The sequence below is a fragment of the Pseudoalteromonas phenolica genome (assembly GCF_001444405.1).
GTDB lineage: Bacteria > Pseudomonadota > Gammaproteobacteria > Enterobacterales > Alteromonadaceae > Pseudoalteromonas > Pseudoalteromonas phenolica.
In genome coordinates, this window is the sequence record NZ_CP013188.1 from 864112 (window position 1) to 921782 (window position 57671).

Sequence of the window (57671 nt, forward strand, 5' to 3'; positions counted from 1 at the left end):
GATGCGCTAACAGAAGTTGATGGAGAACCGGCATTAGTTGATGGTGAAGGCCCAGAAGGCGCAATTAATGCTTGGCCTTTAGCTGAAGCGTTAATCGACTACACGATTGATATGGACGGTCATCAGGCACGTGGAAATGCTGCGGTTTATCAAGCCGGTGGTAACATCATTTCAGATCAAGAAAACTTCCCAGAAATTACAAAGCAGCTATTACAAGATAAATTTGAATTAGACGGTGAAGAAGCCAATGTAACGTCAGGATATCACGCCATTGAATTCTTACTGTGGGGTCAAGATTTAAACCAAGATCTTACCTATACATCAACGCGTGATTACACCGCTGGTCACCGTAAAGCTTCTGACTTTTATACGGTTGACAATATGCCGACAGATTCAGATGGTGCAACTTGTACATCTGGCGAGCAAGGTGCAATTGACGCAATTTGTGCACGTCGTGGTCAATACTTAAAAGTAGCCGCTGAGTTATTAGTTGATGACCTGCAAGCAGTGACTGAAGCGTGGACTCCTGGCACAGGCTTCCATTATTTAGAGTATGTAAAACCTGAAAATGCAAAGAAAAACTTAGGTGCAATGCTTGAGAGTATGGGGCGTTTGAGTTTCGGTGAGCTTGCAGGTGAACGTATGAGTATTGCTGTTCGCACCGATAGCCAAGAAGATGAGCACTCGTGTTTTTCAGATAACACACACCGTGATATCTACCTAAATGCCAAAGGTGTTCAAAACCACTATTTAGGCAAATACACACGCATTAATGGTGAAGAGTTAGTAGGCGCAAGTATCCATGACCTATTAGTAAAAGAGGGTAAACCTGAGCTTGCAAACGAGCTACGAGCTGCCTTTGAAGCGTCAATGGCAAGTGCCTCTGTAATTGATACGAATGCCAAGCTAGGTGTGTCTTTTGACGTTCAAATTCAAAATGAAGACCGTAAAAAAGAAGTGTATGCGACTATCTCAGCACTTGCGACACAAACAGATCTGATCCAAAAAGCCATTGATGAGCTTGGCGTTTCAGCTGAAGACTTAAAACAAGATACAGAAGAAGATATCTAATTTAATATGGCTGGCCTTTGTGCCGGCCTTTTCAGTTTCTGGTTACAGTAGTAAGCAGTTCAGGGGCACTGAATGAATAATAAAAAATCAATGTTAGCTTTAATCATCGCGCTTATTTCTCTTCAAGGCTGTGGTGGCGGAACTAACACACAAGATACAGACACTCCAACAAATTCAAACAATAACGGCGATAATACTTCCGAGGGTAATCAAGGCAGTAAAGAGAATCTGGCTTTTACTGATCTTACCTTAAATGATGGCCTACCGGTTTTACTCAAAGATACACCTGACGAGTTTGAGCACTTAGCAGCAGGGGAAGCATCGGTTAATACGTTCAATGAAGATGCATTTAGCCAAGCGCTGCCTACAATTGTTGATACGCCAAGACTGGATGCCGTATTCAAAGCGGGTGACCATGTTTTTCGCTCTAACCATGATGGTCAAGGTCCTATTTTCAATAACACAACTTGCCAAGGGTGTCATATCAAAGATGGTAGAGGCGTTGTGCCTAAATCTGCCAATGAGCCAATGATCAGCATGTTCCTGAGAGTCGGTGATAGTAAAGGCAATGTTGACCCAGTTTATGGCGATCAAATTCAAGTTTTTGGGACCATAGATGGTCAAACGGATGTGTTAGCAAAACACAATGGAGCAATAGAAGAAGGTCTAGCTTATGGCGAGGCATACACTTGGGTCGAATATGAAGAAGTAACGGGTCAATTCGCAGATGGTGAAAGTTATTCTTTAAGAAAACCGATTTATAAAGTAAAGGACCTTGCTTATGGTGAGTTTGATCAAGATGTGCAGTTTTCTGCCCGCGTATCTCCCCATGTTTATGGCTCAGGTTTATTAGAAAGTATTCCAGCACAAAGTATTTTAGCTTATGCCGATCCAGATGATACAAACAATGATGGTATATCTGGTAAAGCAGCCTTTACATCTCACCCGATCAATAATGAAAAGATGCTTGCACGTTTCGGTCAAAAAGCGGTAACAGCATCAGTATTACAGCAAATTTCTGGTGCATACCGAGGTGATATGGGCGTAACGAATACGGTTGCAATAGGCGAGCCTTGTACTGAAGTTCAAACTGCGTGCCTTGCTCAAGCTGAAAAAGAACAAAACAAGCACCATGATGGTGTTGATTTAAATAACGTCGATTTAGCACAAGTCGAATTTTATAACCGCACATTAACAGTACCAAATCGCCGTGGTTTTGATACTGAGAATAACCTTTGGAATGACGATGTATTAAAAGGTAGAAGCCAGTTTTTTGCGGCAAATTGCCATAGTTGTCATGTGCCTAGACACAAAACGGGTGAGGCGAAAGGGAGCTTGCTTGGTGATGTAGATCTTGTAACAGTTACCCCTGAATCTAGAACTAACATTGAGTCTTTAGAAGGTTTGGTTATTTATCCTTATACCGATTTACTTCTCCATGACATGGGCGGCAGCTGTAAAGTAACACGTGAACTGGCTAGTGGTGAAGCTTGTAATGGCGGTGAAAGTTGTTATTACGTGCAGCGCTGTGAGGGCCTTGCTGACGGCCGCCCTGAAGGCGATGCATCTGGCACTGAGTGGAAAACGCCAGCTTTATGGGGATTGGGTTTAGTACAAACGGTGACGCCAAAAGCAACATTTTTACATGATGGCCGTGCACGCACCTTATCTGAAGCGATCCTTTGGCATGGCGGTGAAGCCGAATCAGCAAAGCAAGCTTATTTAAAAATGGACAAACCAGCACGTGATGCGCTATTGGCTTTCTTGAATTCACTATGATGATAAATCTACAAAAAAGCAGTTTGATTGCTGCCACTATTATTTGTTTGTCTATGCCTGTAAATACATCAGCATCAAACGAGCAAGCGGCTAAGCCTGGCGGCGATGCAACAGGGCGATTGAATTATCGCTCTTTTGTTGAACCCGCCAAAAATATACCGCGCATGGAGCAGTTGGATTTTTGGGATGGCTTTTCATTTTTTCGAGACCCCTGGGTTGCTTCACCCTCAATTACCAGAGACAGAGATGGGCTCGGGCCGCTGTTTAACGCGCGCTCATGCAAAACTTGCCATGCCGATGGTGGACGAGGCAGGCCGTCAAAACATGGAGAGATAGCAGAGCCTGCATTGCTGTTTAGGTTTTTACAGGCAAATGCAAGCAAAGGAGATAGCAGATATGGCGGGCAACTTCAGCCTCTGGCAATTCGTTTGTCTCATGAGAAGCTTACTAAGCCTGTTCAAGGTGAAGCACAAGTACGCGTATTTTATGAAGAAATAACAGGGCACTTCGCTGACGGTGAAACTTATACGCTAAGAAAGCCTCGTTACGAAATTGAAAATCTCGCCTACGGACCACTTGATAAAGGCACTTATCTGTCTGCCCGCTACGCACCAGCTGTATATGGTATGGGCTTATTAGATGCAATTCAGGAGAAAGATTTACTTAACCTTGAAGATATTAACGACGCTAATAAAGACGGTATTAGTGGTAAATATAACCAAGTTATAGATGCGGTAAGTGGTAAAAAGCGCATTGGTCGGTTTGGCTTTAAGGGTTTACATAGCACACTAGAACAACAAGTCGCAGGCGCGTTTGTTAATGATATTGGTATTACTAACCCTATCTTTAAGGATGAAACCTGTTTAGTTCACCAAGTTGCTTGTAAACAAGCTGGAAGTGTCGACCCTGAACATGTGCTAGACATTCCAGAAAAACTGCATGATTTAACTGTGTATATGAGCCAACTGATTGCTCCTCCACCTGCTAGAGATTTACAAAGTAGTAAGTCAAAGCAAGGGCAAACTCTATTTTACAAATTGCAGTGCCAGCAATGTCATACCCCCAGTTTTACCACAGATACTTCTTACCAGGTAAAAGCGTTAGCAGGGCAAACTATCTGGCCTTATACCGATTTAGCCTTACACGATATGGGCGAGGGTCTGGCAGATAAAGGAGTTGAAAACCTTGCATCAGGAAGTGAATGGCGAACCCCGCCTCTTTGGGGGATAGGTTTACAGCATAGAGTTCAGGGTTTTTCTGCATTTTTACACGATGGTCGTGCTCGCACAATTGAAGAAGCGGTGCTTTGGCATGGCGGAGAAGCTCAGCCGCATCAACAAAAATTCAAATCACTAACGAAGCAGCAACGAGCAGCATTGTTGTACTTCTTAAAACAAATTTAATTCGGATAAATAATGAAAATAATCAACACTTTAATACCTACAACAATTGCAGTCGTGCTAAGCCTTTTATTATCAAGTTGTGGTGGCGGCGGCTCTGACAAGAAAACACCTACGACATCGCCAACAACAGATCAAGGAAATGGATCAACAGATAACTCCAGTAAATTAACTGAAACACAAGCACTTGAAAAAATAACATCAGTATTAGTAGATGATGTTATCTTACCGAGTTATCAACTTATGCTGACCGAAAGCGAAGCCCTTCAAAATACAACAAGTGAAGTGTGTAAGAAGTCGGAGTTTACAGAAGCAGACTTAACGAACTTGCAAATAGCTTGGAACAAAACCAATAGTGCATGGCAGGTAGCGCGAACCATTAAGTTTGGTCCTATATCAGACACTTATATTTACTCACAAATTCAGTATATGCCAATTGAAGCAACTAAAATAGCTAACGATGTTGAATCTATTCTTACTGAAGGTGAAACATTTGAAAATGGTTTTCCCAGTTCAAAGCATCAACTTCAAGGGTTGCCTGCATTTGAATATGTTGTCTTTAATCAAGATGAAGCTAATGCATTTCTTTCATCTCAAAACCAAGGCCAACGCTGTGCATATTTAAATGTGATTGCAAATAACACAGTAACACTGATGGATGAAGTAGTTACAAAGTGGCAAGGTGAGTATGGCGAACAATTCAAGGCTGGTACAGGAAGTTTTAGCGGCCATAAAGGCGCTATCGAAAAGTACTTAACCTTTTGGTTTGAATACCTAGAACTTATAAATGACGAAAAAATTAAATCACCGTTAGGTGAAATTTTACCTGGTAACCCTGAACGATTAGAAAGCGCTTTTGCACATGTTTCAGTTAAAAATATACAAACCAATATAACTGCTTTAGAACAACAGTTTAATGGTGCGACAGAGTTTGGCTTCGATGATTTATTAGTTGAAGTACATGACCGAGAAGATGTTAAAGATGAAATTTCTTTGCACTTTAAAGCTGTTCATGCAGCACTTGGTCTTATTGAAAATGAAACTTTGGCTAATTTAATCACTACTGAAACTGGTAGAGTAAAGCTCAACGAAGTTAGTACTTCGATTTCTGAACTTCGAGCAATAATGGCATCTGATTTTGTTCAAGTAACCGACTTAGCACCCGGTTTTAACACCAACGATGGTGATTAATAGAGTGACGTTATGAATCGACGTAGTTTTATAAAAGGCGCGATAGCATTAAGCGCATGTTCGTCTTTAATGCCATGGCTGTCGGCGTGTTCTGTATCGGCGAAAACCTTGTTTGCGAGTGCGTTTACAGATAAAGCAAACCGACATTATGTTGGTTGGTTTGACGAGCAAGGTCATTTACATGGTCGCGTTGAGATCTCTGAGCGTGCTCACGATTTAGCGTATATTCAATCGCAAAATCGAATAATCGCATTTGCTCGAAGACCCGGCGTCAAGTTGCACGTTATTGATGTCGCATCGAAGTTGGTGGTTAAAGAAATTGACGCCCAGCCTAAGCATCACTTTTTTGGTCATGGTGAATTAAATGCTGATGAAAGTTTATTGTTCACTACAGAAAACTACTTTGATGAACATATGACAGAGCGAGAAGGTTTAATCACCGTTCGAGATACCAAACACTTTTCTATTGTTCGGCAGTTTTCAAGTCACGGAGTTGGACCCCATCAACTTGCGATGTTAAGTGATAATCAAACTTTGGTGATTGCTAATGGCGGCATTCATACTCATCCTGCTAAATCGAGAGAAAAGCTAAACCTAGACACCATGCAACCGAACTTAAGTTATATAAATACACTAAATGGTGAACTTGTTGCTAAGCACCAGCTACGCGACAAGCATTTAAGTATTAGACACTTGTGCGTGGCTAATGATGATACCGTTTACTTTGGTTGTCAGTACCAAGGCGCTGTATACCAAGTGAACCCGCTTATTTATGGTCATAGGATCGGTGAGCAGATCCAGCCGATGCAAGCAAGCGAAAAAGAATGGATGCGTTTTAAACAATATATCGCAAGCCTTACAGTCAATGATCAAAATGAACTGGCTGTCACTTCTCCTCGAGGGGGCGTTGTGAGTATTTGGGATAGAAGCACGGGAAAATTAAAGTCTTTATCAATGCTTGATGATACTGCTGGCGTTGCAAGTAACAAACGTACATTTATTGCAACAACGGGCCGAGGTAATTTGGTTGGAGTGGACAAAGCGCTAAGTGCGATTAATCACCATGATATTAAGTGGGATAATCATTTGATCAGCTTTATGACTTAAATTAAACCGCTGGCAAATTTCATTTTAAGCACAGGTAAAATTTGATGCGTTTTCAGTTATTAACGACTGAAAGCGCATTTTCTCTTTTGGAGACCTCTTTTTTTGAGTTGCATCTTGTCGTTCAAAACCCGCTCATTCATACTCACTCCTTAATTACGAAGTAATCTGCGCTCTGAATAGTAAATTTACCTCTTGTGGTTACTTTCAATACAAACGGCAGAAGCCAAAACAACGAAAATAATAAAGTAATGTACGGATATGATTTCAGATAACAATAAAACACTTTTCCACTATTTTTATTTATTACTCGGACCAGCCATTTTCTTATCAACCTTTTTAATTGATACGCCATCTGGTATGCCTGAGGTCGCTTGGAAAACCGCAGGTTTAGCACTGTGGTTGGGTGTGTGGTGGGTGAGTGAGGTTGTGCCTATTCCTGTGACCTCATTAGTGCCCATCATTGCAGTGCCATTGGCGGGTATTAACGATATAAAATCTGTGACGAGTGTGTACTCTCATCCGCTTATTTTTCTATTTTTAGGCGGTTTTTTAATTTCTATTGCGATGGAAAAGTGGCACTTACACAAAAGAATTGCACTCATCACCATGCTAAAAAGTGGTAATAATCCAAAATTCCAGATTTTAGCCATGATGATGGTCAGTGGCTTTTTATCAATGTGGATCAATAATACCGCAACAACCTTAATGATGTTGCCGATAGCCTTGTCAGTTATTTATGTTTTACGAGAAAACAATAGTAGTTGTGACAATTATGGTAAGGCACTGTTACTGGCGATTGCTTATAGCGCCAGTATCGGAGGAGTGGGAACCATCATTGGGACTGCGCCTAATGCACTGATGGCAGCTTATTTGTGGGAAAACCATCAAATCAAAATTGGTTTTGCTCAGTGGATGATGTTCGCCGTGCCATTCGTCTTTACCATGATTATTATTTGCTGGTTTTGGCTGACTCGATTTGCTTTTAGCGTAAAACAAGTGGGCAATAACGCTCAGTTAAACACACTTTTTCAAAAACAAGTAGATGAACTGGGTAGCATGACACTCGCCGAGAAAAACGTTCTGTTTGTGTTCGTTTTTGCTGCTATGAGCTGGGTATTAAGGCCTTATTTAGCAAGTTGGACAGGGTTAAATATCACAGATACCGGTATTGCCATCATAGCGGCGTTATTGCTTTTTGTTTTGCCTGCCAAAAAAGATAATAAAACCAAGGTGATGGACTGGGATGCAGCCCAAGCTGTACCTTGGGGGATTTTATTGTTGTTCGGCGGTGGCCTTGCGCTTGCCGCTCAAATTAAAAGTTCTGGTCTGGCGCAATATATTGCGGATATGCTGGCAGGGGCATCTACTATCCCCCTTATTTTAGGTGTGTTAGTGGTCGCGACGTTAATTTGTTTTTTAACTGAGATAACATCTAATACTGCTACAGCCGCTGGCTTTTTGCCTTTACTGGGCCCTGTTGCAGAGCAAATCGCAGGTACGCCATTGATTTGGGTAATTCCTGCTGCAATCGCTGCGAGCTGCGCATTTATGATGCCTGTTGCAACACCGCCAAATGCAATTGTGTTCGGATCTGGTGAGATAAAAATAAAAGATATGGTCAAAGCTGGTTTTATGATGAATATCATTGCAGTCTTACTCATAACCTTGTTAACTATGACACTCGGCTCTTGGGTATTTGGTTACTAAAACAGGCAGACTTTTGCAGCAAAAACTATCGACCAAACTTTGTGTTTACTTTTTATGTTTAATTATCGGTTTGTGCGCCATCTATCATGTTGGCGTACAATACGATCTCAAACAAACTCGTCAAAACAGTACTGAGAATCTAGAAAAACTTCATCAATATTTCACCTCTGAACTTGCGCGCTTTACTTCAATTCCAAATCTAGTGCGACAAAATACGCACATGTTGAATTTGCTCGATGAAGATACAACACATGACTTAAAACCACTTAATGAATACCTTGCAGACATTCAAATTGCTAGTGGCGCATCAGATGTCTATGTGTTGAATGAGCAAGGCTGGGTTACTGCAAGTAGTAACTGGCAAGCATCCCATAGTTATATTGGAAGCAACTTTGCATTTCGACAGTATTTTTATGAAGCGGTTGAAAACGGAAACGCGATAGATTTTGCTGTTGGTTTAAGGTCTGGTGCTCGGGGCATTTATATTTCTCAGGCAATAGAACAGCAAGGCGAAGTCAAAGGTGTCATTGTTGTTAAGGTAAATGCCAGTCATTTTGAAGATGTTCGAGACAGTTTGGATACAGGTCAGCAGCATAGTTTTATTTTAATGGACAGCTCAGGCATTGTTTTGATGTCCGATCAAGAAAAATGGCGTTTAATTTCAACTAAACCACTGAGTCAAACTGACATAGATGAATTTGATGCATCACGGCAGTTCTCAGGACGTGAGATTAACACTCAGCTCTGGCGTTTTGATGAGCAAGCAGAGCGGTTACAAATTTCAACAGAAGGGCGTTTAGCTAAAAATTTTGTGTTTGCCAAAAAGTCACTTAATTCACTGGATGCGTCACTGTATTTACTTTCTGCAATTGATGATGTGACAGCCAATCAATGGAGCCGTTTAGCACTGAGTTCAGTTTTATTACTGGCGTTATTTATTATTCTTGAAGTAATTTTGGTCAAGCTGGCAGGCTACAAGCAGTTACTCTTTACTCAAAGAAGTTTGGAAGCGCAAATTAACGCCCGCTCTGAGCAGCTACTAGAAACACAGCAAGCCTTATTACGCACTGCAAAACTGGCCACTATCGGTCAACTCAGCGCCGGAATTAACCATGAGATAAGTCAACCACTTACAGCCATGAGTGCTTATTTAACGAGTAGTAAACGACTGCTATTGAAAGGTCAGTACGAAAAAGTACAAGAAAACTTAATACTGATTGAAGACTTAATCAAACGAACTCATACAATCGTTGCCCAATTGAAGCATTTTAGTAAATCACAAAAGCCAAATTTGGCACTACACAAACTTAAAGACTTATTTTCTAATGCGTTAATTATCATTGGTCCTGAGCTTAAAAAGTATAATATCGAGTTAAATAATGAGTTAGACGAGATAGAAGTCTGGGTTGACCCAATTTTATGCGAGCAAGTTTTTGTGAACCTCCTTTCTAATGCATGCCATGCGATGCAAAAAGTTCAAACTAGAAAACTGACAATCACTAACCGAATTGATGAAGGTAAATCATCAATAAAGATTTCTGATACCGGGATAGGTATTGAGTCACATACTCTTGAAAGTATTTTTGAGCCTTTCTTTACCACTAAGTCGGGTAATGGTTTGGGCTTAGGTTTATCTATTTCTAAACAAATTATACACTCCTTCAAAGGTGAACTGAGTGCTGAAAATAATTCTGATCTCGGCGCGAGTTTTATCCTAACACTGCGAACATCAATCGGTTCAGACCCACTTTCTAATGAGAAGAGAATTTAAATGAGTCATTCCAGCGTCATTGTTATTGATGATGAAAAGAGCATTCGTGATGCCTTAAAGCAACTACTAGAATTAGAAGGCTATGAGGTGTTTTGCTATGGCGATGCCAATGCCGCGTTGAGCAAATTAAGCCGCCGTTTTAATGGAGTGGTGTTAAGTGACATCAATATGCCTAAACTCAACGGCCTTGAATTTATAGAACAAATTAAGCAATTCGACAGCGAGTTACCGGTTATTTTCTTAACGGGTTTTGCGGATGTGAACATTGCGGTTAAAGCCATGCACCTTGGTGCCTATGACTTATTTGAAAAACCAATTACCGATAAGCTGTTAGATTGCATAGCCAGAGCCTCTGAAAAGCGCGCTTTGGTGCTTGAAAACCGAGAGCTTAAGCAAAGTGTGAAACAACATTCGGGGCCTGGGGTGCGAATTTTAGGTCAAACTCAAGTCATGCAAGATATGCTGCAACTGCTCGATGCGGTGTTAGATACCCCAGCTGATGTTTTAATTGAGGGAGAAACTGGCACAGGTAAGGAGCTGGTGGCACGTTACCTTCATGAGCATAGTAACCGCAGTAAACATAATTTTGTGGCCATTAACTGTGGTGCCATTCCTGAAGAGTTGATTGAAAGTGAATTGTTTGGTGCAAAAAGTGGTGCCTACACAGGGGCACATAGTTCGCGTATTGGTAAGTTTGAATATGCGCAGGGCGGCACCGTATTTCTAGATGAAATTGAAGCTATGTCGCCTAGCTTACAAGTTAAGTTATTACGGGTTTTAGAAGAGCGTAAAGTCACACCTGTTGGTGAAAACACCTCGATTGATTTAGATGTCAGAGTGATTGCAGCAACTAAAGTGGACCTACAAAACTTGGTTGATGCGCAGCAATTTAGAGCTGACCTTTATTACCGTTTGAATTTACTTAAAGTGCCCATTCCTGCATTGCGTGAAAGAAAAGCAGATATTCCTCTGTTGTATAAGCATTTTTGCTCCATTGCAGCGACCCGTTTTCATAAGACATTTGAACCTATTACACCCGAGCAAGCCTTGCTACTCAGAGAAAAGCCTTGGCCGGGTAATGTGCGAGAGCTTAGAAACCATGCTGAAAGAACAGTTTTGTTGGGTAAGGCATTGGCCTTAAAAGATTTAGAGCAAGTCTCTCAAACTGATGAGTCATTGAGTTTACAAGAAAAAGTGAGTTATTTTGAGCAATCATTAATTGAAGAGGCTCTCTCTCAATCACAAGGCAGTATCAAAGAAGCCATGGCGCTGTTGCAATTACCTCGTAAAACCTTATACGACAAAATGGCAAAGTATGGTCTAACCCGTACTATGTTTACCGAATCAGAATGAGTGTGTGGTTTTGGTGACAAGCGCAGTAAAAGTATGTGTGAAAATCCGCACATTGTTTACGGCTTTGTTGTAAAAAAAATTTAATAACTAATTGAAAATAGTCGTTTTTATCTTTTTGGCAACCATCTTGTAACACTAGGGTGTGTTTATCTTTGAAGTTGCAAAGGTCAACACGCCCTGATCACAATTATAAAAAAGGTAAAACAAGATGACAGCAAGTAAAACTCTAATCGCACTCGGTGTGATGGCCACATTTTCAAGCACCGCTTTTGCTGCCGATTACAATGTGTATGGTAAAGCCGAAGTACAAATAGCAGACACAGACAAAGGGTTAATGCGTTATACCAAAGCGGGTACGCAAATTGACGCGCCATTTTCACGTATCGGCATTAAGGGCGATCATAAACTGAGTGATTCTCTTAAAGTGGTGTTTAAATACGAAGTACAAGTAAAGGGTTTTGAAAACGACGACACTAAATCGCCATTTTCATCGCGTAACACCTATGTAGGTTTGGCTGGCAACTGGGGAACCTTGGTGGTTGGCCGTAACGATACGCGCTTTAAATACAGCGAAGGTAAAGTTGATCAATTTAACGAAACCCAAAGTGATATTGCGCAAATTCTACCTGGACAAGACCGACTAGGCGATACCCTCACTTATAGCAGTAAAACTTATAACGATCTGTCGTTCTCGTTTACCTATGCACCAAAAGATGATGCTTCAAATGAAGAAACTGGATTTGCTGCCACCGCAATTTATGGCGACCGTGCTTTAAAAGCTAAGCCTTTTTATATTTCATTAAGCCACACAGATAGCTTAAATGATTTGGTAGCGACTCGTGTTGTTGCAGCGTATAAGTTTGATGCATTCCAGCTGGGTGCTATCGTTCAAGACAGTGAAAACCTAGATGGCAGCAAATCTGGCAAAGGCTATTTGGTCAGTGCAAGTTATAAAATGGGTAGTTGGGTGCCTAAAATTCAATTAGGTAGAGATACCAGCAAATTACGTCATGCGGAAGAAGCAACCCAATGGACACTGGGTACAGACTACATACTCGATAAGCAAACCAATTTGTATGCATTAGTCACACAACTGGATCTTGAGTCAGACGATGATACGTCAATCGCTATTGGCATGAAGTATAAGTTTTAAGGGTTAAAGTATGTCTGATTATTCATCTGCGCATCCAATAAAATATGCCATGTTGTTTTTAGGACCACTGGCAATGTTACTTACTTGCTTTGTATCGCCACCCGAAGGCATGAGTGTCGAAGCTTGGCGAACAGCGGGTTTAGCTTTTTGGTTGGCTTCTTGGTGGGTGAGCGAAGTCGTGCCTATTCCAGCGGCATCTTTGTTACCTTTGGTGGTATCACCACTAGCTGACATCGCACCCATTAAATCGGTTGCAGCACCTTATGCGCATCCACTTATTTTCTTATTCTTAGGTGGTTTTTTAATTTCAATTGCTATGGAAAGGTGGGGATTGCATAAGCGCATTGCATTAAAAACTATGCTTTATGCGGGCTCAAAGCCAAGTGTGCAAATTCTAGCTATGATGTTAGTGACGGCTTTCTTATCTATGTGGATGTCGAACACGGCCACTGCGGTGATGATGTTACCGATTGCATTATCGGTTATTCATCTTGTTAAAGAGCGTGACAGCAGCAATGAGGCGTTTGGTAAAGCGCTACTGCTTTCGATAGCTTATGGTGCGAGTATTGGTGGTATTGCTACCCTGATAGGCACGCCTCCAAATGCATTGATGGCAGCTTATTTGGCTGACAGTTATCAAATCGAAATTGGTTTTGCGACTTGGATGGCGGTTGGCTTACCTTTATCTGTCACCATGCTATTTATTACTTGGTTTTGGTTGACGAAAGTCAGTTATAAAGTCGATGATTCTGACGCAGAGGTTGATACTAAAACACTGTTTAAAAAGCAATTAACAAAATTAGGTGACATGTCTCGTGCAGAAAAAGGTGTGTTGGCTGTATTCATTTTCGCAGCATTAAGCTGGATTTTTAGACCGTTACTAGGTGACTGGACTGGGCTTAAAATTTCAGATACTTCAATTGCGATCGCAGCGGCATTAATGTTGTTTGTTATTACTGCTGATAAGAAAACAGGTGAGCGCATTCTGGATTGGGACAGTGCGGCAAAAGTGCCTTGGGGTATTTTACTGTTGTTTGGTGGTGGTTTAACCCTTGCGTCACAAATTAAGTCGTCAGGTTTGGCAACTTATATTGCTAACTTATTGGTGTCGGCTGACACCATTCCATTAGTGGTAAGCGTTTTGCTGGTGGCTGGATTAATTACTTTCTTAACAGAGATCACCTCAAATACTGCAACGGCTGCAGGTTTTTTGCCATTACTTGGTCCTGTAGCAGAGTCGATAACAGGCACGCCATTAGTGTGGGTGATACCTGCTGCCATTGCAGCAAGTTGTGCCTTTATGATGCCAGTTGCAACGCCACCGAATGCCATTGTATTTGGCTCTGGCGAAATAAAGATGCGTGATATGATTCGAGCAGGCTTTGTGCTGAATATTGTCGCGATTGTACTCATAACTGTACTAACACTGACTGTCGCAAGAAGCGTTCTTTCTTTCTAATTTGAAACAACTAACAGGCTCATTTATAGTGTATTTATTCAAATACCGATAAATGAGCCATGTTGTGCAATACGAGATAGATCCCCAACTGACAAAGCAACTTGAATCTCTTAAAGTTGCTTTTATGCATCATCCCAATTCATCCGTAGAAACACGCATTTCTTTATTAAAGAAAATAAGAACTCAGCTTGTTACAGCCGAGCAAGACTTTATAGCCGCCTCTAATAAAGATTTTGGAAATCGTTGCACTTTTGACACTCAGATGGCGGATTTCATGCCAGTAATCGGTGGGATCGATCATATTATTAAGCATCTAAATTCTTGGCTTAAACCGAGTAGGCGTAAAGTGGGACTCCAGTTTGCATTTTCGTCCGCCCATATAAATTATGTGCCCAAAGGAGTCGTGGGGGTTATATCACCCTGGAATTATCCGATTCAGCTAGCGTTGATGCCTATAATTACTGCATTAGCAGCAGGGAATCGTGTAATGCTAAAGCTCAGCGAATATACGCCTGCGACAAACCAACTCATAAAAGAAATTTTAGAACCTTTTTCAGATTATTGTTGTGTAATTGAAGGCGGGCCAGTTGTAGCGAAAAGTTTCAGTGCGTTACCCTTTGACCATTTGTTTTTTACAGGTAGTACTGAAATAGGTAAGCATGTGATGCGTGCTGCCGCGAATAACTTAGTACCCGTTACTTTAGAGCTGGGAGGTAAATCTCCTGTTGTTGTTATGGACGATGCAGATATTAAGCATGCAGCAAGAAGTATTGTATTTGGCAAAACGGCAAACGCTGGGCAGATATGTGTTGCGCCTGATTATTTGGTCGTTCATGAAAAGTGCAAGACTGAGTTGATCGAAGAAATAAAAAAACAATACAAAAAACACTTTAAAACTGGTTCAAACCTAGACAATTTGACCTCAATTGTTAATCAGCAGCAATATGAACGACTTATTGAATTAATTGGGGATGCGCTGCATGATGGGGCATACGTTTGGAGCGAACCAAATAGCGAAAATTTTGAAACTCGAAAACTCGGACTCCACCTTATTGACAATGCTTCAAACAGAGCGAGAGTTCATCAAGAAGAAATATTTGGTCCATTATTACCTATTAAATCCGTGTCTAGTTTTGATGAAGTAATCAAGGTAATTAAACATAACCCTAATCCTCTTGCTACTTATTTATTCACTAAGAATAAAGTTCTTGTAAATCGTGCAGAGCGAGAGATTCAATGTGGCGGATTAGTGATTAACGATGTGCTTTTACATGTTGCAGTAGAAGACTTACCTTTCGGTGGTATTGGGTCATCGGGTATGGGCCAATACCATGGCAAAGAAGGGATTTTAACTTTCAGTCATGCAAAAAGTGTTTTTAAAAGTGGCAGATTAGGAAATCCAAGAATGCAATTACTTTTATCACGTTCAAAATTACTAACTTGGTTTGTGAAAACCTTACAAAAATAAGTAGGGTATAAGAAAAGCGCCTTAGCGCTTTTCTATTAGTTTATTTTAGAGCCTGGGAAATAGGTTTTCTCTTGAATGCGCCAATACAGTTTGTTTGCTTTTTCAATCGCTTTTTCAACTTGAGAAGGAGACAGTTGTTGTTCATCAAGCTCTCGACTTTTCATCGCTTGGCGATTACCGTTATATTCAGCTAAGGTGTTCCATATAAATGACTTTTCGATGTTTTTCTCAACACCCAGCCCTTCATAATACATTAGGGCGAGGTTGAACATTGCCAAGGTGTAGTTGCTCGCTGCGGCCTTTTCGTACCAGTCCATTGCAACAGCATAATCTTTTAACACGCCATCACCATTGGTATACATCACCCCTAGATTGAATTGTGCAGCAGCAAGATTTTTGTTGGCAGCCTGAGTGAATAGCTCAATAGCGCGTTGTTTATCTTGTTTCACACCACGACCTTCTTCGTGCATTACCGCTAATGAAAACATCGCATCGGCACTACCCAGTTTTACTGCTTTTTGAAATAACTCTGCTGCTTTACGTGGGTTTTTAATAACGCCATAACCGCCTTCATGTAATTTAGCTAACTCATAAATGCCAGGAGCATAATTCATGTCAGATAAATACTGAAACTCCTGTAAAGCCCTTTCAAAATCACCTGCGTTTGCAGCTTCAATCCCTTCCTCTAATCCTGCCGTTGCAGTAAAGCACACGCTAAATAGGCCGGCGAGTGCAAACTTCTTTAAGTTATTACGCCACATGGTTATTCTCTTTGATGGTCGGTTTTTTGAGTTTAAAGCAACCTAAAGAAAAAACAAACCCTAAAGTGTAACTAAAGGCTTAGGCTTTGAATCAGGTTTAGCGTAGCTTAAACGATTGATTTTGCATGTAGTGTGATAACTGTCCAATCCAGTTATTGCGACTGTGTTTGCTGCTTCTATGTCGATAAAACCATCTGGTTGTATGACCGAATCAGGACAGTGAAGCGCAATTAATTCACCAATGACTAAGTGAGTTTGGTTCACCTCAATTACCTGCTCACTGACTAGTTTTAGACCCATTTTAATTTCAGACTCTTTAACGAACGGCGCTTTGAAGTCATTCAAATATTCTGCTGTTAAACCTGTTTCAGTAAATTCTGATTGTTCTTTTTCGTAACGAGCAGATGTTTGGTGCGCTTGGGTGACTATATCTTCGTTCACATGGTTTAGGGTATAGAAACCCGTTTCTAATAGATTTTCAAAAGAATGTCTTGGTACTGAGTGTGGGCGAATGATCATACCAAATAAAGCTGGGTTAGCGCCTAAATGAAAAACAGAACTCACAATCGAAAGGTTCTCTTGACCATGTTTATCAACGGTGCCTAATAAATTTGCGCTTTTGAAACCGGATAAGCTATTTATTAAATGTGCACGATATCTTTGTTCTAATTCATTGAGAGATTGAGTATTAAAAAACATAATTCACCATTGTATAGATTGGCCTTGCCAATCGAGATAATTAATTAAGTCGTTGTTGTCTGATTCTGCCACTTGCTTGTATAGGCATTCAGCAACAAATTCGGGTTCAAATAGCTTGCCGTCTGGTACATTTTTTTGAAAAGGTTTAGACAGTGGTGTGTCTGTGGTGCCAGGATGGAAAAGCAAAACAGTACTTTTTGGGCTTTGACGTTTTAGTTCAATCGCAAAACTTTTCATCATCATATTAAGTGCGGACTTTGAGCTTCGATAGCTGTACCAGCCACCTAACCCGTTATCTTCGATGCTACCAACACGGGCTGATAGCGCGGTGACGACACAGTTATCAGAACGATTGAGCAATTTAACTAGACGCTTAAGCCAAAGCATAGGTGTGATTACATTCGAATTGAAAAGAGCTTGTGCGTAAGCTGGGTCAAATTGTCGGATGCTCTTTTCTGGGCTATACAAGTCTGAATGTAATTGGCCATTAAAAAATGTGATGGTTTTTATTCTCACACTTTCTGATAAGTAAGTATTTTGAAAAGTCGATACAGAATTAGAAATTGATTCATCAGAGTAATTCGTGGAGAAGTGATGAATATTTTCAGAATTAAACTTTAATGTTTTCTGGCTAAAACTCACCACTACATCAGTAGGGTTTTGCTCGGTAAGTTTCTTAATAAACGCTAAAGCGATTTTACTGCTCGCACCAATAACAAGATGCAGTGATTTATCTTTGGCATTGTCCATTATTACACCCGTCTTTGACTAAAAAGTGTGAGATTTTCACTCTATGTTTGGCAAATAACAAATAGCCTTTATCAGCGAACCACTTTATTGGTTGCACTCGTAGCAGTCTCAACCATGGATATTTACCAACAGTTTGCCAAGCTTGTACGTTTGCATCCAAACCAAGTAATAACGTGCCATCATCAGAAAAGCCGTGCAATATTTGTAGAGTATCTGATTTAGTAATGTTTGGATAAAGTCGATTGAAATCGAGTTCATGAATATCATGAACATTAATCAAAGTGAGCTTGTTTTCAAGGTCAAACTGCTTGAGCTTTCTCATTTCTTTGGCACACAAAGGGCATTGGCCGTCATAGAGTAGTTGCATTTGCTTTATGCTGCTTGGTAATTAAGTAGTTAAAATTACGCTTAAAATTCATAATGCGATCACTCGATCTACCTTTAATTCGCTGTATAGTAGAGAATAACTTTTAATCAGTTTGTGTTTTGAGCAACTTTTGTTTGAAGCAATTTGTTTTTACGTAAACGTTAATAAAAAGGAGCGGATATGGGAGAGCAGTACGAAAACCTGAAAGCGAATGTTAGTCAGTTAGGTGGTTGTCTTGGCCGAATCATTCAGCAAACGCTGGGTGAAAGTATGTTGGAAAAGATTGAACAAATTCGTCTTCTCGCTAAGTCATCTCGACAAGGTGATTCAGTAGCCCGAGCAAAACTACTTGATACCCTACATAGCCTTAAGGATGATGAACTATTACCTGTTGCACGTGCCTTTAATCACTTTTTGAACCTCGCAAATGTAGCTGAACAATTTCATACAATTTCGGTAACAGGCGCACCGGAAGGTATTTACAAAGCATTGAACGATCAAATCGAGAAATTATCGATAATGCTTGAGAATGGTCAATTAAATCATGATCAAGTTGAGTCAGTACTCTCTGAGCTAGATATTGAGCTGGTATTAACTGCTCACCCAACTGAAGTGACTAGAAGAACCATAATTAATAAACATGTTCAGTTGAGTGATTGTTTATCAGCCCTTGAATTACAGTGTCTTGATGTTGACGAACGTAAAATTATTATTAGTCGTATTGAACAGTTAATCAGTCAAGCTTGGCATACCAATGATATTCGAGCAAAGAGACCATCTCCTTTGGACGAGGCTAAGTGGGGCTATGCAGTTATTGAAAATAGTTTATGGCATGCTGTACCTCAGTTCATTCGTTACTTTAATCAAATTACTCAAGATAAATTAGGGATACGACTAAAGAAGATTCATAGTCCCATCCGTTTTACCTCTTGGATGGGCGGCGACAGAGACGGTAATCCATTTGTCACATCTGAGGTAACGCAATCAGTCTTAGAACACGGCAGATGGATGGCGATAGATTTAATCTCACGAGACATTGATATGCTCAGTAGCGAGCTATCTATGTATCAAGTTGATGAGCATGTGAAAGCATTAATAGGCGAACAACATGAACCTTATCGTTATATACTTAAGCAGTTGAAAGGGGAGCTTGATGAAACCATTCAATCACTTGAGAATAAGATAAAAGGCAAAGTTGGTTCACAGCAAGAGGTAATAACAGAACTTGGACAAGTAAAATCGTCTCTAAATCTGATATATAACTCACTTCATAACTGCAATATGTCGCAAATTGCAGATGGGCTTCTACTAGATACGTTACTTAGATTAGAGTGTTTTGGTATTAATCTCTGCAGCTTAGACATACGTCAGGATTCTTCAAGGCACGCTGATGCGATCGCAGCAATTGTTGAGCATTTGGAGCTGGGTGATTATAAAAGTTGGAGTGAAGCTCAGAAGCAGCAATTTTTGATTGAAGAATTAGCGTCTAAGAGACCACTATTACCTAAAAATTACTCTGCGTCTGATGAAGTTGAAGAAGTGTTAAGAACTTGCCAATTAGTGAGTCAACAAACCTCTGATAGGCTGGGAATTTACATCATCTCAATGGCTCAATTCGCGTCTGATGTTCTTGCTGTTAAATTACTTCTAAAAGAAACGGGCTGTCGTTTCAATTTGCCTGTCGCGCCATTATTTGAAACCTTAGATGATTTAAATCGCGGTGCAGATGTAATAAGGCAATTGTTGTCTTGCGATTGGTACCGCTCCCATATAAATCATAAGCAATATGTGATGATAGGGTATTCAGATTCAGCAAAAGACGCAGGTATGATGGCTGCGGGATGGGCACAGTACCAAGCTATGGACAAATTGCTCAAGGTGGCAAAAGAATATGGGGTTGAACTTGTTTTATTCCATGGTCGAGGAGGTACAGTTGGCCGTGGCGGAGCGCCTGCTGCACAAGCTTTACAGTCTCAACCTCCGGGTAGTTTAAGAAACGGATTACGGGTTACAGAACAAGGGGAAATGATCCGCTTTAAATATGGACTACCAAAAGTCGCAGTTCAAAGCTTTTCGATTTATACCAGCGCAATTATTGAAGCGAACTTAACCCCGGTACCATTTCCTAAGTCTCGTTGGATTGAAGTGATTGAGTTGATTGCTGAAAGCTCATGTAAATATTACCGAGAAATCGTAAGAGAAAATCCAGATTTTGTTGCTTACTTCAGACAAGTTACACCTGAGCTAGAACTAGCAAAATTACCGCTTGGCTCTCGACCATCTAAACGAAATCCTAATGGCGGAGTAGAGAGCTTAAGAGCTATTCCATGGATATTTGCTTGGAGTCAAAACAGGCTCATGTTGCCAGCTTGGCTTGGTGTATATCAAGGCTTACAAGCCGCAATTGATAAATACGGCGTTGAGATGTTGCATGAAATGCGTGAACAATGGCCGTTCTTTAGAACTCGATTAGAAATGCTAGAAATGGTGTTTTGTAAAACAGATTGCTGGCTTTCAGAGCATTATGAAAAAGTGTTGATGACAACAGATGCTAAAGTGCTTGGAGCACAATTAAGAGAAGATCTTAAATCAACTGAAGTCTTAATAAAGGAATTGGCGCCAGACAATATTCTACTTCTTGAACAACCTTGGCTGAGACAATCACTAGAATTAAGAAATCCTTATATAGATCCACTTAATTTGCTACAAGTAGAGTTATTAAAACGTACCAGAGAGCATGAAAGTGAAAAAATTGATCAGGCTCTTATGGTTACTATGACAGGTGTTGCTGCAGGAATGAGAAATTCAGGATAAATAATGCGTTAACTAAAGTGATGAATTTTGATCAGATGTTAACTTGGTAGTAAAAAGTATGAATTCAAACTCATACTTTTTACTAGTTTTTATTCTTAATTTGGTTTTTTTGTATTAATTTTATTGACTGTTTAGATTGTATACATAGAATCTCATCCGACGTCTATGTCCGCCGTCATTCGAATATGCTCATTTCAATTGTAGAAATCGCTAATTGTGTAAGGTAACTTCACTTTTAAAAAATCGAATATCGTTAAACAAGTATGGAACTCTTGGGTAGAAGGAAATGACGTTTTTTTAGATTAAACACGTTATTCGAGGTCTTATGCAAACGCTTTCTACTAGTATCACTTATGATGAATCAACATCACTTGTCATGATGACACTTAGAGGTGTTGTTACCGCTGAAGATGTCATTAAAACGTACCAAAGAGCAAATCAGTATGCGCAAGATTATAAATCCTCAAAATTACTCATAGATGTTACTGAGCTCGAACATAACTTTGCTGCAATTGATATCGTATCTTTAATGCCAAAAGTAGCAAATGCACTACAAAACATAAAGTTAGCTCGTGTCGTCAGTTTCGACGGTTATATGCATGACCTATTCTTACAGAAAGCGAAACGATTCGGTATTACGGTAGAGAACTTTGATTGCTTCAAGAGTGCTAAGCTTTGGTTGTCTAACGCTTAATAAAGGGATAAACTATTCGGCCTTTTTCATAACGTGTGGCATTTTTATGCTAACGATTTCAAAAGAACTAGAACAAGAATTACAACAAAAAATCCAAGCGTCGGGCGGTGTTATTGAAAAGTCAGTGCTAGATGCGTTAATGGTAAAGTTTGATATAGAAATCAAACTCCTTTTACAAAATCTTTTACCTATAGCCGCAAGTTTCTCAATTGCACCGATTTCTAATTTTAACGTCGGTGCGATTGCTTATAGTAACACTTCAGGTTGTGCTTACATCGGGTCTAATTTAGAGTTTAATCATTCAGCGTTATGCTTAGTTGTCCATGCAGAACAGTCGGCTATCAACACAGCTTGGCTAAATGGAGAAACTCAAATTTCTCACATCGCTATTACAGACGCGCCATGTGGTCATTGCAGACAGTTTATCAATGAAGTTAAGCAATCAGAACAAATTGAAATACTCTTACCTAACACCAATACATCATTAACAGAGTTGTTGCCTCATTCTTTTGGGCCAGCGGATCTTGGTAATCAGACGAGGCTTCTTGATATGTCAGAAGAACAAAACCCTGATTATAAACTACCGATTTCTCAAATGTTGTTTGAACATTATCAAGCCTCTTATGCGCCTTATTCTGGTAATAAATCAGCAGTAGAGATCAGAACCGTTCAGCATGGTAATTTTTACGGTCGCTATGCCGAAAACGTGGCGTACAACCCGAGTCTTTCACCGTTGCAAAGCGCATTAAGTCAAATGGCTCTTTCTGGATTAACAATAGATATGGTGGAAGTTACAGAGATTAATTTAGTAGAAACAGAGCAATTTAAAAATCAGTCAGGTGTTTCGGAAGTAGTACTTAATAGTTTTGAAGGTAACTTTGAAATAAATAAAGTGTATGTAAGTTAATCTTACATACACTTAAATTCCAGAAGTTATGCTTTGTTGTTGTCTAAAACAATTTCAGCTGCTTTTAGAACAACATTAATTGCATTTCGTTCAATTTCTTGATGATCTACATTTGGAATTTCTTGACGAGTTCTGTTCACTAAGACTCCAGCGATACAAGCCGCTTTCAACCCTAATGCTGCACACATAGTAAATAGAGTTGCAGACTCCATCTCATAGTTCATCACATTGAGTTTTTGCCACTCTTCACAACTTCCTTGGAAAGCTTTATTCACATAACCTGAATATGTGTCATAACGCTCTTGGCCAGGATAAAAAGTATCACTTGAAGCGGTAATGCCAGCATGATACTTCACACCAATCTCTTCACATGCTTGCACCATTGCAGCGGTTGAATGGAAATCAGATACTGCAGGGTAGGATAGAGGGGCAAAATGTTGACTTGCACCATCTAGACGAACTGAAGCTGTGCTGACTAAAATGTCGCCTTCATTAATGTGAGGTTGGATAGCACCTGTCGTACCGATACGCAAAAAGGTTCTTATACCGAGTTGGGCTAGTTCTTCAACTGCGATTGAAGTTGAAGGTCCTCCGATACCTGTTGAGCAAATCACGACAGGTTGTTGTTTTAATTCTGCGAGGTAGACGTGAAATTCTCGAGTTTTAGCAAGACAAATACTGTTGTCTAACTTCTTAGCAATTCGCTCTGCCCTTTCAGGGTCACCAGGCACGATTGCTAAATTAGCACCATTCAATTGATCGGTGCTTAGGCCCAAATGAAATACCTTATCCATAGTAAACCTTATTTGTTATAAAACCGTAGTTTGAAAGATTAGCGCATAAAGTACAGGACAGATGTCCGATAGTCTTTGTTCGTGATCATGCAATTCCTTGCAAGATTGGAGTTGTTCTTCTAAACATTAATATAGCCGCAACAAAAAAGGGGTTATTATGCCAGCTTCACCACCAATCGATAAAAACACAGAATTTGCTCGCTGTCTCGAAAGTAATAGAATTAGTTCACTTGCGCCGTTTCATTGGTTATCGCTCGCGATAGCCGATATGGTGAGAGCACCAATGTTAAGTTTAATCTATGGGTTAGTATTTACTGCCATACCCGTTACTATTTTATACCTAATTTATCAGCTAGATACACATTTAGTTATTCTTCCTGCAGCAGTAGCCTTTGCGCTTATTGGTCCTGCATTCGCCGCAGGTCTTTACGATGTTGCGTGGGAGCTAGAAAAAGGTCATAAACCAACATTAGGGCATAGCTTGAAGTCTATGTTCAGAAACCCTGCTGGAGAATGGGGGTTTGCGATACTTTTAATGGTCATTATGATCGTCTGGATGCGACTAGCTGCTCTAGTGCATGCGCTTTATCCAAATGTACCTAATCCTACATTTGAACAATTGCAATCATTCTTGGCATTAGGAAGTTTGATAGGTGGAATACTATTAATGAGCGTCTTTGCTATTTCTGCGTTTACACCACAGATCATGATGGAGCGTCGAGTGGATATAATGACCGCGGTTGTTTCATCTATAAACGCAGTTAAAAATAACGCATCAGCAATGATAGTTTGGGCGTTTATCATACTTTTCTTAGTTTTATTTGGATTTGCTACTGGTGGTACAGCATTTATAGTGATTATGCCATTACTCAGCTATGCTAGTTGGCACGGTTACATTGCAATCATAAAAACTAAGAAACCAAGAGGTTATGAGTAAAATATTCATTTTAATTGAATATTAAATCAAAGGCGGTTTTGCAATAAAACTGCCTTTGTTGACATACGACCCCATCGTGCTATATCTCTGCCCATATACAAAAATCCTGTTTTACCAGTTAACGTCTTTCACAACATAAGACGTTGTATTTAAATAAATATATCTTACAGTTATAAATTTTACAGCGCATTTGTTTTGAATTTAAAATGGATAAATAGGCTGGGTGAAACATTTTTTCTTAACAAAGTTTTAGCATGAATATGCAAAAGCAAATAGAGGTTTCTATGAGTATTAGCAAAGAACAATATTACAATAAAATGACCCAATGTTTATGTCCTCCTGGCGATGGTGTGTTTACTGTTAATACTGCAAAAGAACGAAAAGATGCATTACGCACAAAACTATATGGCCAAACCGATGGCATTGAACAAATCTGGAAAGAGTCTTTGCTTAAAATCGAAGAAACAGATTACAAAGCCGCTATTTTAGGTATCAGTTCTGATTGTGGTGGCGGTATTTTACGTGGTGCTAACTGGGGACCATTATTTTTAAGAAGCACTTTGATAGAACAACAACCGCATGTTGAAGCGTTCGATTTAGGTGATGTTCGTGTTATTCCTCATCTTCTTCATGATAAATACCTAAATGAAGGAACAATAGAAAACTGTCAAAAGGCGCTTTATCAGAGCTCAAAGGAAGGTTATCACGTATCGCCTTTATCTATCACTGAAGATGTATGTGATGGTTTCTATCAGCATTATCCTAATAAAGGTATTTTTGGAATTGGTGGTGATCACTCTATTAGCTATCCGTTAACCAAATCGTACTTGAAAGCGAAAAGAGACGCAGGTAAACGAACGGCAATTATTCATTTTGACGCACATACTGACTTATTAGTTGAGCGTTTGGGTATTGACTTGTGCTTTGGCTCTTGGTGTACGCATATTCTTGAGTTCTTGCCTGCGCCACATCATCTAATTCAATTTGGCATTCGCTCAAGTGGCAAAGACAAGTCGCATTGGGAGTCAACATTTGGTGTAAAACAACATTGGGCACATGAAATTAGAGAACGCGGTGCTCAGACGATTGTTGATGAAGTCATAGCACAATTGCAAGCAGATAATGTTGATGAGTTGTATGTTAGCTTTGATATTGATGCGTTAGACGAACAGTGGGCTTCTGCAACTGGCACGCCTGAAGGGAACGGTATGACGCCTGATGAAGCCATGGTTATATTAAAAGCATTATCTGAGCGTTTCCCAATTACAGGCGCTGATATGATGGAAATAGCTCCATTTACTGACAGTTCTTTAGTAGGCCAATCTAGTTCAGAAACAACTTTGCGAGAAGGCGCTAAAATATCAGCATTTCTTCTAGATGCTATTAATAAAAGTTAGGCTATATTATTAGGTGGAAGGAGATATTCCTTTCACCTTTTTAATAGGGAGTGGTATGAGAGCGCTTTTTTTAATAACTTTTTTTATTTTTTCGTTTAAGTCTTTTTCATTTACTCTCAACGTTGTCACTGAGTTATTCCCTGCTTATCAGTATCTTGATAAATCCGGAAAGCTATCAGGTCCTACGGTAGAAATCGTTAAAAATGTTCTTGGCCATGCAAATATTGACTACAAATTGACATATGAGCCTTGGAATATTACCTATAATGCTTTGAAAAGGAATCCAGATACCTGTGTATTTTCAATTGGAAGAAATAATGAAAGGGAAGATATGTTCAATTGGGTCTTCCCTGTAGGACAGTTTACGAGTTCCTTTTACGCACTTAAAAGTCGGAATATTAATTTGGAAGTGCTTGAAGATGCGCTCAAATATAGAACGGCAGTGATCAGAAATAATTTTAGTCACCAATATCTCAAAGAACATGGTTTCACAGAACAATATCAATTGGTTGTAATTTCAAGTTTTAATAGAGTACTTGAAATTTTAGAAACAAGAAAAAATCAATTGGACCTAGTTGTGCTGAGTGACTCTCAAGTTCAAGATGCATCTTTGAACAACAAGCTAATGACACATCTTGAGCCTGTCTTACAGTTGGACCTCCAACAAAACAATATGCTCTACTTTGCATGTAACAAACAGGTACCTGATTATATTATCAAAGACTTGGTTCAATCATATGATTCACTTTATAAAGCCAAGTAATCAGAGTCTATTTTTTTATTGATGACCATTTAAAACCATGGAAGGTATCAATGTAAAGCTGTTCAACCTTATCTCTCGCCCATGGCGTTTTTCTTAAAAACTTGAGACTAGATTTAATACTCGGGTCGTGAGTAAAACAACGAATATTGACTATATTCCCCATCTCTTCCCAGCCTAGTTCAGCTTCAAGTTTTATTAATATTTCTTCAAGTTTTACACCATGCAGCGGGTTATTTGGTTGTTCCATAAATAATGACTTCTTTATTTAGTTAATTCTAATAGTTTTCTTTGGTTTATGAGGAATAGGGCGGCCATTTTCATCTGCAATTCGCCATTTTAACTCACCAGTAGTTTGATTATCGTATTTACTAGCGCATACAAAAGTTTTATCGGCCATCACGATTAAAGCACCTTCGCTATATTTGGCATCTTTGTACCAACAAACAGGAGTTAGGTTATCTAAAAATAAGTGTGTTTTATTAGATTTAGAGTTAGCTAAAACGGACTCTGGAATAAAAACAGAAAATAAAACTATAAAGATAAAACTAAATTTGTTGTATGTCATGGCATAACTCCTATTTTTAGCTAACCTTAGTTTAGTTCATGAAAACTTGAACCTATATTACCACAACAACAATAAATTAATGGGAGAGGTTATGGCTATAGATAGTAATTTTATGGCTGAGTTGACACTTTTAGCAAAATTTCCGCGTTCAAGTATGCAAATGGGAATTAAAATTCATAAAGATGCGGATCCAAATTTGATCGCTGCAGCTGAAAGGTTATATAAAAAGGGGGTTATTGACAGTCCTGACGGCGGATACTTGACTGATTTAGGCTTAGACTTGATTGGACACTTAGATCAAGTTCATTGTGCGCTTCAGTAACGCACAATGAACTTCAAAATTAAGTAGCGTCGAATTGATTTTCTGGCGCTGCATCAATAAAAGCTTTATGTGTATTACAATGATTATAAACAGCTTCTATTTTCGGGAATTGACTCATATCTACTTTAAAGCGAAGTGCATTAAAAACTTGAGGCACTAGACATGCATCTGCAAGTGTCGGTTTATCGCCAAAACAAAATTTATCACCGTTTAGCATCGTTTCGATTTTCTTGAAGCCCTCAATAACCCAATGCCTATACCATGTATTCTTTTGTTCATCATTTACGTTTAGTTCATTGGATAGGTATTTAAGAACTCGTAAATTATCTATTGGGTGTATGTCGCAAGCTATGGCATAACAGAAGTTTCGTACTTGCGCTTTTTGCCATGGGTCATTCGGAAGTAGAGGCGTATCAGTATACGTTTCTTCTAACCACTCTAAAATTGCAAGAGATTGCCCCAAAACCCCTTGTTCAGTTTCTAAAGCAGGCAATAAACCCTGACTATTTTTATTGGTGTACTCTTCACCAGTTTGTTCTGATTTTAAAAGATTAACCGCTGACATTTCATGAGCTATATCTTTTAAATTTAATGCGATGCGTACTCTATACGCTGCAGAAGAGCGAAAATAGGTGTAAAGTTTCATATTCAGATCCTTATTCACGACAAAGGCACGCTATTGCGTGCCTAATATTTATAACATTATATAAAGCTTAGGCACCCTTGTAGTATTTTTTGATACCTTTCCAACAATCTAAATAGTTTTGTTGTCTTTCTTTGCCTTCAAGTGCGTATTTTGTTGGAGATATCACATAACGAGACTCAAACATGAAAGCTAAAGTATTTTCATATCTTTGCGGCTCAAGCTCTGCATTTGATGCTTTCTCAAATACATCGGCTTCAGGGCCATGTGGAGACATACAGTTATGTAAACTCATACCACCTGGAACAAAACCATGCTCTTTTGCATCATACACACCTTCGATTAAGCCCATGAACTCACTCATAATGTTACGGTGATAATATGGTGGGCGGAAAGTGTCTTCAGCAACCATCCAACGAGGAGGGAAGATCACAAAGTCGACATTGGCAACGCCGGCAGTACCTGATGGAGACGTCAAGACTGTAAAAATTGATGGATCCGGGTGGTCAAAACTGACGGTGTTCATGACATTGAAACGCGAAAGGTCATATTTGTAAGGTGCACTATTACCTGTCCAAGCCACAACATCTAGTGGTGAATGACCAATGTCACAGCGGAAAAGGTTACCATTGAACTTGGCTACAAGCTCAAAATCACCTTCTAGATCTTCGAACGCAGCCACAGGATATTGGAAGTCACGTTCATTTGTGTAACCATTAGCGCCAACAGGGCCTCGCTCAGGTAGAATGTAAGGATGACCATAGTTTTCGCAGATATAACCACGAATACTGTCGCCGATTACTTCAACTGAGAACTTGATACCTCTTGGAATAACCGCAATTTCGCCAGGCTTTACAGCAAGTTTACCGCATTCTGTGTGAAGAACCATTTTGCCTTGTTGAGGAACAAATAGCAATTCTCCATCGGCATTATAAAAATAACGGCCTTGCATTGATTTGTTAGCTACATAGACATGGATACCGATACCAACTTGTCCATTTGCACTGCCATTTGCTGCCATGGTAACTAAGCCATCGACGAAGTCTGTTGCTTCATTTGGAATGTCTACAGGATTCCAGCGTAGCATAGTAGGGGGTGTTGGAACTTCAGTGATTGGTGCTGTTCTTAATAAACCATTGTCCATCGACGTGTAGTCACCTTGAACAACAGAAGGACGAATGCGATAAAACCAATTACGACGATTGTCAGCGCGAGGTGCAGTAAACGCAGTTACGTTAAATTGTTCTGCGTATAGGTCGTATTTTACTTTTTGTGGTGAGAACTGACCTATTGGTAAAGCACCTGGTAAAGCTTCGGTTTCAAATTCGTTTCCAAAACCTGTTAAGTATTGAAATTCTTTGCTCATAGAACTTGCTCCTTTGATGATTGCAATTAAGATACTCTCATGTGAGACTATATTCAAATTGATAATCAATCTTTGCGTGTATACTTAAGTTTACAAAGGCGATGAAGTGCAGAAATAAAAAGACAGTTTATGTTAGAAATTACAGAATTTTTACCTTATCAGCTTGTACATTTAGCTAATAAAGTAAGTGATGACTTTGCAAGAGTCTATAAAGAAGAAGCTAACTTAACCACACCTCAATGGCGAGTTATGGCACATTTAGCACAAGAAAGCTTCACTGCTAAACAGTTAACCGACCTTGCTCGGATTGACAAATCAACTCTATCAAGAGCAATTAAACAATTAGAAACTAGAGGTTTTGTTGAGCTCAGAGCTGATGAAAGTGACAAACGTAGCAAAGTACTTATCTTAACGAATGAAGGATGTGAAGTTTACAGCAAGTTGTCAATTCTCGCTAAATCGTGGGAAAAATCGCTGTTGAAACACCTAACAGAAGATGAGCAACTAACATTAAAAGTTGTGTTACAAAAGCTGAATGAGCACATATAAAAAAGGCCAACGCATGTTGGCCTTACAATTTCAATTTAATTTAGAAAGTGTACTTCACACCGAAGCGTACTTCCCAAACTGATACGTCTTTTTGTACAGATTGGTTTGCAGCATTTGGGTTGAAGTCTGAGTAAACGTATTTACCATCAACGATAGATGCTTTAACAACACGGTTACCTACAAAGTTACCTTTGCGCATAACACCCCAGTCATCATTTAACATGTTAGTTAAGTTATCGATAACAAAGAATACTTCACCTTTATGACCATCCATAAATCCAGGTACTTCTTGTGTAATCTTGAAGTCTAGCTTTTTGAACCAGTCTGCATTTTGGCTATTACGAGCGGCAATCTGACCACGTTCTAAACCTTGCTCAGAAATCCAGTTGTGGAAATCTTCAATTTCAGCAGCTGTCATGTCGTAAGTTACTTTGTCATCATTAACTTCAGGAACATACATTAACTGACGGCCACTGCGTGAGTTCCAGCTTGCATCGCCGAACGCACTGTCACTACCTGAGAATAGGTAGCTGTAAGGTTGACCTTTACTTGCTTGACCGAATAGGTTGAACTTAGTCTTGAAGCCGTCAATTAGTTCTACTTTATAACCTAGTTGTAAAGTAAAGCGATGTGGTACTTCGTAATCAGACGTTGATAAACTAGGTGCAGTCGGGTTGAAAGTCGCGATGTTACCGTAGTTTGAACCAGCTGTAGAGCTAGTCATTGGGTTAACGTCTTGTGAGTCAGTAAACGCGTAAGAAAGTGTTAAATCAATACCATTGTCAAAACGCTTGCTCATTGCAGCAGAAATGATATGTGACTTAGCATCTGGACCAGACACGTTAGTTAACATGTAATCACCGTTACGACCTTCTTCGCGCTCCTCAATAAGAGGACGACCATCTGGAGCAGTTTCACCAGTAGTTTGAAGCGCAATGTCTTTAACTAGTGCTGAATTTTGCTTATCTGTGTAAAGGTAGTCTACGCTGAATACGTACTCGTCTTCAGTAGTGTATGTAGCACCTAAAGCAAACTTCCATTCTGAAGGAATTTCAAAGTTAGGAGCAGTAGAGTTTACGGCACCATCACCGTCACCAATAGCAGTGTTACCGATTGCATCGTACATGTCTTTTGGTACGTCATAACCTGGCGTACCACCATGGATGTTTGTTAACTCAGTTTCAAATAAGTTAGCGTAGAAGCCACGCTTACCAATTTGAGTTACACCATCATTTGAATATGAGTTAGATAGCCATACATTCGGGTTACCACCAGAATATAGACCAATACCACCACGTACTTCTAGCGCGTCATCAACATACCAGTTGAAACCTACACGTGGTTGAAGTAAGTCAACGCCGTCAAGGTTTTTAGTGTTCATGAAACCGTAACGCTCTTCAAAACGCTGGTTTTCTGTTGGGCTGTCATCACTAGTGTAACGGTCGTAGCGTAAACCAAATGTTAGTGTTGCATCGATATCAGAGAATGCATACTCATCTTGAATGTACAAAGTATGTTGTGCATATGAGAAAGAAGCTGCAACATCGTCTGGGTTATTTGTACCAGCTGAGTTGTTATAGAAAGTAAAAGCAGCGCCATTCTCGTAATCTTCGATTGAACTGAAACGGAATTCACCTTGCGTATGCTGCATGAATAAGTTGAAAACGTTTAGTTCTTCGAATTCATAACCCGCAGTGATTGTATGCTGATCAAGGTAATAAGTACCTGCTAATTTTAGTGTGAAGTTATCCCAGTCAAGGTCATTTGATTGACGTGAGTCATCAGGACCAATGTAAACTGTACCATCATCTTCTGTTGTGATTTGGAATTCACCGAAACCAGATGCAGCATCTAGTGACGCCTGGCGACCATCTAAATCAGTTTTACCGATACGAACTTCAGTAGAAAACTCATCAGTCCAATCTGAGTATAGTGACGCTACGATTGACGTCATTTCTGCGCCTTGCTCGTAGAAGTGGTTGCTTAGAGGCAGTTCGTCACTCGCTTGGTCAGACTGTGATAAGCGGAAACCATCATTCCAGTTATAAACGATGTTGGCACGATGACTGTCATTAATATTCCAGTCTAACTTGATTAGAAGCTTCTCATCTTCAACAGGCATACTAGGCACCATTGTACCTGGGTCATAGTTATACTTGTCTTTAGTGATTGCGATGATGCGATCTAAATCAGACTGGCTAACAGTATTGTTTAAAGCACTATAGCTGAACTGTTCAACACCTTCCAACTTCTCGTAAGAAGTAAATAGGAATAATGAATCTTCGATTAGAGGCATTCCAACGTGGAAGCCATAACGTTTCTCTGTGTAATCGCCATTATCGATGTCTTCGCCTTCTACCTTATCACCCTTCATTGAGTCATTTGTGTAGTCAAAGAACATACCACCGCTAATGTCGTTACCACCTGATTTAGTAACTGCGTTGATGTTACAAGAAGTGAAACCACCGTATTGCACGTCGAAAGGTGCTAGTTCAACAGCAACTTGATCGATTGAATCGAAAGAGAAAGGTGCACGAACAGTAGGATAGCCGTTTGAACTTAGACCAAAGTTGTCGTTCATACGAACGCCGTCTAGAGTAAGGCTGTTGAAACGAGGGTTACCGCCACCACATTGGATAGCACCGCGGCTTTCATCTACGTATACACGTGGATCTGCACGAACGATGTCACGAAGGTCACGGTTAATCGCTGGCGCTTCTTGAAGGTTTTCAAGTGTGAACGTCGCAGCTGGGCCTGTACCACCAGACATTTGGCTGATTGGGCGACCTGTTACAACGATTTGTTCGATATCAGAAGGAGCTTTCAACTGAACGTTTACTGGGTAATCAGAACCTAATGAAAGGTATACGTTCTCAATTAGCTGATCTTCAAAAGTCGTTGAGTCAACGATAATTTGGTAAGGACCACCTACACGTAAACCCTTTGCTGAGAAATAACCTGCATTATTAACAGTCGCAACCTTAGTTGAGCCAGAAGGTAAGTGCATGATAGTAACAGTAGTACCTGTTGCTGGGTTACCTTGTGGACCAACGATTTGACCTTTTACTGCTGAAGAGGTTTCGTTAGCAAACGCAGCGCCACTTGCACCGATGCCTGCGATTACTGCAAGCGAAAGTGCCGTTTTGCGTAGTTGAGTTTTCATTTTATTGTTTCCCGTGTTGAGATTATTTAACTTACTTTGTTGCATGCCATTAACCACGCTTTTTAACAAGTGCTTCAGTTAACGGCTTTGCGTTTTTGTCAAAAATTTGATTTAGAAGTCCAGCTAAACGAATGCCACCTTGTGACAAACGCTTTTTGACAACGGGCATATGTTTATAGACATAGCCGTAACTGAGCTTCGTTTCATTTTCATCGTATACACGATGAGATATTTTGTTTGATTCAATTAACCAATCAGCTGGTTGGCTGTTTAAGTATGCCTTTATAGTCTTTTTATTTGACGTTTTTATGAAATCTGCAAACTCAGTGAAAGATAAATTTTCATTTTCAATCAGATGCGTATCCCATGTGCTATGGAGGTTAGTATCTTTACCGAAGAAAGAAACTTTAATTAAATTACCTCCACGATCTTCAGAACGTCCGGCATGGAATGGTTGGTGGCCATCGCCAACCAAGTGAACTAAAAAGCTTAAAGCAAACTGCTTTGATTCTAAGTCGCTCTTATTATTCTTTAAAATATTAATTGAATAATAAATTCCGTCTAAAATATGTGCAACTTTATCTCTGGAGTCAATAGATGGATTAACATATTGATGCATTTTTTTTGCATCTTTAATATTAATGTAATGCCATTTGCCTGATTCTTTTCTCCAAAAGTGTTCTGGATTAGAACGCATTTCATCAGGCCAAGTAGAGATTTGAGCAAGAGAACTACCATTGAGTAATGGTTGTAGCGCTGTTCTAGTTGTGTCGGTTAAGTGCATATTTGCGATTTCACCGATTACTCGATGGCCATTTTGACCCCAAGCTACAGCATCGTTTGAACTAATTACTGTTAACATTGTCAATGATAGAGCAATAGTTTTGGTTGCGGTTGTCAAATTGAACATGACTTGCACGTCTCTTTTGTAATCGTATTAAGGTCAATTGTCCGTGTTTTTGAAGTTTGAATAAAGGACTCAAGTTTATTCATCATTACTTGTTAACAAAGTATATAAATCAATGAATTAGAAAAAATAAGTAATCTTATCTATTGTAATGAGTAAGTAAACTTGTTCTAATGGCGTGGTTATCAACAATCTTACTTTTTATTTTGTTAAAAAAATATAAATTATCGTTAAAAACTATCATGTTCTTATCAGTGATCATAAGTACATGGTTGGTTTGGTTACTTTCGCAGTTGGTTATTGCCGATATATCTATCAATCTTAGACCTGTCCAAGAGCATAAGTTGCATTGTCAAACTGCTTCAGGTGAAAACCATGCTTCGTTTAGAGTTAAAGTCCCAACTAAGCAATTGGCTGATCAAATTTTGCCTGCCTTATGCAAAAATAGTGTTGTAAGACGCCAATTTGGACATGTAGAAGTTTTTTGGGGTGGGAGTTTAGCTGAACAGATAGAGTTCTTTGGCAAAGGTATTGCGGATCTTATCTTAAGTAAAGACAGTATTATGCAAGCTCTTCACGCAGATGCAACGCATAACTATACTCCAATTATTGGTTATTCAAGTTACTCAGCATTTTTCATATCTAATAAAGAAAAGCCGAAGCTTGAGAAAGCTTATTTTCTTGACAAAAGAATAGGGCTACTTGATTACCCAACCAGTCGTTCCGGCCACATTCTTCCAAAAAAGGCATTTAAGTCTTTAGACTTAGATATAAACAGCTTAAACATTACCTATGTAAGCTCCCATAAAGTACTACGTGAAAAGCTGTCTAACAATGAGGTTGATATAATTGCATCTTATTGGAACGATAAAATTGATGAACAATATTTCTCTCATAATTACATTACGCCAATTGGGGAAAATATAACAGGTAGCCGCTGGTACCTTAAATTAACTGAGCACAATACAGATCTTGCATGTGCAGTGCAGTCAATAACAAAGCAAATAGCTCAGTCTGTCGGTAGTGCTTATTTCGATTCGTTAGAAGAGTTTTGGCAATGCGATATTTCACCGTATAAGTTTCTAGGTGAGAAACGATGAATAAAATAAAACCAATATATGCATTCACCACAATTGTTTTTTTACTCTTATTTTGCCTTTTTTATTTGGGGCAAGAAAACAAAATAAAAAATACAATATCATTACAAAGTGAACAAATTGCAAAAAGAGTCTCATTAGATGTCAGTAGTTTACCATTAGCAGAACCCCTTTTTAATTATGCTGGTAATCAACAAGAGGTTGAACGTTACATTACGCAACTTAATGAACAACTCGATTCGATGAGTGCAAGGGTAAAAGTTAAGTCAATTTCTACTGTTCAAAGTTCAGAACCTCATTTGTATGAGTTGAATGCCAACTATAAAACGATTTATTTGCTACTGAGCCCAGATGTAAGCCATGTTAAATACACATACATGATTGTATTTTTGCTAACTTTTTTTAATGCACTAATTTATCGTAAAGTATTCAGCAAACATATTGAGAATAGAGCAATGTATAAAGCCGCCCCAATTGAAGATGTTGAGCCTAAGCTAGTGATTGATCTATATTCAAAATCTCTTTTTCTAGATGGAAAAAATGACGCTCAGAGTCAACTTGCAAACAAGCCTCTTTGTTTTTACCTTGCAATGATAGAGTTTAGCAACGATTACCCAGATATTAACCTTCATCTAAATAAAGACGTTCCTTCTGAATTGCTGAGCATTGCTGAAAAATATTTCCATAGATTATCTGTCTTAGGTCATACAGTGAGAAAAAGACCTAATTTTTCTAATAGCCTTGAAAAAACGCTCAGCGAAGTTAGAGCCGCACTTGATGAGATTTTGAGAGATAGCCCTAAATTAAAGGCAAAGCTATATCCACCAAAAGCCCATGGGGAAGGTTCGCGTTCTAAATTACATAGTTATGGTCTGAAAGGGTTATCAGCAAGCGATTATGAAATAAGAGGAAAATAATTAATGAATATGCCAGCGAAAAGTCTGGCATATTCATGTTCAGCTAGTTTAATTTATAATTCGGAAATCTTTATCGGAGAATGTTTTTCGATGTATGCTTTTAATACTTCTGCATCAGTTTTGTCTGATGGAACAAAGCCTTCCATTCCAACAAGTATTGGATAACCGTCACCACCTGCAGCGTTATAACTATTAATACTCATACGGTAAGTCTTAGTTAGTTCTAAAGGTTCACCATTAATTTTTACGTTATCTAATTTACCATTAATACGATTAAAGCTTAGACCCTCGTATTGCAAATACGCGCCAGCATCGATCGGAAAAGAGGTAACAACTTGTAAGTAATCTAGGAGATCTTTTCCTAACCAATTCATTACGGTGATTCGGTTTTTAAATGGATGTACTTTTAGCACGTCTTTGTAACTAATTTCACCGGCCTCAATACTATGACGGATACCACCACCACTTATTAAGCCAAAATCTGCATCTACAGCTTCCTTTTGCGCCTTGATAATAAGTTTAGCTAATGGACTTTGTTTAAATCTTACTGTATCTCTTTTTCCATCTAAGTAAGCATCACTATACCCAATGGGTAAATCAAGTTGTCCTTCACCTATCTTTTTAAAAGGCTTGAGTAGGGCTAACATTTTTTTATCTTCAGGGATGTATTCGCCAATTATCTTACCTTTACTATCTTTTAAATTGACCGGTATAAGTTGATAATTTTGAAGTGAAACGTTGTTACCTTGGATTTTAAACTCTGCTTTACCGACGTATTTACCCCACTCATGGGCCTGCATGATCCATGTACCATTTTGGTTGTCAGGTTTGCATACTTTGCCCGGACTAAAATCTTTGTCTGGTTGACCTAGCGTGTTCATACAAACAGGTTCCTGAGAATGACCACCAATCACCATATCAAGCATACCTTTTGGTAGCTCTCTCGCTAAAGTAACATCGCCAGGTGCGTTGATACCAAAATTTGCGTCGTGATAATGACCCATATGCGTTACGGCAATAGTTACATCAATATCACTATATTTTTCTTCTATTTCAGTTAATACTTTATTTGCTGCTACGCTAGGTTTGATAAAGTCCAAGTGACCAACATATTCAGGGTTTGCAATTTTTACAGTGTCTATAGTTGTTAGTCCAATTACACCGATCTTTAAACCGTTTTTTTCTAATATCGTATAAGGTTTATAAGCATGTGAGCCATCACGCTTATTAATTATATTTGCAGACAGAATTGGAAAGCGCGCCCATTCGATTTGTTTATCAAGAATATGCAATGGATTATCAAACTCGTGATTACCTATTGCCATAGCATCATAGCCAAGTAAACGCATGCCTTTAAAGTCTGGTTCAGCATATTGTAGATCTGACTCAGGCACACCCGTATTTATGTCGCCACCAGACAGTAACAATACAGTATGGCCTTTTATTTTAGCTTCTTTTCTTAGTCTATCTACAAGTGTCTTTCTAGCTGACATACCATACTCGCCTTTTTCATTTTGCCAAAAGCGACCATGATGATCATTCGTATGAAGTATGGTGAGGTATTCAGCTTCTTCTTGCTGGATATTAAATGATGTACACCCTGATAAGGCAAAAGCCATAGAGAGAGTTAAAATTTTGCGCATAATAAACCCGTGTATAGTAATTACGCGCTTAGTTTAAACTATATGCTCTAAAGCGCTACAGGTGGGGGCTAATTTCTTTTTGAACAACTTTTGAGCGCAGCCATTTCTCGCCTTTGTAATTCATGCTTAGCGTATGCACACTTTTCGTGTTCAATTTCAACCATCCAGTTTAAAAAGCTCGCTGGTAAACTTGTGTATTTTTCGCCTTGATGAAGGCCGAAGTCACAAATAGGCGATTCAGTATTCATTACTTACCCTTATCTGTTGTTTTTATAGCCACAGCATCCTATCAAATTTTCGTTTAAATAAAAGAACAAAAGGTTACAGAAAGGTTAACTTTAATAACTGATAGTTTTAAGTAAGGTCTTAAGCTAATAATTTTTAATCTATTTTAATTAGAAATGAGATATAAATTGTATACAATTTGGTGGCGACAATTTAAAAAAATAATAAATGGAGGATTTTGAATGTTATTAACTACAGATAGGTTATTGTTAAGAGAGGCAACTCTGAATGATGCTTCATTTATTTATAGGTTATTAAATCAAGAAAGCTTTAAACAGAATATTGCAGATAAGCACATTAAAGATTTGAATGATGCAGTTAATTATATAAACACAGCGTTTTTAACACCTTACAGGCTAAATACTTTTTCACCCTATATTGTTTGCCTCAAAAACAGCCAAAAAAATTTTGCACAAATAGGAGTGTGTGGTTTATACAAAAGGCCCGCTTTAAATTACCCTGATTTAGGCTATGCATTTTTAGATGAATTCACTGGATACGGCTTTGCAACAGAAGCGGCAAAAGAATTTATTCAGTACTCAAGTAATGCTCTTAAGCTTAAACATCTCTGTGCTTTAACTGAGCCGAATAATAATCCTAGTATTAACTTGCTAAAAAAATGCGGATTCAAATTCAAAACTCAAATCAAATTAAATGAAGAACAAGGTATAAGCAATTTCTACCAACTTTCATTTAGTCAGTCTTAGTTAAAATAGCTTTTGTTACTTTACCTGTAAGCTTTTCCCAACTAGTTTGATGCGCTTTTATTAGTGCATCAAAACCAGAATTTTGTAGAGGGGTCGAAATAGAAAACAATTCAGAGCTTTGTAGCCTCTTGCCATTTATATCGTTGTTATAGATAAACCATTGGCCTTCGATTAACGAACCTAGGCTATAATGTCCTACAAGTTTAGTGACAGTGACTTCTACAATAATATCGTCAATGTCAATTTTAGTTTTGCCTGCTGGAACAGTTGAAAAATCTGAAATGTCTTTAGCAATGGCACGTGTTAGTGCGTTAGTGAGCGTATGTTTTGGATGTTGAGACCAAAAATGATAATTTGCAATATTGACTGAATGGTCATTTAAAAGTTGTATAAGAGGTTGCTGGTCGGCAACGCCTTCAATTTTAACTTGATTAACATGTATAAATGCTTGTTTAAGTTCAGAAACGCTAGCTGAATCACTAGTTTTCTGATGAGTAAAGTCATAATATTTTAACGGTGTGCTCTGGCCAGAAGAGCATGCAGTTAAAACGAATAGTAGTGATAGAATTATTAAAATACGCATCATTGCTTCTCTGGAATAGGATCATTTGGTGTATTTTTATCAAAAATTAGCATGCTAGGTTGTTCATTTAACCCTTTTGAAATAGGTTTTAATGTATTCGAGAGGCTTTCTAACTCTCGAAGTGTATTTGTTAGCTGATCGACTACACCAGAGTCTTGTTGATAGCTAGACAATGTGGTTTCAAATTGTTTTAAGCTACTTGTGAGTTGAGTCAATGTTGACTCTAATTGAGTTAGATTTTTTGCCACTTTATCTGCAGTCTCGTTATTGTTTAGCTCGTGAACCATTACCTTTAACTCTTCAGCAAGAGACTGGTATGCCACCAATGTATTATTTAAAGTATGTGTCGTTTTTTCAAATGGGAGTTTATTTAGCTTGTTAACAAGGGCAGTCATTTGCTCTGATAAAGCTGTAAAACCACTTGATATGCTTGGAAGAACCGGATAAATGTCAGTTTTAGTGACAAAGTCCATTTCAGCAGCATTGTTATAAAAATCAAAGTCTATGTATACCGCACCTGTTAGAAGATTACCACTTTTAAGTGATGCACGTAAGCCAGAACTAATCCATTCGTCTATGTTTTGTTGCCAATACTGTTTTGCAAGTTGTTCATTTTTGTAAATACGACCATATTCTATTTTAATCAAAACCGGCACTTGAGTGTTGTTTTGTTCGAAGTATATTGGTTCACCATTTTTTTCAATTTGTGCAGGGGCTTGTTCTACAGTACCAATCCTCATACCTCGGTACTCAACTGGGGCACCTGAATTAAGTCCTCGAATAGATTGTTCAAATTCGACTATATAATAGTCGTAATCATCAAATCGTTTTTCTAAAGCTTGCGCATAATTATGATGCAGTGCAAAGCTTTTATTTGCAGAAGCAGTATCACTGGGCTTTTGTTCAGGAGGATAGTCTACAGAAATGCCGCCTTTTATTAGTTTAGATAAACTACCAGTAGAAAATTGAACACCAGAAGCGTCTAAACTGAAATCTACTCCTGAGCTGACCCAGAAAATCGTATTATTGGTTATGAGTTTATCGTATGGAGAAAAAATAAATATGCCGTAATGCATCGATAAACTATCCACATCAAATCTACTTGCTTCTATTTGTCCAATCCGGTATCCACGAAAATAAATAGATGTTCCTATATCAAGAACTTCGGCTGAATTGGCTGTTAATTTGAAGCGTTTACCTTCAATGTCATTGCTGATCAATGCTGGCTCATCTTCTAATGTGAATAAATAAGAAAGGTTTTGACTCTGACCTGGTTCTAATTCTAAGTAAGCACCAGAGAGTAAAGTATTCATGCCAGATATACCTGATTGATCGATTCTAGGCTTCACAACCCAAAACTTAGCGTCTTCTGTCAGTAAATCACCATATTGATTATCAATCTGCACTTTAGCAAGAACACCATTTTGAGACAGGTCTAATTCTAATCCTTTTACTAAGCCTACATTTACATTTCTAACTTTAACTTCGGTTTTTCCTGCTGTTATCCCCTCAGCTGTGGTCATCTTTATGTAAATGGTATAACCCTGATCTGCTTGGTATTTAAAAAGCATCCAGACGGTAATCAAAAGCGCAATAATTGGAATAATCCAAATTACAGTAAATTTCGGCTTAGATTCTATGTAAGCATGTTCATTCATGATTGTGAAACTTGTCCCATAAGATTCGAGGGTCAAAACTATTCACGGCAACGATCTGACATAACACCATGATAGTAAAAAATACAATACCAATTTGAGGCTCTACACTGAGAACCGTACCAAGTTGTACCAGAGAAACCAAAATAATCACGACGAAAACATCTATCATCGACCATTTTCCCATGATTTCTAACCATCTATAGATAGTACTTGCGCGTTTTGGGTGAGTACATCTTCTTGATTGTAAAATTAGATAAAACAAAGCACCTGCTTTAATTACTGGAATACAAACACTCGCTAGGAATATAAGTATAGCAACAGGGTAAGAGCCAGATTGCCACATAACAACCACACCAGAAAAAATTGTTGCGGGTGTATCATTTCCTAAGTTGATCGTGTTCATTATCGGTAATAAGTTCGCAGGGATTAAAAATATAGCCGCTGTCACCATCCAAATTATAGCTCTTTGAGAAGAGTTGGGTTTGCGGAAGTGAGTCTTGGTATAACAACGTGGGCAGTGTGTTTCTCTTGTTAATTGCGAACAGGTCAAACATTGCTTTAAATCTTGCGCTTTAGCGCTTTTGCCATCATGCAACAATGTTGGCTGAAATAGCATCTGTTGCCTTTCCCAAAGTTCAGTTTCGTTTATTAGTGAAAGGGTTTCTATAAAACACACTACAAATAAAATATAAGCCCAAAAGCCGAGACCGAATCCAATATCTGCAAGTGACATTAATTTGAATACACTTACTAAAACTGCAACAAGAAAAATATCAGCCAGGTTTAGTGTTTTGGTTTTGTTAAGAAGACGAGCAAGGTAGCGTGCATTATGTGGGTTAAGGTCTTTCCAATAATGACTATTAGTTAGTATTACTAATAAGCAAACAAGTAGAGGTATTAAAAACGTACTAAACATGAAAATACCAGATAAAACAATGCTGTATTTATCTGCAAGTAGATTAAACGCTTGCCATAAACTTATCTTTTGGACCAAACCATGTTGGCTAAAGCTCACAAACGAAGGGTAAAGACTAGACAATAAAAACAATAAACTGGTCAGACTAAATGCAATGAGCCATTGTTGTTGATTAGCTTGATAACTTACGATTTCATTTTTGCAGCAAGGACAAATCGCACGTTGATGTTCTCCGAGTGAAGAAACACGAACTAATGTGTCACAATGTTTGCAAGCAAGGATCATAAATATTTAGGCATTCAAGTAAGCTATACAATAAGTGTGTGTTACCGAAGTGAACAAAGCAAGATAATTGAGTTTAGTTAAGACATTATTTAAAAAAATGCATATAAAACAGGCAAAATAAAAATAATTTCAAAAAAATGCATTTTTTTTTATTTTTACGCTTGAATTCAAAAACACTGCCCCTATTTACTAGTCATCGAAACGAACAACGAATTTTGAAGTCGGAGAAGATTCATGGGTAAAATTATTGGAATCGATTTAGGTACTACTAACTCTTGTGTTGCAGTACTAGATGGTGATAGCGCACGCGTTATTGAAAATGCTGAGGGTGATCGTACAACCCCGTCAATTATTGCTTTCACTGAAGAAGGTGAAACGTTAGTTGGTCAGCCAGCTAAACGCCAAGCGGTTACAAACCCAAAAAACACATTATTTGCAATTAAGCGTCTAATCGGTCGTCGTTTTGAAGACGAAGAAGTACAACGTGATATTGGCATCATGCCTTTCACTATTACTAAAGCAGATAATGGTGATGCATGGGTAGAAGTACGTGGTGAAAAACGTGCTGCACCTCAGATTTCAGCTGAAGTGCTCAAGAAGATGAAAAAGACGGCTGAAGACTTCTTAGGTGAAGAAGTAACAGAAGCTGTAATTACTGTACCAGCATATTTCAACGATTCTCAGCGTCAAGCAACAAAAGATGCTGGTCGTATCGCTGGTCTAGAAGTTAAGCGTATCATCAATGAGCCAACTGCTGCAGCACTTGCATACGGTATGGACAAGAAACAAGGCGACAATGTTGTTGCTGTTTATGACCTTGGTGGTGGTACTTTCGATATCTCAATCATCGAAATCGACGAAGTAGATGGCGAGCACACGTTTGAAGTACTTGCAACAAATGGTGACACGCACTTAGGTGGTGAAGACTTTGATAACCGTGTTATCAACTACCTAGTAGCTGAATTCCAAAAAGATCAAGGTATTGATCTTAAAAATGACCCGCTTGCAATGCAACGTGTTAAAGAAGCTGCTGAAAAAGCGAAAATTGAGCTTTCAAGTGCTCAGCAAACAGAAGTTAACTTACCTTATGTGACAGCAGACGCGACTGGTCCTAAGCACATGAACGTAAAATTAACTCGTGCTAAACTAGAGTCTTTAGTAGAAGATCTAGTAACTCAGTCAATCGAACCACTTAAGCGTGCTCTTGCTGATGCGGATCTTTCTGTAAGCGACGTTAATGACATCATCCTAGTTGGTGGTCAAACTCGTATGCCATTAGTTCAAAAGACAGTAACTGAGTTCTTCGGCAAAGAGCCTCGTAAAGACGTTAACCCTGATGAAGCAGTTGCTGTAGGTGCTGCAGTTCAAGGTGGTGTATTAGCGGGTGACGTAAAAGATGTACTTTTACTAGACGTTTGTCCTCTATCGCTTGGTATTGAGACTATGGGTCAGGTAATGACTGCGCTAATTGAGAAGAATACGACTATCCCTACTAAGAAGTCGCAAACATTCTCAACTGCAGAAGACAACCAATCTGCAGTAACAATCCATGTGTTACAGGGTGAGCGTAAACGCTCAAGTGACAACAAGTCTCTTGGTCAATTCAACCTAGAAGGTATTCGTCCGGCACAACGTGGTGTACCACAGATTGAAGTTACTTTTGACGTTGATGCTGATGGTATTTTACACGTATCAGCAAAAGACAAAGACACTGGTAAAGAACAGAAAATCACTATCCAAGCTTCATCTGGTCTAAACGACGATGAAATCGAGCAAATGGTTCGTGATGCTGAAGCAAATGCTGAAGAAGACAAGAAGTTCGAAGAACTTGTTGCTTCACGTAACCAAGCTGATGCTATGGTTCACGGTACACGTAAGCAAATCGAAGAAGCGGGTGATGCATTACCAGCAGAAGACAAAACTGCAATCGAAGCTGTACTTTCTGAATTAGAAACTGCGATTAAAGGCGAAAGCAAAGAAGAGATCGATGCTAAAGTTCAAGCTCTAGCTGAGAAATCTCAGAAGCTTATGGAAATTGCTCAAGCAAATGCACAAGCGCAACAAGCACAAGGTGCTGATGCCGGTGCACAGCAGCAAGGTTCAGCAAAGCAAGATGATGATGTTGTTGACGCTGAATTCGAAGAAGTAAAAGATAACAAGTAATTGTTATTTCTTCAGGGCGCGTAAGCATTGCTTAACGCGCCCTTAGTCTATCTAAAATTCAGTTTTTTAAGCCTTGAGCAAGTAGGCTTATCCTTATCTAAGAGTAATAAAAACTATGTCAAAACGTGACTATTATGAAGTACTTGGTGTTTCTAAAGATGCCAGTGAACGTGACATAAAAAAAGCTTATAAACGCTTAGCTATGAAGTACCACCCAGATAGAACAGCGGGTGATGCAGATTTAGAAGCCAAGTTTAAAGAAGTAAAAGAAGCATACGAAGTACTTACAGACAGTCAAAAACGTCAGATGTATGACCAATACGGCCACGCAGCGTTTGATCAAAATGGTGGTGGCGGCCATGGTGGCTTTGGCGGTGGCCATGGTGACTTTGGTGATATTTTCGGTGACGTATTCGGTGATATTTTTGGTGGCGGCGGTCGCCGTCAATCGCGTCAACAACGTGGTTCAGACCTTCGTTACAATATGGAACTTAGTCTTGAAGAGGCCGTTCGAGGTAAAGAAGTTGAAATTAAAGTACCAACTTGGGTAAGTTGTGAACCATGTGACGGAAGCGGTGCTAAAGCAGGCTCTAAGCCTAAGACTTGTCCAACCTGTCATGGTGCGGGTCAAGTACAAATGCGACAAGGCTTCTTTGCTGTTCAGCAAACATGTCCTACATGTCAAGGCACAGGCTCAGTTATTTCAGATCCATGTGATAGTTGTCATGGGCAAGGCCGTGTTGAAAAAACGAAGACGTTATCAGTAAAAATTCCAGCAGGTGTTGATACTGGAGACCGTATTCGTCTTACTGGCGAAGGTGAAGCAGGCATGCATGGCGCGCCATCTGGTGACTTGTACGTTCAAGTCTCTGTGCGTGAACACCCAATTTTCACGCGTGATGGCAATAACTTGTACTGCGAGGTACCAATTAGCTTCACTACAGCAGCAATAGGTGGAGAAATAGAAGTACCGACTCTAGATGGCCGAGCGAACCTTAAAATTCCTGCTGAGAGCCAAACAGGTAAAATGTTCCGAATGCGTGGCAAAGGTGTAAAATCTGTACGCAGCGGCTCAGTCGGCGACCTAATTTGTAAAGTAGTAATTGAAACACCAGTGAACTTAAATGACAGACAAAAAGAGCTGTTAAAAGAGTTAGAAGAGAGCATGGGTGCAGACAACGGTAAAAACAGACCGAAAGCACAAGGCTTCTTTGATGGTGTTAAGAAGTTCTTCGATGACTTAACAAAGTAAAATTTGTTGAACCAAAAACGGCGCTAAGCGCCGTTTTTCTTTTCTAATCTAAAATTAATAGATATTCTTGTTCACCCTCACATCGGCATGCTTGTAATTGACCATCCTTTTGACCAAATAAACTTCCTGATTTACAACCAAACAATTGGCATTTTGCCTCACAGGCCATTGTATCTCGCCATGTGACATACTCGTCATTCATGAAACTAAATGCAGAAGTGACCGTCAGCATGCCTATGAAAAGGGTGAGCACTTTAAGCTTTGATTTAAGCCACATGCGACACCTCTTTTTCATAAGTATTAGACTTTAGTCTAATGCTAAAACGCCATTGTTCAAGTAAACGGTCAAGTTATGTTGGTAATCAATTCTTGTGGTGTTTTTTCAAATCTAATGTCTATAACTAAGCACTTAAATTCAAACTATTTATCTATCAAAGTTAGGAGTGACTGATTTATATATTAAAAATATCAGATAAATATTCTAACCCCTACTTAGCTTTGAATTTTGTGTTGTTTTAATAACCAAAATTTGTAAGTTTAAATATTTATATTCAAAAATTTTCTAAGTTGAGCTTACACGTGTAAGCCTATCTATTTCAATGACTTAAACCACCATTTGCAAAGGCATAGTAATTTTCTTGTTAAATAATTGCATAGAGCAATTGATCTAACGCGTTTTTTGTGCCGTAATGTAGGTATATTCAACTGGTCTGATGAGTTAGTTATGAGTTTAAGAACACAATTTAGAAAAGTATTACCAAGTATCTCAATTACAGAACAAGAAGCGCTAGACGCGGGTGATGTTTGGTTAGAAGGTTCAATCTATCAAGGTAAGCCTGATTTCAGTGCGCTTCGTGCAGTGCCTGAAGCGACACTTTCGGCAGAGGAACAAGCTTTCATTGACGGTCCAGTGAAAGAGTTAATGGCTATGATTGATGATTCTGTTATTCAAAACAGTAAGCATCTTCCTGAACACATTTTAGATTTTTTGAAGAAAGAACGCTTCTTTTCTTTGATCATTCCTAAATCTTACGGTGGCCGAGAGTTTAGCCCTTATGCTAATTCAACCATCGTAGGTACAATCGCGACTAAATCTTCAGCTGTAGCTGTAACAGTCATGGTGCCAAACTCATTAGGTCCGGGCGAGTTACTAATGCACTATGGTACTGAAGAGCAGCGTGCACATTACTTACCTCGTTTAGCAAATGGTACTGACATTCCGTGTTTTGCTCTTACAAGTCCTGAAGCAGGCTCTGATGCCGGAGGTATTCCTGATCAGGGTATCGTGACTAAGGGTATGCACAATGGTGAAGAAGTTCTAGGTTTAGAGATTACTTGGGACAAACGCTATATCACATTAGCACCTATTGCGACAGTATTAGGTCTGGCATTTAAAGTATTCGATCCTGAAAGTCTATTAGGTGGCAAAGAAGAATTAGGCATTACGTGTGCGTTAATTCCAAAATCACATCCAGGTGTCGAGCTTGGTAATCGTCATGACCCTATGGGTATTCGTTTCTATAATGGTACTACGCGCGGCAATAAAGTGTTTATTCCAATGGAGTTCATCATTGGCGGTCAGAAAAACATCGGTCGTGGCTGGCAGATGCTCGTTAGTTGTCTTGGTGCCGGTCGTGGTATCTCGCTTCCAGCTTTAGGTGTTTCAACAAGCCAGGTAGCACTTAAGTCAGCTTCAGAATATGCCGCTGTTCGTGAGCAGTTTGGTCTATCAATTGGCCAATTTGAAGGTATTCAAGAAAAGCTTGCTGACATCGCAGGTAAAACTTATCTTCAAGAGTCAATGCGTGTGTTAACTACTGAAGGTCTGGGCATGGGTCTAAAACCATCGGTTGTTACTGCTATTGCGAAATATCATATGACTGAAATAGGTCGTGACGTCCTCGACTCTGCAATGGATATTCTAGCAGGTAAAGCGATACAAAATGGTCCACAAAACACACTTGCTAGTGGTTATGTGGCTCAGCCAATCGCAATCACTGTTGAAGGTGCGAACATTTTAACTCGCAACCTGATGATCTTTGGTCAAGGTGTTATGCGTTGTCACCCACATCTTCAAGAAATGGTTGAAGCAATTCATAGTGAAGAAGCTGACGCAGATAAGAAGTTTAACAAGAAATTCCGTCAAACAGTAGGCTACGGTATTTCGAACGGCTTACGTGCATTTGGATTAGGCTTAATGCCATTTATGGCTGGCAGTCAGAGTTCATTGTCTGAAGTTAGGCCATATGAGAAAGCGGTTATGCAATTATCATCTCGTTTAGCCCTTTTTGCTGATTTCTCATTATTGGTACTAGGCGGCAAGTTAAAGCAAGCTGAAATGTTATCAGCGCGTCTTGGTGACGTAATGAGTTACCTATATGCAGCTATGGCTTCTATTAAGTACTACGAGCAGAAAGTATCTGAGTCAGAGCGTGCACAGGCTGCACCTTATTTCCATTATGCGACCCGTTGGGCATTACAAAATGCTGAAAACGCATTACATAAATTCTTAGATAACTTCCCTGCAAGTTTTGCTCGCAAGTTCTTACGTGTAGCAACATTACAATTTAGCCACAGAATGGCAAAAATTGATGATAACTTAATTCGTGAACTAGCGGCTGCCGCACAACAAGACACGACATTTAAGTCACAAATCACCAAACTTGTTAAACCAACAGCAGGTGATGGTCACGATATTAACGAGCAGGCTTATAAAGCAAAAATGGCTTGCCTAGATTTACTCAAAGTGCTTAAGAAAGCGCTTCGATCAAAACAAGTTAAATCGGGTGTTCGTTTTGCTGACACATTAGATAACGCTTTAGCCGCGAATGTCATTACTAGCGAACAATATGCCAAGTTAATTGATTACAACAAGAAGCGTGAAAAAGCGATTCGAGTTGATGAGTTTGATTTCGACTTAAACCTTATTGATGATTGTCCGTTGAATACTGATATTCAGCAGGCCAGTTAACAATCGTGGAGAACAACGCCCAGCATTTTGCTGGGCGTTTTTATTTTAGACGCGTACAATAAATTAAAGTTTAACAAGAACTATAAAGTTATTTCTTTGAGTACACGTCATTTAGAAAAGCACATACCTGAGCTTAAGCTCACAGATTTATCCATTTCACTCTGGAGTGGGTGTGGTCAAATTCAATCAGGTTTTTTTGATTCACAGCCAGTAATAGTTAAACTCAGTGAAATTCCGGAAAGCATAAATCACCAAGTCATTTCACAATCTGATTTTGCCAAACAGAGAAAAGATAAGTCTTATCTTAATGAACTTAATTTCTACAATAATCCAATATGCAAATTAGCTTACGAGAATGTAAGACCACGATGCTACTTTGCAAAGCGCATAGATGTTTTAAATATTTTGATCTTAGAAGATTTTGAATCAAAGGGTTTTCAAAATATAGATGATTATAAATTTGAACATGTCTATGCAGTCATTGATTGGCTAGCTCAATTTCATGCGAAAGGACTTAACCTCATCGGCTCAGAACGATTTCCAATAGGTGGATATTGGCATCTTGAAACAAGGCCTGATGAATATAAGAGAATGGGGAGCGTTGAATTGAAACGTTGTGCAAGCTATCTTGCAGATTCACTTTATAAGGCTAAATATCAAACTTTAATACATGGTGATTCTAAGTTAGCAAACTACGCATTTGACAATAATTACAATGTACTTGGCTATGATTACCAATATGTCGGTTCTGGTATTGGTTTACAAGATGTCATGTTGTTTATGACAAGTGTGTTTAATGGTGATACGTGTGCAAAATATGAATCATCTATACTTAATTTATATTTTGAAAGTTTAAGTAAGGCACTGAGTAATACCATGAGCATAAAAGAGTATGAACTTTTAGAGCGTGAATGGCGTACTCTATGGCCTATAGTGTGGGCTGATTTCTATCGTTTTTTAAATGGCTGGAAACCTGAACATAAAAAAATAACGCAATTCATGCAAAATAAGTTTTCAGAAGTTCTAAATAGGATATGATTTTTTCTTTACTAAGTTCGCTTTGCTGGTCTTTATTTGATATTGCAAGAAAAGAGCTAGCCCAGCAAGTCAGCCCAAAGTTTTTGTCGCTTGCGATGAGTATAAGTGTTTTACCATTGTTTTTCTTCTTGTGGGGGATTCAAGGGTTTCATCTGCCAAGTACTTCTTATTATATTCCTGCAACAATAAGTGGTGTACTCGCAGCAATAGGCAGTGTTTGTTTTATGTTAGCTATCTCAAAAGGCAAACTTGCAATTGTGTTATCTATCACTGCCTGTACGCCATTTATTTCAGCAGTGTTCTCTTTACTTTTTTTAGATGAACTTCTTTCTAAATTTGAGTGGTTAGGCATTGTGTTAGTCGTATTTGCGACCATGCTCCTTGCAGGCACTTCAATTAACACGCGTGAAAAATCAAGCTCATATGCATTACTCACTGCGTTTGCATGGGGTATCTGTATTGTTTTCGATAAACAAGCATTAACCTATGGCTCAAGTTCGTTCCATGGCATGTTTCTGACATCAACCATAATTGCTGTTTTGTCTATTAGTTTGAGAGTTGACTCTCAATGGCGGGTTTTGCTTAAAAACTTTAAGTGGTGGCTTATTGCAGTAATGATGTTTTTTGGTGCTGTATTTCTTCAATTTGCTGCACTTGAATATCTAAACCCCGGTGTTGTAGAGGCAATTAAACGCGGAATTGGCATTGTACTCGCTGTCATTATTGGTCGTGTATATTACCAAGAAACCCTGTCTAGCAAACAAGTAATGGGTGTGTGTTTAGTTTTAGTTGCAACTTATTTGTTCATGTAAAGGGGCTTTACAAACCGCTTTTTTATTTTTTTAGAAAACTTATAATGTGTTTTCGATTACTCGGAGTTTATATGAAGTATTTAGTTTTATTGCTTTTCTCAGTCAATATGTTCAGTTTTAGTTCTTCTGCACAGACAAGCGATTTATCTGTAACAATGAAAAACATAGGCCATGCTTACAAAAAGGCAGTTCGTTCAACTGACGGTAAAGAAATAATCATTCACATCGATGAAATGATTATTTTGATTCAAAAAAGTAAAAAGGCTAATTTCAAAGCTGATTTAAAAGAGCAATCAATCGAGGGATTAGATAAGGTCATCACTGTATTACAAGAATCAAAGCGCTTTGTAGAGAGGGGTGAAATTACTAAAGCTAAGGCAAAATTAAAAAAAGTTGATGTACTTCGAGAGAAATATCATGAACTACACGAGCCACCTAGTGTTTGGGAGCTATTATTTGGATAGAAGAAAGCGGCATAAATGCCGCTTTTTTATTTTTTCTTTTTCTTCATGCCTTGGACGGCTTTAAATCTAGGGTTAGATTTACAAATCACAAAAACTCGGCCGCGTCTTTTTACCACTTGGCAACCAGGGCGACTCTTGGCGCTTTTTAAAGAACTTAGTACTTTCATAAATTTTCCTTTTATTATTTGCTTGCAAGATTTTTGAAGCGGCGGTTGAATTGTGCAACACGGCCATCAGAAGCTGTAATCTTTTGTTTTCCAGTATAGAAAGGGTGAGATTCACTTGACACATCGATTGGTACATATGGGTATGTCACACCTTCAATCTCTACTGTTCTATCAGACTTGATTGTAGAACCAACGATAAAGTATTTATCGATTGAAGTATCGTGAAATGCCACTTGTTCGTAATCAGGGTGAATATTAGGTTTCATAAAATGCTCTTGTGTTTTGTTATAATGTAGCAATCCTATTCTAAATGAAAACCATTTGCAAATAGGTTTTCTAAAAATTTATCGTATTTGCTGCTTTGTTGTTCAATCAAACCATTTGTGTCTAGCTATTCGTTGCAGGCCTGATATAAATAGAATGTAAGTTTCTAAAGGTAGCAACAATGGAAGAGCAAAATAACCATTTGGACAATACAGTGATTGATTCATTAAAAAACAAAGATCACAGTGGTATTAACAAACAGCTTGATCAATTAAGCTGCTCGCATAGTGACATCATAGAGTTATTAGCTGAATATGTAGTACTTGCTGAGCAAGACGATGAGAGCTTTGATGCTTGGTATGACGGTCTTTGCGAAGACAAATTAAGAGTATTAAAGGCATTTGAAATTATGAGAGCTCACTTAGAGTCGTGAGCTCACTTTACAGATAAATCATATTGCTTAATTAAACGTTCTATAAAACGCTGTCGAATAAGCTGTTTTGGTAGTAGCGGATGCTCTAGTGCAACTGAGTTATTAAGTTGCCTAAGTGCAATATGAAGTATTTTTCGTGTCTCTTTGTCGAGAATATCTAAGCTAAAATCCTCAGTTAAAAAAGAAATTACATACTTAAATAAATCTATAGCAACAATTTCATCTATCTTTCCTGTTAAACAGATAGCGCCATATTTACCTACTAAAAAATATTGCCAACTCGTTTGAATAGATTCTTCAAGATCTTCCGTGAATGACGTGATTATAGTTTCAGGTAAGCCATGAACTAACTGAGTTAGGGACTGCTGATACATATTCCCAAAATACATGAATGCCTGTGTTGAAGACTCTATTTTATGTTTAATAAGTGTTTGAGCCCAAGTTAGATATCCCCTAGGGTAATACTCAATCTGCTCTTTATGCTCTGTGATCCCTAAGTAAGAATTTATTTGAAGTTTATTTTCAATAACAAAACTACTTGCAGGGAACAAACCTGACTCTTGCCACGCAAATAAAATGTCTTCATTGACTCTTGCAGACTGACATAATTCAATAGTTTGATAGAAACTTTCATTAAAGTGATTAAGTAAACTCATATTTATACTGGTTAAATATACAGTGTTTGTATTTAATCAGTAATACAACCAATTTACAAGTCATTCAGTCTAAAGAAAGCTCGGAACTGCTATTGTTTTATGTAAGAATATTGGCACTTGGAATAAGAATACTTGTAAAGATGCAGATTAACGAAAAATTACAACAAGCAAGCTTGATCACCGCGATAAAAACTCCTTATCTAGAAACTGGAGAGATTGATTTAGCTACTTATGACACATTAGTTGAGCTACAAATTGATGCGGGTGTTGATGGTATTATCGTTGGTGGTACGACCGGTGAAGGGCAATTAATGAATTGGGAAGAGCACCTAATGTTAATTGCGCACACCGTAAGTAAGTACAAGCAACAAATTTTAGTTATCGGTAATACGGGAAGTAATAATACCCGTGAAGCTGTTAAAGCAACAGAGTATGGTTTTGCGACGGGAATGGATGCCGCATTACAGATAAACCCTTACTATGGTCGCACATCAATTGAAGGTGTTGTTAAACACTTCGAAAAAGTCCTCGAGATTGGCCCTGCATTTATTTACAACGTGCCTGGAAGAACGGGGCAGGACTTAACGCCAGATATCATTGAGCCTCTTTCGAAGCATAAAAATTTTATTGGTGTTAAAGAGTGCGCGGGCAATGAGCGTATTGCTCATTATGAAAAACAAGGTATCGCATGCTGGTCAGGTAATGATGATGAAGCACACGATGCAAGACATTTACATGGTGCGCACGGTGTCATTTCAGTCACCTCTAATATTGTGCCAAAGCTGTTTAAAAGTTTGATGAACGAACGTAATGACGACCTGAACCAGTCACTACAGCCGCTGATATCTTGGTTATTCTGCGAACCTAACCCGATTGCAATAAACACTGCGCTTATGATGACTGGTGCTGTAAAACCAGTTTTCAGATTGCCTTATGTACCATTAAGTACACCCCAACAACAGCAAGGCTTGCAATTAATTTCTGAACTAGCAACTGGTAGTTACGTTGGAAACGTACCAAGTTTACTAGACTCTGAGTCAATTATTCTTTGTTAGAACTCATTAATTGACGTATAATCTGCGGCCTTTTAATGATTGGCCGCAGGTTTATGTTATGAATTTCAAATCTTTTAGTTTTTCTCCGCTTATTCTGCAAGCACTAGACGAATTAGAATTTCACACCCTTACACCAATTCAGCAAGCAGCTATCCCTGTTGTAAGAAAAGGGCATGATGTACTGGCTACTGCTCAAACTGGTACAGGTAAAACAGCCGCTTTTAGTTTGCCAATCATACAGAACATTTTTGAATATGCTGAGCAACATCCTAGAGCTTTGATCATAGCGCCAACCCGTGAGTTAGCAGAACAAATTGCAAATAACTGCAAACAATTTGCTAAGTATACTGACCTTAATGTGGTTGCTTTATTTGGTGGTGTGAATACTGCTGGTCAAGAAGAACAATTGAACGCTGGCTGCGATATATTGGTTGCAACACCAGGTAGGCTTCTTGATCACTTACGTTTGGGCAGTGTAAACCTGTCTCAGGTAAAGCATTTAGTGTTAGATGAAGCAGACAGATTACTCGATATGGGCTTTATTACAGACATCCAAAAAGTAATAGAGCTATGTCATGAAGAAAAACAACAACTGTTCTTCTCAGCAACCTTCCCGACGGCAATGAAACAGTTTGCCCGTCAAGTTTTAAAACACCCTAAATTTGTTCAAGTTACACCTGAAAACACGACAGCAGAAACGGTAAGGCATATTGTTTATCCCGTTGAGCAAGGTAGAAAACAAGAGCTGCTTTCTGAGTTGATTGGTAAGAAGAATTGGCAACAAGTTCTTGTGTTTGTGAACATGAAAGATGTTGCTGACGATATTGTTAAAGAGCTAAACCTTGATGGTATTCCTGCCACTGTGTGTCATGGCGATAAAAAGCAAGGTGCTAGACGTCGGGCTTTACGTGAGTTCAAAGAAGGCAAGGTTCGCGTATTAGTTGCCACTGAAGTTGCGGCGCGCGGAATTGATATCGAAGGTTTGCCTCGCGTTGTTAACTATGATCTACCTTATCTTGCAGAAGATTACGTTCACCGTATTGGAAGAACAGGTCGTGCTGGTCAGCAGGGTCAAGCAATTTCATTCGTTGCACGTGAAGAAGAGCAAGTATTACTGCATATTGAAGAATTAATTGGGCAGCAAATTAAGCGCTATTATTTACCTGGCTATGAAGTAAGTAGCCGTGAAAGTCTGATTAAAAACTTAACTAAAAAACCTTCACATCAACGTAGAAAGCCAAAAACTAACCGCCCTAGTAATCAGGCAAGTGGTGAAGCGAGAGCGAAAAACAGAGCACGTATCGCGAATGTAAGAAAGCAGATTAAAGGTAAGTCTTTAAAGTTGAGTAAATAAATTCTTTTTAAGTAAAATATTCAAAAGGTTGCCAAGTGCAACCTTTTTTAGTTTTCTCTTCAATGATTAAATAGCATATGCAGCGAGGCTTATCTCTTCAATTTTGCAGGCTTGTTGTATTGCATCATCTCTTGCCATGGTTTTTAAATATCTATTTAGATTATTAAAGCTTAATGGAGGATGTTGAATTTCGTCGGCCCAAATGCATAGCATAAATAAAATGTAATCACAGACAGTAATTGATTCACCAACTAAATAGGTATTGTCGTTGAGTTGTTTATCAATGATCTGTAATACATCTTTTAATCTTGTTTGCTGTGTTCTAACAATGTCATCGTAAATTAATGCGTTTTGTGTGTGCCTTTCTGGATAAAAGTAAGTCATCAGTTCAGTCTGCAGTGTACTAGTTAAATACATCAACCACTGATTGAAAATAGCCTTCTGTTTTATATCTGCAGGAATAAGTGCGGCTTCAGGATGTTTTTCTGCAAGGTATAAGCAAATTGCTGCGCTTTCAAATAGAATAAATTCATCATCAACCAAAGTTGGGATCCGTCCTGTTGGGTTAATTGATAAATATTGGGCAGACTTTTGGGCAAGCTTTTTTCTATCCACAAGCTCGAGTTGATAGGGGGCATTAATTGCTTTTAAAACAAAATGAGGGGCAAGACTGGCATTACAAGGGTAGTAAAACAGAGTATACATACTTCACCTAGATAGTTAGAGTTTTTCGATAGCAGTGTCCTTTCAGTTAAATGATACTTGAAAAACTTAGGTGAGATAATCTGTTTAATCAAGAAATTACTTCACTTTACAAACTAAAACGGCAACCTCAGTTGCCGTTTAGTAATATAAACTTGTGATTTAGTTATCGACTAAGGCGTGTAATAAATCGGCGAGTTAGGGCCTACAGGTAGACCAAAACCGAACACCCAAATATAAAACAGAGCAACCCAACCAACAAAGAAGAACATACTGTACGGAAGCATAGTTGCTACTAGCGTACCTATACCCATATCTTTTTTGTATTTAGTCGCAACTGCGAGTATTAGGCCAAAGTAACTCATCATAGGTGTGATCAGGTTAGTCACTGAGTCACCAATACGATATGCAGCTTGAATAGTTTCTGGCGCATAACCAATTAGCATTAACATTGGTACGAAGATAGGTGCAGTCACAGCCCATTGAGCTGAAGACGAGCCTAAGCTTAAGTTGACTAATGCACACATAAAGATAAACAATACAAATACTTCAGGGCCAGTTAGGTTTAGCGCTTGAAGCAGTGCCGCGCCGTTAATTGCTAAAATAGTACCAAGGTTAGTCCACTTAAAGAAAGCAACGAATTGAGCCGCAAAGAATACAAGTACAATGTACATACCCATAGAGCTCATTGACTTACTCATGGCATCAATGACGTCGCGGTCATTCTTCATGGTACCAACAACACGGCCATATACGAAGCCAGGGATTGCAAAGGTAACAAAGATGAATACTACGATACCTTTTAGGAATGGAGAGCCAGCAACTTCACCAGTTTCAGGGTGACGTAAAATACCATTTTCAGGTACGATGGTTAATGCAAGAAGCGCAGACACAACAAGAAGAGATACACCAGCCCATTTCAAACCAGACTTTTCTTTCGCGCTTAATTTTTCAATATTGTTTTCACTTAAATCGATGCTTGCTTCGTCAGGGTTGTATTTACCAAGGCGCGGTTCAACAATCTTTTCTGTAACCAATGTACCAACAGTGGCAATTAGGAAAACTGAAATCATCATGAAGTACCAGTTTGCTTCAGGGCCGACTTCATAAGTTGGGTCTATCATCTGTGCAGCAGGCGTTGTAATACCTGCAAGTAACGGATCGATTGTGCCAAGCAAAAGGTTTGCACTATAGCCACCTGAAACCCCAGCAAACGCGGCAGCTAGACCTGCAAGCGGGTGACGACCCAAGCTATGGAAAATCATTGCAGCAAGCGGAATTAAAACAACATAACCTAATTCAGATGCAGTATTTGACAAGATTGCAGCGAACACAACCATGAAAGTAACTAGGCGTTTTGATGCACCCATCACCATACCGCGCATCGCAGCTGATAGCATACCTGAGTGCTCTGCAACACTTACACCCAGAAGTGCAACCAACACAGTGCCTAATGGCGCGAAGCCTGTGAAGTTAGTTACCAGGCCAGTAACGATACGTTGAAGACCTTCAGCACTTAACAGGCTGACTACTTCGATGACCCCATCAGGATCACGTCCTTTAGCGCCTTCAGGGCGAGGGTCAATGGCGCTTAAGCCAAACCAATCTGCTATACCACTGAAAATAACAATGGCAATACAAAACATAGCAAATAGCGTGATAGGGTGGGGTAACAAATTACCTAAAAATTCAACAGTTGCTAAAAAGCGATTAAACAAACCCTGTGGTTTTTGTTCTGTTGATTGTTGATTTTCAGGCTTTGTCTCAACTGCGTTCGACATAATGAAAAATACTCAATACCAAAATTGCCGCATAACCTACCACTTTTTTAATTTGAAATCATTTTTTTACCGTTAATTCACAGTAAAAACAGGACAAACACCATGACGAAAACCTGACAATTTGGCAATATAGACTCAACTAAACGTTAACCGTCTTTAATATGCACATTCACTTTCTTGGCACTTCATCAGGTGTACCTAGTCAAACTAGAAATACATCCTCCTCAGCAATTTCATTCGATAAAACAAAATCATGGGTTATGGTTGATTGTGGCGAGGCAACACAGCATCAACTACAAAAGTCTTCTCTGTCTTTTTTTCATTTAGATGTTATCTGTATTAGTCATGTTCATGGAGATCATTGCTATGGTTTGCCTGGGTTATTGTCTTCTATGGCGATGAATGGAAAAAAATCTCCAGTTCATCTCATCGCACCTAAAGAAGTAATTGCATGGTTGCACGCAACTTTTAATATGTCTGATACCAAACTATCCTTTGATTTAATAACGCATGATATTTGTGAAATAAAAGAATCATCTGATTTCAATTTTTGTAATATTGAAGTTATCCCTCTGAAGCATAGAGTGTCCAGCTTTGGTTTTAAGATTTCT

The 57671-nt window shown here is 38.9% G+C and carries 53 protein-coding genes and 1 pseudogene (2 of these 54 only partly in view); 32 read left to right on the forward strand and 22 right to left on the reverse strand.

Going from position 1 to position 57671, the window contains the following annotated elements:
• The 11 genes from PP2015_RS20905 to PP2015_RS20955 form a co-directional block, all read left to right on the forward strand.
• Positions 1-1071, forward strand: the 3' portion of a protein-coding gene (locus tag PP2015_RS20905) for an imelysin family protein (RefSeq protein ID WP_058032418.1). Its footprint begins 354 nt before the window's first position; 1071 of the gene's 1425 nt are visible here — the last part of the coding sequence; the start codon falls outside the window, past its left edge; the stop codon is at positions 1069-1071.
• Between the two features lie 72 nt (positions 1072-1143).
• Positions 1144-2850, forward strand: coding sequence for a di-heme oxidoreductase family protein (locus tag PP2015_RS20910; RefSeq protein WP_058032419.1), 1707 nt, complete (start codon positions 1144-1146; stop codon positions 2848-2850).
• A complete protein-coding gene (locus PP2015_RS20915; RefSeq protein ID WP_058032420.1) occupies positions 2847-4253 on the forward strand; it encodes a di-heme oxidoreductase family protein in 1407 nt (468 codons plus the stop codon). Before PP2015_RS20910 ends, PP2015_RS20915 begins: the two co-directional genes overlap by 4 nt.
• Before the next feature lie 12 nt (positions 4254-4265).
• The gene (locus PP2015_RS20920; protein ID WP_058032421.1) at positions 4266-5441 is read left to right on the forward strand and encodes an imelysin family protein; all 1176 of its coding nucleotides are present in this window, start codon (positions 4266-4268) and stop codon (positions 5439-5441) included.
• Between the two features lie 12 nt (positions 5442-5453).
• Positions 5454-6548: a DUF1513 domain-containing protein gene (locus PP2015_RS20925; protein WP_083496716.1), complete on the forward strand. Its 1095-nt coding sequence runs from the start codon at positions 5454-5456 to the stop codon at positions 6546-6548.
• Positions 6549-6806: 258 nt separating this feature from the next.
• A complete protein-coding gene (locus tag PP2015_RS20930; protein ID WP_058032423.1) occupies positions 6807-8255 on the forward strand; it encodes an SLC13 family permease in 1449 nt (482 codons plus the stop codon).
• A 13-nt stretch (positions 8256-8268) separates the two neighbouring features.
• Entirely contained in the window at positions 8269-10026 is a 1758-nt protein-coding gene (locus tag PP2015_RS20935; protein WP_058032591.1) for a sensor histidine kinase, read from the forward strand.
• The gene (locus PP2015_RS20940; RefSeq protein WP_058032424.1) at positions 10027-11379 is read left to right on the forward strand and encodes a sigma-54-dependent transcriptional regulator; all 1353 of its coding nucleotides are present in this window, start codon (positions 10027-10029) and stop codon (positions 11377-11379) included.
• Positions 11380-11587: 208 nt separating this feature from the next.
• A complete protein-coding gene (locus PP2015_RS20945; RefSeq protein WP_058032425.1) occupies positions 11588-12532 on the forward strand; it encodes a porin in 945 nt (314 codons plus the stop codon).
• Positions 12533-12542: 10 nt separating this feature from the next.
• Complete coding sequence (locus PP2015_RS20950) at positions 12543-13991, forward strand: SLC13 family permease (protein WP_058032426.1); 1449 nt, start codon at positions 12543-12545, stop codon at positions 13989-13991.
• Positions 13992-14055: 64 nt separating this feature from the next.
• Positions 14056-15459 (forward strand): coniferyl aldehyde dehydrogenase, encoded by a 1404-nt coding sequence (locus tag PP2015_RS20955; RefSeq protein WP_227009266.1) that lies wholly within the window; start codon positions 14056-14058, stop codon positions 15457-15459.
• Between the two features lie 35 nt (positions 15460-15494).
• Here PP2015_RS20955 and PP2015_RS20960 read toward each other — a convergent pair whose 3' ends face one another.
• Genes PP2015_RS20960 through PP2015_RS20975 form a run of 4 tightly spaced genes read right to left on the reverse strand, consistent with a single transcriptional unit; the run spans position 15495 to position 18036 of the window.
• Positions 15495-16220 carry a tetratricopeptide repeat protein gene (locus PP2015_RS20960; protein ID WP_058032428.1) on the reverse strand — a complete coding sequence of 242 codons (726 nt, stop codon included), beginning with the start codon at positions 16218-16220 and terminating at the stop codon, positions 15495-15497.
• 60 nt (positions 16221-16280) lie between these two features.
• Positions 16281-16919, reverse strand: a complete 639-nt coding sequence (locus tag PP2015_RS20965; RefSeq protein WP_058032429.1) for a flavin reductase family protein — start codon at positions 16917-16919, stop codon at positions 16281-16283.
• A 3-nt stretch (positions 16920-16922) separates the two neighbouring features.
• On the reverse strand, positions 16923-17669 hold the full coding sequence (locus PP2015_RS20970; protein ID WP_058032430.1) for an SDR family NAD(P)-dependent oxidoreductase: 747 nt from the start codon (positions 17667-17669) through the stop codon (positions 16923-16925).
• On the reverse strand, positions 17650-18036 hold the full coding sequence (locus PP2015_RS20975; protein WP_058032431.1) for a thiol-disulfide oxidoreductase DCC family protein: 387 nt from the start codon (positions 18034-18036) through the stop codon (positions 17650-17652). The genes PP2015_RS20970 and PP2015_RS20975 overlap by 20 nt, the downstream gene beginning before the upstream one ends.
• Before the next feature lie 180 nt (positions 18037-18216).
• Here PP2015_RS20975 and ppc point away from each other — a divergent pair, with 180 nt between their 5' ends.
• The 3 genes from ppc (at position 18217) to cdd (ending at position 22451) form a co-directional block, all read left to right on the forward strand.
• Positions 18217-20850, forward strand: a complete 2634-nt coding sequence (gene ppc, locus PP2015_RS20980; protein ID WP_058032432.1) for a phosphoenolpyruvate carboxylase — start codon at positions 18217-18219, stop codon at positions 20848-20850.
• Positions 20851-21175: 325 nt separating this feature from the next.
• A complete protein-coding gene (locus tag PP2015_RS20985) occupies positions 21176-21544 on the forward strand; it encodes a hypothetical protein (RefSeq protein WP_058032433.1) in 369 nt (122 codons plus the stop codon).
• Between the two features lie 46 nt (positions 21545-21590).
• On the forward strand, positions 21591-22451 hold the full coding sequence (gene cdd, locus PP2015_RS20990; RefSeq protein WP_058032434.1) for a cytidine deaminase: 861 nt from the start codon (positions 21591-21593) through the stop codon (positions 22449-22451).
• A 26-nt stretch (positions 22452-22477) separates the two neighbouring features.
• Here the strand turns inward: cdd and udp are convergent, their stop codons facing one another.
• Positions 22478-23245, reverse strand: a complete 768-nt coding sequence (udp, locus tag PP2015_RS20995) for a uridine phosphorylase (protein ID WP_058032435.1) — start codon at positions 23243-23245, stop codon at positions 22478-22480.
• Positions 23246-23402: 157 nt separating this feature from the next.
• On the opposite strand from udp, the gene PP2015_RS21000 reads away from it, so the two are divergent.
• From PP2015_RS21000 to PP2015_RS21010, 3 genes are all read left to right on the forward strand, one after another.
• The gene (locus tag PP2015_RS21000) at positions 23403-24182 is read left to right on the forward strand and encodes a DUF2189 domain-containing protein (RefSeq protein ID WP_058032436.1); all 780 of its coding nucleotides are present in this window, start codon (positions 23403-23405) and stop codon (positions 24180-24182) included.
• A 284-nt stretch (positions 24183-24466) separates the two neighbouring features.
• A complete protein-coding gene (locus PP2015_RS21005; RefSeq protein WP_058032592.1) occupies positions 24467-25579 on the forward strand; it encodes an arginase family protein in 1113 nt (370 codons plus the stop codon).
• Positions 25580-25634: 55 nt separating this feature from the next.
• Positions 25635-26342: a substrate-binding periplasmic protein gene (locus PP2015_RS21010; RefSeq protein ID WP_058032437.1), complete on the forward strand. Its 708-nt coding sequence runs from the start codon at positions 25635-25637 to the stop codon at positions 26340-26342.
• A gap of 43 nt (positions 26343-26385) precedes the next feature.
• On the opposite strand, the pseudogene PP2015_RS21015 reads toward PP2015_RS21010, so the two are convergent.
• Both PP2015_RS21015 and PP2015_RS21020 read right to left on the reverse strand, forming a co-directional pair.
• Positions 26386-26589 (reverse strand): annotated as a pseudogene (locus tag PP2015_RS21015) (VF530 family protein); the annotation flags it as partial.
• 18 nt (positions 26590-26607) lie between these two features.
• Complete coding sequence (locus PP2015_RS21020) at positions 26608-26907, reverse strand: DUF1496 domain-containing protein (RefSeq protein WP_058032439.1); 300 nt, start codon at positions 26905-26907, stop codon at positions 26608-26610.
• 91 nt (positions 26908-26998) lie between these two features.
• Between PP2015_RS21020 and PP2015_RS21025 the strand changes: the two genes are divergently transcribed.
• Positions 26999-27229: a TIGR02647 family protein gene (locus PP2015_RS21025; RefSeq protein ID WP_058032440.1), complete on the forward strand. Its 231-nt coding sequence runs from the start codon at positions 26999-27001 to the stop codon at positions 27227-27229.
• Between the two features lie 19 nt (positions 27230-27248).
• Here the strand turns inward: PP2015_RS21025 and maiA are convergent, their stop codons facing one another.
• Together maiA and hmgA are read right to left on the reverse strand one after the other, a co-directional pair.
• Positions 27249-27875, reverse strand: a complete 627-nt coding sequence (maiA, locus tag PP2015_RS21030) for a maleylacetoacetate isomerase (RefSeq protein WP_058032441.1) — start codon at positions 27873-27875, stop codon at positions 27249-27251.
• 67 nt (positions 27876-27942) lie between these two features.
• Positions 27943-29238 carry a homogentisate 1,2-dioxygenase gene (hmgA, locus tag PP2015_RS21035; RefSeq protein WP_058032442.1) on the reverse strand — a complete coding sequence of 432 codons (1296 nt, stop codon included), beginning with the start codon at positions 29236-29238 and terminating at the stop codon, positions 27943-27945.
• 129 nt (positions 29239-29367) lie between these two features.
• Between hmgA and PP2015_RS21040 the strand changes: the two genes are divergently transcribed.
• Positions 29368-29787, forward strand: a complete 420-nt coding sequence (locus PP2015_RS21040; protein ID WP_058032443.1) for a MarR family winged helix-turn-helix transcriptional regulator — start codon at positions 29368-29370, stop codon at positions 29785-29787.
• Between the two features lie 40 nt (positions 29788-29827).
• On the opposite strand, the gene PP2015_RS21045 is transcribed toward PP2015_RS21040, so the two are convergent.
• Both PP2015_RS21045 and PP2015_RS21050 read right to left on the reverse strand, forming a co-directional pair.
• The gene (locus tag PP2015_RS21045; protein WP_058032593.1) at positions 29828-32950 is read right to left on the reverse strand and encodes a TonB-dependent receptor; all 3123 of its coding nucleotides are present in this window, start codon (positions 32948-32950) and stop codon (positions 29828-29830) included.
• Positions 32951-32999: 49 nt separating this feature from the next.
• Positions 33000-33812, reverse strand: coding sequence for a S1/P1 nuclease (locus PP2015_RS21050; RefSeq protein ID WP_227009267.1), 813 nt, complete (start codon positions 33810-33812; stop codon positions 33000-33002).
• Between the two features lie 218 nt (positions 33813-34030).
• Here PP2015_RS21050 and PP2015_RS21055 point away from each other — a divergent pair, with 218 nt between their 5' ends.
• Positions 34031-34957, forward strand: a complete 927-nt coding sequence (locus PP2015_RS21055; RefSeq protein ID WP_227009268.1) for a type 2 periplasmic-binding domain-containing protein — start codon at positions 34031-34033, stop codon at positions 34955-34957.
• Positions 34954-35871 carry a hypothetical protein gene (locus PP2015_RS21060; protein ID WP_058032445.1) on the forward strand — a complete coding sequence of 306 codons (918 nt, stop codon included), beginning with the start codon at positions 34954-34956 and terminating at the stop codon, positions 35869-35871. Before PP2015_RS21055 ends, PP2015_RS21060 begins: the two co-directional genes overlap by 4 nt.
• A gap of 53 nt (positions 35872-35924) precedes the next feature.
• Here the strand turns inward: PP2015_RS21060 and ushA are convergent, their stop codons facing one another.
• Entirely contained in the window at positions 35925-37514 is a 1590-nt protein-coding gene (ushA, locus tag PP2015_RS21065) for a bifunctional UDP-sugar hydrolase/5'-nucleotidase UshA (protein WP_058032446.1), read from the reverse strand.
• Between the two features lie 68 nt (positions 37515-37582).
• Positions 37583-37762, reverse strand: coding sequence for a hypothetical protein (locus PP2015_RS21070; RefSeq protein WP_058032447.1), 180 nt, complete (start codon positions 37760-37762; stop codon positions 37583-37585).
• 219 nt (positions 37763-37981) lie between these two features.
• Here PP2015_RS21070 and PP2015_RS21075 point away from each other — a divergent pair, with 219 nt between their 5' ends.
• Complete coding sequence (locus tag PP2015_RS21075) at positions 37982-38506, forward strand: GNAT family N-acetyltransferase (RefSeq protein ID WP_058032448.1); 525 nt, start codon at positions 37982-37984, stop codon at positions 38504-38506.
• On the opposite strand, the gene PP2015_RS21080 is transcribed toward PP2015_RS21075, so the two are convergent.
• From PP2015_RS21080 to PP2015_RS21090, 3 genes are read right to left on the reverse strand one after another with little or no spacing between them, the layout of a single operon-like run.
• Positions 38493-39092, reverse strand: coding sequence for a PqiC family protein (locus PP2015_RS21080; RefSeq protein ID WP_083496718.1), 600 nt, complete (start codon positions 39090-39092; stop codon positions 38493-38495). The two genes, PP2015_RS21075 and PP2015_RS21080, sit on opposite strands and share 14 nt — an antisense overlap.
• Positions 39089-40747 (reverse strand): intermembrane transport protein PqiB, encoded by a 1659-nt coding sequence (pqiB, locus tag PP2015_RS21085; protein WP_058032450.1) that lies wholly within the window; start codon positions 40745-40747, stop codon positions 39089-39091. The genes PP2015_RS21080 and pqiB overlap by 4 nt, the downstream gene beginning before the upstream one ends.
• Positions 40740-41948 carry a PqiA/YebS family transporter subunit gene (locus PP2015_RS21090; RefSeq protein ID WP_058032451.1) on the reverse strand — a complete coding sequence of 403 codons (1209 nt, stop codon included), beginning with the start codon at positions 41946-41948 and terminating at the stop codon, positions 40740-40742. The genes pqiB and PP2015_RS21090 overlap by 8 nt, the downstream gene beginning before the upstream one ends.
• Positions 41949-42182: 234 nt before the next feature.
• Here PP2015_RS21090 and dnaK point away from each other — a divergent pair, with 234 nt between their 5' ends.
• Together dnaK and dnaJ are read left to right on the forward strand one after the other, a co-directional pair.
• On the forward strand, positions 42183-44111 hold the full coding sequence (gene dnaK / locus PP2015_RS21095) for a molecular chaperone DnaK (protein WP_058032452.1): 1929 nt from the start codon (positions 42183-42185) through the stop codon (positions 44109-44111).
• Positions 44112-44226: 115 nt separating this feature from the next.
• Complete coding sequence (dnaJ, locus tag PP2015_RS21100) at positions 44227-45363, forward strand: molecular chaperone DnaJ (RefSeq protein WP_058032453.1); 1137 nt, start codon at positions 44227-44229, stop codon at positions 45361-45363.
• A gap of 43 nt (positions 45364-45406) precedes the next feature.
• Here the strand turns inward: dnaJ and PP2015_RS21105 are convergent, their stop codons facing one another.
• The gene (locus tag PP2015_RS21105; RefSeq protein WP_058032454.1) at positions 45407-45640 is read right to left on the reverse strand and encodes a hypothetical protein; all 234 of its coding nucleotides are present in this window, start codon (positions 45638-45640) and stop codon (positions 45407-45409) included.
• Between the two features lie 447 nt (positions 45641-46087).
• Here PP2015_RS21105 and PP2015_RS21110 point away from each other — a divergent pair, with 447 nt between their 5' ends.
• The 4 genes from PP2015_RS21110 to PP2015_RS21125 all read left to right on the forward strand — a co-directional run bounded on the left by PP2015_RS21110 (position 46088) and on the right by PP2015_RS21125 (position 50648).
• Positions 46088-48334 (forward strand): acyl-CoA dehydrogenase, encoded by a 2247-nt coding sequence (locus tag PP2015_RS21110; protein ID WP_058032595.1) that lies wholly within the window; start codon positions 46088-46090, stop codon positions 48332-48334.
• A gap of 96 nt (positions 48335-48430) precedes the next feature.
• Complete coding sequence (locus PP2015_RS21115; protein ID WP_157599128.1) at positions 48431-49372, forward strand: protein kinase family protein; 942 nt, start codon at positions 48431-48433, stop codon at positions 49370-49372.
• A complete protein-coding gene (locus PP2015_RS21120; RefSeq protein WP_058032456.1) occupies positions 49369-50184 on the forward strand; it encodes an SMR family transporter in 816 nt (271 codons plus the stop codon). Before PP2015_RS21115 ends, PP2015_RS21120 begins: the two co-directional genes overlap by 4 nt.
• Positions 50185-50255: 71 nt before the next feature.
• Positions 50256-50648 (forward strand): cytochrome b562, encoded by a 393-nt coding sequence (locus tag PP2015_RS21125; RefSeq protein WP_058032457.1) that lies wholly within the window; start codon positions 50256-50258, stop codon positions 50646-50648.
• Positions 50649-50674: 26 nt separating this feature from the next.
• Here PP2015_RS21125 and ykgO read toward each other — a convergent pair whose 3' ends face one another.
• Both ykgO and PP2015_RS21135 read right to left on the reverse strand, forming a co-directional pair.
• Positions 50675-50815: a type B 50S ribosomal protein L36 gene (gene ykgO, locus PP2015_RS21130; RefSeq protein WP_058032458.1), complete on the reverse strand. Its 141-nt coding sequence runs from the start codon at positions 50813-50815 to the stop codon at positions 50675-50677.
• Between the two features lie 14 nt (positions 50816-50829).
• Positions 50830-51081, reverse strand: coding sequence for a type B 50S ribosomal protein L31 (locus PP2015_RS21135; protein ID WP_058032459.1), 252 nt, complete (start codon positions 51079-51081; stop codon positions 50830-50832).
• Between the two features lie 179 nt (positions 51082-51260).
• Here PP2015_RS21135 and PP2015_RS21140 point away from each other — a divergent pair, with 179 nt between their 5' ends.
• Positions 51261-51512 (forward strand): hypothetical protein, encoded by a 252-nt coding sequence (locus PP2015_RS21140; protein ID WP_058032460.1) that lies wholly within the window; start codon positions 51261-51263, stop codon positions 51510-51512.
• Positions 51513-51514: 2 nt separating this feature from the next.
• Here the strand turns inward: PP2015_RS21140 and PP2015_RS21145 are convergent, their stop codons facing one another.
• Positions 51515-52168: a DUF6058 family natural product biosynthesis protein gene (locus PP2015_RS21145; RefSeq protein WP_058032461.1), complete on the reverse strand. Its 654-nt coding sequence runs from the start codon at positions 52166-52168 to the stop codon at positions 51515-51517.
• A 140-nt stretch (positions 52169-52308) separates the two neighbouring features.
• Here PP2015_RS21145 and dapA point away from each other — a divergent pair, with 140 nt between their 5' ends.
• Entirely contained in the window at positions 52309-53223 is a 915-nt protein-coding gene (gene dapA, locus PP2015_RS21150) for a 4-hydroxy-tetrahydrodipicolinate synthase (protein ID WP_058032462.1), read from the forward strand.
• 58 nt (positions 53224-53281) lie between these two features.
• Entirely contained in the window at positions 53282-54577 is a 1296-nt protein-coding gene (locus PP2015_RS21155; protein ID WP_058032463.1) for a DEAD/DEAH box helicase, read from the forward strand.
• 66 nt (positions 54578-54643) lie between these two features.
• Here PP2015_RS21155 and PP2015_RS21160 read toward each other — a convergent pair whose 3' ends face one another.
• Positions 54644-55282, reverse strand: coding sequence for a glutathione S-transferase family protein (locus PP2015_RS21160; RefSeq protein WP_058032464.1), 639 nt, complete (start codon positions 55280-55282; stop codon positions 54644-54646).
• Between the two features lie 170 nt (positions 55283-55452).
• Positions 55453-57060 (reverse strand): AbgT family transporter, encoded by a 1608-nt coding sequence (locus PP2015_RS21165; protein ID WP_058032465.1) that lies wholly within the window; start codon positions 57058-57060, stop codon positions 55453-55455.
• 161 nt (positions 57061-57221) lie between these two features.
• On the opposite strand from PP2015_RS21165, the gene PP2015_RS21170 reads away from it, so the two are divergent.
• Positions 57222-57671: the 5' end (the start) of a ribonuclease Z gene (locus PP2015_RS21170; RefSeq protein ID WP_058032466.1), read on the forward strand. It continues 498 nt past the right edge of the window; 450 of the gene's 948 nt are visible here — the first part of the coding sequence; it begins with the start codon at positions 57222-57224; its stop codon lies beyond the right edge, outside the window.

Excerpts from the sequence above, each read along its gene's own strand:
- ykgO (WP_058032458.1), bottom strand. The coding sequence starts at position 50,815 with ATGAAAGTACTAAGTTCTTTAAAAAGCGCCAAGAGTCGCCCTGGTTGC.
- dnaK (WP_058032452.1), top strand. The coding sequence starts at position 42,183 with ATGGGTAAAATTATTGGAATCGATTTAGGTACTACTAACTCTTGTGTT.
- PP2015_RS21125 (WP_058032457.1), top strand. The coding sequence starts at position 50,256 with ATGAAGTATTTAGTTTTATTGCTTTTCTCAGTCAATATGTTCAGTTTT.
- PP2015_RS20970 (WP_058032430.1), bottom strand. The coding sequence starts at position 17,669 with ATGGACAATGCCAAAGATAAATCACTGCATCTTGTTATTGGTGCGAGC.
- PP2015_RS21040 (WP_058032443.1), top strand. The coding sequence starts at position 29,368 with ATGTTAGAAATTACAGAATTTTTACCTTATCAGCTTGTACATTTAGCT.
- PP2015_RS21135 (WP_058032459.1), bottom strand. The coding sequence starts at position 51,081 with ATGAAACCTAATATTCACCCTGATTACGAACAAGTGGCATTTCACGAT.
- PP2015_RS20945 (WP_058032425.1), top strand. The coding sequence starts at position 11,588 with ATGACAGCAAGTAAAACTCTAATCGCACTCGGTGTGATGGCCACATTT.
- dnaJ (WP_058032453.1), top strand. The coding sequence starts at position 44,227 with ATGTCAAAACGTGACTATTATGAAGTACTTGGTGTTTCTAAAGATGCC.
- PP2015_RS21060 (WP_058032445.1), top strand. The coding sequence starts at position 34,954 with ATGAATAAAATAAAACCAATATATGCATTCACCACAATTGTTTTTTTA.
- ushA (WP_058032446.1), bottom strand. The coding sequence starts at position 37,514 with ATGCGCAAAATTTTAACTCTCTCTATGGCTTTTGCCTTATCAGGGTGT.
- cdd (WP_058032434.1), top strand. The coding sequence starts at position 21,591 with ATGCTAACGATTTCAAAAGAACTAGAACAAGAATTACAACAAAAAATC.
- PP2015_RS21145 (WP_058032461.1), bottom strand. The coding sequence starts at position 52,168 with ATGAGTTTACTTAATCACTTTAATGAAAGTTTCTATCAAACTATTGAA.
- PP2015_RS20950 (WP_058032426.1), top strand. The coding sequence starts at position 12,543 with ATGTCTGATTATTCATCTGCGCATCCAATAAAATATGCCATGTTGTTT.
- PP2015_RS21000 (WP_058032436.1), top strand. The coding sequence starts at position 23,403 with ATGCCAGCTTCACCACCAATCGATAAAAACACAGAATTTGCTCGCTGT.
- PP2015_RS21105 (WP_058032454.1), bottom strand. The coding sequence starts at position 45,640 with ATGTGGCTTAAATCAAAGCTTAAAGTGCTCACCCTTTTCATAGGCATG.
- PP2015_RS20975 (WP_058032431.1), bottom strand. The coding sequence starts at position 18,036 with ATGCAACTACTCTATGACGGCCAATGCCCTTTGTGTGCCAAAGAAATG.
- PP2015_RS21055 (WP_227009268.1), top strand. The coding sequence starts at position 34,031 with ATGGCGTGGTTATCAACAATCTTACTTTTTATTTTGTTAAAAAAATAT.
- PP2015_RS21090 (WP_058032451.1), bottom strand. The coding sequence starts at position 41,948 with ATGATCCTTGCTTGCAAACATTGTGACACATTAGTTCGTGTTTCTTCA.
- PP2015_RS21070 (WP_058032447.1), bottom strand. The coding sequence starts at position 37,762 with ATGAATACTGAATCGCCTATTTGTGACTTCGGCCTTCATCAAGGCGAA.
- PP2015_RS20965 (WP_058032429.1), bottom strand. The coding sequence starts at position 16,919 with ATGTTTTTTAATACTCAATCTCTCAATGAATTAGAACAAAGATATCGT.
- PP2015_RS21010 (WP_058032437.1), top strand. The coding sequence starts at position 25,635 with ATGAGAGCGCTTTTTTTAATAACTTTTTTTATTTTTTCGTTTAAGTCT.
- PP2015_RS21020 (WP_058032439.1), bottom strand. The coding sequence starts at position 26,907 with ATGACATACAACAAATTTAGTTTTATCTTTATAGTTTTATTTTCTGTT.
- hmgA (WP_058032442.1), bottom strand. The coding sequence starts at position 29,238 with ATGAGCAAAGAATTTCAATACTTAACAGGTTTTGGAAACGAATTTGAA.
- pqiB (WP_058032450.1), bottom strand. The coding sequence starts at position 40,747 with ATGAATGAACATGCTTACATAGAATCTAAGCCGAAATTTACTGTAATT.
- udp (WP_058032435.1), bottom strand. The coding sequence starts at position 23,245 with ATGGATAAGGTATTTCATTTGGGCCTAAGCACCGATCAATTGAATGGT.
- PP2015_RS20985 (WP_058032433.1), top strand. The coding sequence starts at position 21,176 with ATGCAAACGCTTTCTACTAGTATCACTTATGATGAATCAACATCACTT.
- PP2015_RS20940 (WP_058032424.1), top strand. The coding sequence starts at position 10,027 with ATGAGTCATTCCAGCGTCATTGTTATTGATGATGAAAAGAGCATTCGT.
- PP2015_RS21075 (WP_058032448.1), top strand. The coding sequence starts at position 37,982 with ATGTTATTAACTACAGATAGGTTATTGTTAAGAGAGGCAACTCTGAAT.
- PP2015_RS20915 (WP_058032420.1), top strand. The coding sequence starts at position 2,847 with ATGATGATAAATCTACAAAAAAGCAGTTTGATTGCTGCCACTATTATT.
- PP2015_RS20960 (WP_058032428.1), bottom strand. The coding sequence starts at position 16,220 with ATGTGGCGTAATAACTTAAAGAAGTTTGCACTCGCCGGCCTATTTAGC.
- PP2015_RS21160 (WP_058032464.1), bottom strand. The coding sequence starts at position 55,282 with ATGTATACTCTGTTTTACTACCCTTGTAATGCCAGTCTTGCCCCTCAT.
- PP2015_RS21050 (WP_227009267.1), bottom strand. The coding sequence starts at position 33,812 with ATGTTAACAGTAATTAGTTCAAACGATGCTGTAGCTTGGGGTCAAAAT.
- PP2015_RS20920 (WP_058032421.1), top strand. The coding sequence starts at position 4,266 with ATGAAAATAATCAACACTTTAATACCTACAACAATTGCAGTCGTGCTA.
- PP2015_RS21005 (WP_058032592.1), top strand. The coding sequence starts at position 24,467 with ATGAGTATTAGCAAAGAACAATATTACAATAAAATGACCCAATGTTTA.
- maiA (WP_058032441.1), bottom strand. The coding sequence starts at position 27,875 with ATGAAACTTTACACCTATTTTCGCTCTTCTGCAGCGTATAGAGTACGC.
- PP2015_RS21165 (WP_058032465.1), bottom strand. The coding sequence starts at position 57,060 with ATGTCGAACGCAGTTGAGACAAAGCCTGAAAATCAACAATCAACAGAA.
- PP2015_RS21080 (WP_083496718.1), bottom strand. The coding sequence starts at position 39,092 with ATGATGCGTATTTTAATAATTCTATCACTACTATTCGTTTTAACTGCA.
- PP2015_RS21140 (WP_058032460.1), top strand. The coding sequence starts at position 51,261 with ATGGAAGAGCAAAATAACCATTTGGACAATACAGTGATTGATTCATTA.
- dapA (WP_058032462.1), top strand. The coding sequence starts at position 52,309 with ATGCAGATTAACGAAAAATTACAACAAGCAAGCTTGATCACCGCGATA.
- PP2015_RS21120 (WP_058032456.1), top strand. The coding sequence starts at position 49,369 with ATGATTTTTTCTTTACTAAGTTCGCTTTGCTGGTCTTTATTTGATATT.
- PP2015_RS21045 (WP_058032593.1), bottom strand. The coding sequence starts at position 32,950 with ATGAAAACTCAACTACGCAAAACGGCACTTTCGCTTGCAGTAATCGCA.
- PP2015_RS21155 (WP_058032463.1), top strand. The coding sequence starts at position 53,282 with ATGAATTTCAAATCTTTTAGTTTTTCTCCGCTTATTCTGCAAGCACTA.
- PP2015_RS20930 (WP_058032423.1), top strand. The coding sequence starts at position 6,807 with ATGATTTCAGATAACAATAAAACACTTTTCCACTATTTTTATTTATTA.
- PP2015_RS20925 (WP_083496716.1), top strand. The coding sequence starts at position 5,454 with ATGAATCGACGTAGTTTTATAAAAGGCGCGATAGCATTAAGCGCATGT.
- PP2015_RS21025 (WP_058032440.1), top strand. The coding sequence starts at position 26,999 with ATGGCTATAGATAGTAATTTTATGGCTGAGTTGACACTTTTAGCAAAA.
- PP2015_RS21110 (WP_058032595.1), top strand. The coding sequence starts at position 46,088 with ATGAGTTTAAGAACACAATTTAGAAAAGTATTACCAAGTATCTCAATT.
- ppc (WP_058032432.1), top strand. The coding sequence starts at position 18,217 with ATGGGAGAGCAGTACGAAAACCTGAAAGCGAATGTTAGTCAGTTAGGT.
- PP2015_RS20910 (WP_058032419.1), top strand. The coding sequence starts at position 1,144 with ATGAATAATAAAAAATCAATGTTAGCTTTAATCATCGCGCTTATTTCT.